The organism is Aeromonas sp. 603757 (genome assembly GCF_049171255.1).
GTDB classification, from domain to species: domain Bacteria; phylum Pseudomonadota; class Gammaproteobacteria; order Enterobacterales; family Aeromonadaceae; genus Aeromonas; species Aeromonas veronii_A.
In genome coordinates this window covers 57,672-106,185 of the sequence record NZ_JAAKOE010000017.1, presented here as the reverse complement: position 1 = coordinate 106,185, position 48,514 = coordinate 57,672, and the positions used below count along the sequence as shown (strand labels likewise).

The following is a 48,514-nucleotide window of genomic DNA, read 5'->3' as shown; positions in this document are numbered from 1 at the left end:
TGCTGGCAACTGAGCTCGCCTTTTTCAATCTGCTCGACCAGTGCCAGTTTAAAAGTCAGTGAGTAATCGCGCTGTGTTCGTTTCACACCTTGTCCCATCGGGTTCTCCATGTATTGGGGGGGAAAGGTGTAAACCATATTCAGGACGGGACAACAGATACAAAAAAGGAGGCCTAAGCCTCCTTTATTTTTTATAACAGTGCTGGAATTAGACCAGAGCTGCTTTAGCTTTTTCAACCAGGGCGGTGAAAGCCAGCTTGTCGTGAACGGCGATATCGGACAGGATCTTGCGATCGATCTCGATAGAAGCCTTCTTCAGACCGTTGATCAGACGGCTGTAGGACAGACCGTTCTGACGGGCAGCAGCGTTGATACGCGCAATCCACAGCTGACGGAATTGACGCTTTTTCTGGCGACGGTCACGGTAGGCATACTGACCAGCTTTGGTTACCGCTTGTACCGCTACGCGGTAAACACGGGAACGGGCGCCGTAGTAACCCTTGGCGGCTTTCATTACTTTCTTGTGACGAGCACGAGCAGTCACACCACGTTTAACTCTTGGCATTTTTCACATCCCCCCTTATGCGTACGGCAGACAAGCGACAACACGTTTGTGGTCGGCAGCGGAAACAAAGAACTTCGGTCCCAGCTGACGCTTACGCTTACTGCTCTTCTTGGTCAGGATGTGACGCAGGTGGTTGTGCTTGCACTTGAAGCGACCTGAGCCAGTCTTCTTGAAGCGCTTTGCGGCGCCCCGGTTGGTTTTCATCTTCGGCATTTCATACTCCGCATTGTGAGTGACAACAAAATCGCAAGGCGAACCGACTCATGGAGCGAGCCCCATGAGTCAATTTCTTGTGGGCCTTAAGATTTCTTCTTAGGTGCGAGGACCATCACAGCTTGACGGCCTTCGACTTTCGGGAACGATTCGACTACGGCTAACTCTTCCAGATCGTTCTTGACGCGCTCAAGAACCTTGATACCAAGATCCTGGTGTGCCATTTCACGACCACGGAAGCGCAGGGTGACCTTAGCCTTGTCCCCGTCTTCCAGAAAGCGAACCAGGTTGCGTAGTTTTACCTGATAGTCGCCTTCGTCAGTGCCAGGACGGAATTTGATCTCCTTGACCTGGACGACTTTCTGCTTTTTCTTCTGTTCTTTGGTGGTTTTGCTCTTTTCGTAGAGGAATTTGCCGTAATCCATGATCCGGCAAACGGGCGGCTCGGCGTTCGGACTGATCTCGACCAGATCCACTTCGGCCTCTGCGGCCAAGTTCAGTGCTTCCTGGATAGATACGATGCCAAGAGCTTCGCCATCCAGACCAGCCAAACGAACTTCTTTCAGACGGATCTCTTCATTGATCCGGTGAGCGCGGGCTTGCGGTTGCTTGCCCAGTTTTTTTCCGCCTTTTATAGCTTATTCCTCCACTTTCTTTTGTCCGCGGGTCTGAACTTCCTGGGTCAGCAGAGCGATGAACTCTTCAACAGGATAAGTGCCCAGGTCAGCCCCTTTACGAGTCCGTACTGCAATCTTACCGGCTTCAACTTCTTTATCGCCGCAGACCAGCATGAAAGGTACTCGCTTCAAAGTATGCTCGCGGATTTTAAAGCCAATCTTCTCATTTCTCAAGTCCGCTTTTGCGCGAAGGCCCGCATCATTCAATGCTTTGGCTACTTTCACCGCATAATCGGCCTGATTGTCCGTGATATTCATGACCACAGCCTGAGTCGGAGCCAACCAGGTCGGGAACAGACCGGCGTACTCTTCAGTCAGAATACCGATGAAGCGCTCGATAGAACCCAAGATGGCCCGGTGGATCATCACAGGTACATGGCGATCGTTGTTTTCGCCCACATAAGTGGCACCCAGACGACCAGGCAGGGCAAAGTCGAGCTGCACGGTACCACATTGCCACGCACGATCAAGGCAATCGTGCAGGGTAAATTCAATTTTTGGACCGTAGAACGCCCCTTCACCCGGCTGCAAATCGTACTTCAGACCGTTGAGCTCCAGCGCTTCGGCCAGCGCTTTCTCGGCGCGATCCCACATCTCGTCAGAGCCGATACGCTGCTCGGGACGAGTGGATAGCTTGACCACGATGTTCTCGAAGCCAAAGGTACCGTAGACGTCATAGACCATACGAATACAGCCGGAGACCTCTTCCATGATCTGCTCTTCGGTACAGAAGATGTGAGCGTCATCCTGAGTGAAACCGCGCACCCGCATCAGACCGTGCAGGGAACCGGACGGCTCGTTGCGGTGGCAGGAACCAAACTCGGCCATACGCAGCGGCAGATCGCGGTAGGACTTCAGACCCTGGTTGAAAATCTGGACGTGACCCGGGCAGTTCATCGGCTTGATGGCGTACTCGCGGTTTTCGGACTGGGTGGTGAACATGGCCTGGGCATACTTCTCCCAGTGACCTGAACGCTCCCACAGGACGCGGTCCATCATGAACGGACCTTTCACTTCCTGATAGTCGTACTCTTTGAGCTTGCCGCGGATAAAGGTTTCCAGCTCACGGAAGATGGTCCAGCCATCGTTGTGCCAGAACACCATACCGGGTGCTTCTTCCTGCATGTGATACAGGTCGAGCTGCTTGCCGATCTTGCGGTGGTCGCGCTTGGCGGCCTCTTCCAGACGCTGCAGATAGGCCTTGAGTTGCTTCTTGTCAGCCCAGGCGGTACCGTAGATACGCTGCAGCATCTTGTTGTTGGAGTCGCCACGCCAGTAGGCGCCGGACATCTTCAGCAACTTGAAGTGGTGGCAGTGACGCATGTTGGGCACGTGCGGGCCGCGACACATGTCAATGTACTCTTCGTGATGATAGAGACCTGGCTGGTCATCACGGGCAATGTTCTGATCCAGGATTTCGACTTTGTAAGACTCGCCGCGCGCCTCGAATACATCGCGCGCTTCTTGCCAAGAGACTTTCTTCTTGATGACGTCGTAATCCTTGGCTACCAGCGCCAGCATGCGCTCTTCCAGGGCAGCCAGATCTTCATCGGTCAAGGTACGGTCAAGATCAACGTCATAGTAGAAGCCGTTGTCGATGACAGGACCGATGGCCATCTTGGTCTGGGGCCAAAGTTGCTTGATAGCATGACCCAGCAAGTGGGCGCAGGAGTGGCGCAGGATGTCCAGACCTTCTTCGTCTTTGGCAGTGATGATGGCCAGCGCTGCATCGGCTTCGATCAGCTCGCACGCATCCACCAGTTCACCGTTTACCCGACCGGCAATGCACGCCTTGGCGAGACCGGGACCGATGTCCGCAGCCACATCCATGACGGAAACAGAGTGGGCAAATTGACGTTGGCTGCCGTCAGGCAGAGTAATGATTGGCATTATGTGTTTCCTTATACAGTGGTGACCCCTACCAAAGGTCACATGCGGGATGGAAAAGAGATTCAAAAAGGTGATGTTCTGGTTCTCCACAGCACTTTGCGAAGACGGCCTGACACGCAAACAGCATGTCTAACATGACAAACCAAGCCAAAACGGCCCCCATGCTACCAGAAGTCGGGCGTGCTGTATCGGATTTGCAGATATTTTCTACAGTCAAATGAGTCGCCTGCCGACTATTCACCAAGCAGGGATTGCCAGTTGAAGTCAAAGTCACTGCTCCCCTCCTCGGCCAGCGCCAGCTCTTGCAGCACCTGAAGCGCCAGCTTGTTGCCCTTTTGTGCCGCCTGATAGAGCCACTGCTTCGCCTGAGGCAGATCGACCCTGCCGCTGACCCCCATCAGATGAAGGACGCCGACTTTCAGCATGGCCGGGACATCACCATTGCGGGCAGCCTGATCCATCCAGTGAAAGGCTTGGCGCAGATCTCGCTTGACCCCAACACCGCGCAGATAGAGCTCTGCCAGCCGATATTGGCCGAAGGGATCCCCTGCCTGCGCCGACTGGCGATAGAGGCTGATGGCCTGATGGATATCCTGCTCGCTCCCCTGCCCCACCTCATGACTCCAGCCCATCAGGGCTTGCGCCCGAGGTTGGCCTTGATCGGCCAGTGGCGACCAGATCCGGGTCGCCTCATCGAAGTGACCGGTACGCCAGGCACGGTTGGCGGCAGCCATCTCCTGCTCGGTGGAGAGCGGAAGCAGACGCCAGATAACCAGCGCAAGCAGACCGATAAACAGCCAGCGGGAAGTGGTGGGTCTCATGATGATTTCCGTGATCCAGTTCTCATTTTGTCTATGTAAACGAAATGTAGCGCCGCGATCAAGCTAGAGATCCCCACGAAAACCCTTTTTGCACCCGGTCGACCAGCAGTTGTTGTCATTTATCCGGGGCACCTGCAAAATAACTGTATGTATAAACAGTGTCGGTGCACACCATGGCAGGACGAGGCAGCCCCAACAATATCGATCACCGTTTTAGCGGCCCCCTTGTCGAAGCGGTCGATGACGGCTGGCAATCGTCCGATTGGGATGCCGCCTTCACTTCTTCTGTGCCTGGCACCGAGGTGCGGGAGATCGATGCACGCAGTATCATCAGCTACAACAGCTCGCCGGATGTCCCCTTTGGTCGCTCCATCAACCCCTATCAGGGGTGCGAACACGGCTGCATCTACTGCTATGCCAGACCCAGTCACGCTTATCTGGAACTCTCCCCTGGTCTTGATTTCGAGAGCAAGCTGTTTGCTAAACGCAATGCAGCCGATCTGCTGCGTCGGGAGTTTGCCAAACCGGCCTATCAGCCACAGACCATCTTCATTGGCGCCAATACCGACCCCTATCAACCCATCGAGCAGCGCTATCGCCTCACCCGGCAGTTGCTGGAAGTGATGCTGGCCCACCGCCATCCGGTCGGACTCATTACCAAGAGCGCCATGATCTTGCGCGACCTCGATCTGTTGACCGAGCTGGCCAGAGAGGGACTGTGTCAGGTGATGGTATCGGTGACGACCTTGAACGAAACCCTGCGGCGACAGCTGGAGCCCCGCGCCAGCACGGGCACCGGCCGCTTGAAAGTGATCGAAAAGCTGGCCAACGCTGGTATACAGGTGGGGGTACTGGCCGCCCCCATGATCCCGCGGCTCAATGAGCCGGAGCTGGAGCAGATCATCAAATCGGCTGCCGAGGCTGGCGCCAGCTGCGCCGATTACATTCTGCTGCGCCTGCCCCACGAGCTGGCGCCGCTATTTGGTGACTGGCTCGATACCCACTATCCGGGCCAGAAGGAGGCTATTTTGAATCAGTTGCGAGCCAGCCGCGGTGGCGGGCTCAACAGTACCGCCTTCGGTACCCGCATGCGCGGTGAGGGGCACTTTGCCGATCTGCTGGCCCAGCGCTTTCGCCTTATCAGCAAACGACTTGATCTGGGCAAACGCCATATTCAGCTCAGGCTGGATGGGTTTATCCGCCCCGGGGAGCAGCTGTCGCTCTTCTAATCCCCCTGCTCACGCCCTTCACGCATCAGGCACAGAGCCCTTGCCTGCCAAGAGGTCGAGAGGAAGATATGCCTCGATACATCCTGTGGAAAACCCGCTTTCCTAATTTTCCAAATTGGCCAACGAAGTAGCCATGTCGCCACAAGATCGCGCAATCCGGTAAAGGCTGTGTTAGCGCCTTAGCCTGCGCGCTGATCCCGACCCTGCTGCACCATTTCAACCGGTAGTCGCGAGGGTTCATGAGCCACTTCGTGCTCATCCTCTTCATACAGCGGCACCTCTGACTCGCCCCATACCCGGCTCCACCAAATTTCCCACGTGATCCAACTGGTCATATGCAGCTCCTGACGGTGAAGGTGATTGCAACAACGCACCACTCGCCTGGCAGGATAGCGGCTGGGAATGACAGGGAAATGACAAAAAAATCACTTGTAAAAAGGCAACTGGCGGTGGCGAGGAAAAGCCGAAACAGTTCACATATTCGGCGAAATCATACTGAAAGCGGTCACAAATCTGCAGGTTGTTGATTGCAGCTCACTCTGTTCCCGCCAAAGCTGAGTTGCCCATTCAGGCATCTATAAAAACAGGGACACAATAATGAAACACACAGCGGGAATATGGGCGATCGCAGGCATGCTGATCGCCCCCTTGGCGCACGCCGACGTCATACTGCACGCCTTCAACTGGAAGTACAGTGAAGTGACCGCCAAAGCCGATCTTATCAAGTCAGCCGGTTACAAACAGGTACTCATCTCACCACCTCTCAAGTCATCAGGCAACGAGTGGTGGGCTCGTTACCAGCCGCAGGATCTGCGTCTTGTCGACTCCCCTCTTGGCAACAAGCAGGATCTCGAGCAGCTGATCGCCGCCATGAAGGCGCGAGGTATCGCCGTCTATGCCGATGTGGTGCTCAACCACATGGCCAACGAAAGCTGGAAACGCAGCGATCTCAACTATCCCGGCAACGAGCTGCTGCAAAGCTACGCCAGCAACCCGGCCTATTTCGAGCGCCAGAAACTGTTTGGCGATCTCGGGCAAAACTTCCTCTCCGGTCAGGATTTTCATCCCGAAGGGTGCATTAGCGACTGGAGCGATCCGGGTCATGTCCAGTATTGGCGACTCTGTGGTGGTGCCGGTGACAAGGGGCTGCCGGATCTGGATCCCAACAACTGGGTAGTGAGCCAGCAACAGGCCTATCTCAAGGCGCTTAAGGGGATGGGGATCAAGGGTTTTCGGGTCGATGCGGTCAAACACATGAGCGATTACCAGATCAATGCCGTGTTCACCCCCGAGATCAAACAGGGGATGCATGTCTTTGGCGAGGTGATCACCACAGGGGGCGCAGGCAGCACCGATTACGAGCGCTTCCTCAAACCCTACCTCGACAGCAGCGGCCAGGGAGCCTATGACTTTCCGCTGTTTGCCTCCCTGCGCGGTGCCTTCAGTTACGGTGGCAGCATGAACCTGCTGGCGGATCCGGGCGCCTATGGTCAGGCGCTACCGGGCAGTCGTGCCGTCACCTTTGCCGTGACCCACGACATCCCCACCAACGACGGCTTCCGCTATCAGATCCTGAGCCAGACTGACGAGAAGCTGGCCTATGCCTACCTGCTCGGCCGCGATGGTGGCTCGCCACTGGTCTATTCGGATCACGGCGAAACCCAGGCCAAGGATGGACTGCGCTGGCAGGATTACTACCAGCGCGCCGATCTCAAGGAGATGATCCGCTTCCACAATACGGTGCAGGGTCAACCCATGCAGCTGATCGGCAGCGGTGACTGCTTCGTGCTGTTCAAACGGGGCAAACAGGGGCTGGTCGGCATAAACAAGTGCGACTATGAGCAGGAGTATTGGCTCGATACCGCCAAGTTCGAGATGAACTGGTATCGCAACTATCGTGACGTGCTCGACCAAGGTGCCGTGGTCAATGTGCAGAGCCAGTGGTTACGGGTCGCCATTCCCGCCCGCAGCGCCAGAATGTGGCTGCAGGAGTGAGCCTGCCGTAAGAGCAGCGTAGAGTCATAAAATGCAAATAAATAAAAAGAGCGACCACCTGGGTCGCTCTTTTTGATCAGAGACGTTGCTCGGGTAACTGGTGACGATTACTCGTCGCCCGCTTCCCCAGCATCGACCGCATCAGTGCCGGTCACGGTATCGGTACCTTCAGATACCTCACCGTCAACGGCCAAAGCGTCGTTCTCGTCTTCGTCGCTCTCGGCGATACGCTGCAGGCCAACCACGGTCTCGTCTTCACCGGTACGGATCAGACGGACACCGCCGGTGTTACGGCCAATGACGCTCACCTCGGCAACACGGGTACGCACCAGGGTACCGCCGTTGGTGATCAGCATGATCTGGTCGGTATCTTCGACCTGGATCGCATCGATCACCTTGCCATTGCGCTCATCCACCTTGATGGAGATAACGCCTTGGGTACCACGGCTCTTGGTCGGGTATTCGGCCAACGCAGTCCGCTTGCCGTAACCGTTCTCGGTGGCGGTGAGGATGGCACCTTCGCCGCGCGGAACGATGAGGGAAACCACCTTGTCACCGGCGCCCAGCTTGATGCCACGGACACCGGCTGCGGTACGACCCATGGGACGCACACCCTTGAAGGTACCCTTGCTTTCGGTGCCTTCGCCGTTGTCGCTACCATCATCGTCGTTGCCGGCATCGTCGTCGGTTTCAACGTCATCGCTGACATCGGCATCAGCGCGACCGCTGCCTTCCGCGAAGCGAACGACTTTACCCGCATCGGAGAAGAGCATGATCTCGTTGCTGCCATCGGTGATATCCACCCCGATCAGCTCATCACCCTCTTTGAGGTTGATGGCGCGGATACCGGAGGAGAGCGGACGGCTGAAGTCAGAGAGGCTGGTCTTCTTCACGGTACCGTTGGCGGTGGCGAAGAAGACATACTTCTCGGCGTCATATTCCTTCACCGGCAGGATAGCGGTGATACGCTCACCCTCTTCCAGCGGCAGCAGGTTGATGATCGGACGACCACGGGCGCCACGGGATGCTTCCGGCAGCTGGTAAACCTTGAGCCAGTAGACCTTGCCACGGGTGGAGAAGCACAGAATGGTGTCGTGGGTGTTGGCCACCAGCAGACGCTCCACAAAGTCCTCTTCCTTGATCCGGGTGGCCGACTTGCCACGACCACCGCGGCGCTGGGCCTCGTAGTCGGAGAGCGGCTGATACTTCACATAGCCCTGGTGAGACAGGGTGACCACCACGTCTTCCGGGGTGATCAGATCTTCGATGTTGATCTCGGCACTGGACATGCTGATCTCGGTGCGACGCTCGTCGCCATACTGCTCGCGTACAGCCAGCAGTTCATCGCGGATCACTTCCATCAGACGAGCCGGGCTCGCCAGGATGTGCAGCAGCTCGGCGATCAGGTCCAGCAGAGATTGGTACTCTTCCAGGATCTTCTCGTGCTCAAGGCCGGTCAGCTTGTGCAGACGCAGGTCAAGGATGGCCTGGGCTTGTTGTTCGGTCAGGAAGTATTGACCTTCACGGATACCGAACTCGGGCTCCAGCCACTCTGGCCGTGCCGCGTCGTCGCCCGCTTTTTCCAGCATGGCGGCCACGTTGCCGAGTTCCCAGCCCTTGGCAACCAAGCCCGCTTTCGCGTCGGCCGGGGTCGCGCTGTGACGGATCAGCTCGATGATGGGATCAATGTTGGCCAGCGCAACCGCCAGACCTTCCAAAATGTGCGCCCGATCCCGCGCCTTGCGCAGTTCGAACACGGTCCGGCGAGTCACCACTTCACGGCGGTGCAGCAGGAACGCATCAAGGATCTCTTTAAGGTTCATCACCTTGGGCTGGTTGTTATCGAGCGCCACCATGTTGATGCCGAACGTGGTCTGCATCTGGGTGTGCTTGTAGAGATTGTTCAGCACAATCTCGCCGGACTCGCCGCGCTTGATCTCGATAACGATGCGCATGCCGTCTTTGTCAGACTCATCGCGCAGGGCACTGATGCCCTCTATCTTCTTCTCTTTGACCAGCTCGGCGATCTTCTCGATCAGTCGAGCCTTGTTCACCTGATAGGGGATCTCGTGAACGATGATGGTCTCGCGACTGGTCTTCTCGTCCACTTCCACTTCAGCTTTGGCCCGCACATAGATGGAGCCACGACCGGTACGGTACGCCTGCACGATGCCGGAACGACCGTTGATAATGCCGCCGGTGGGGAAATCCGGGCCGGTGATGTAGGTCATCAGCTCGTCAATGGTGAGGTCGCCGTTTTCGATCAGCGCCAGGCAGCCATTGACAATCTCGGTGAGATTGTGAGGCGGAATGTTGGTCGCCATGCCCACCGCGATACCGGAGGAGCCGTTGACCAGCAGGTTGGGAACCTTGGTAGGCATGACCGCCGGGATCATCTCGGTGCCGTCATAGTTCGGCACCCAGTCCACGGTCTCTTTGTCCAGATCAGCCAGCAGCTCGTGGGAGATGCGGGCCATCCGCACTTCGGTATAACGCATCGCCGCGGCGCTGTCGCCGTCGACCGAACCGAAGTTGCCCTGACCATCGACCAGCATGTAACGCATGGAGAAATCCTGCGCCATCCGGACAATGGTGTCATACACAGCGCTATCGCCGTGCGGGTGATATTTACCGATTACGTCACCGACCACACGGGCCGATTTTTTATAGGGCTTGTTCCAGTCGTTCCCCAACTCGTTCATAGCAAACAGAACGCGGCGGTGAACCGGTTTCAAGCCATCACGCACATCCGGCAGAGCTCGTCCTACGATCACGCTCATGGCGTAATCAAGATAGGAACTCTTGAGCTCTTCTTCGATGTTGACCGGCGTGATCTCTCTGGCCAGATCGCTCATAGAAAGCCTTATCCCTAATTAGTTGTTCTTTGGCTTAAACAGCGCGACATGGTAACACACTGAGCCAAATACCTTAAGCCACAAATCGGGTATCAGATCGGGCTGGTGTGACAAAGTCCGTCCGTTATAATGCCCGCCAGGACAATAGATTGCGCCCATGACTCAGAAGCGGGCGCCCTGCCACAGGATCTTCGAAAAATGAACAGTGATGCCAATGTCGATCTGACAGAAATCGCCAAGTTTGAAGCCATCGCCTCCCGCTGGTGGGACATGGAAGGTGAATTCAAACCCCTGCATCAAATCAATCCGGTACGCCTTGACTGGATCACCGACAAAAGTGGCGGTCTGTTTGGCAAGCGCATTCTCGATATCGGATGTGGCGGTGGCATTCTCTCCGAGAGCATGGCCCGCCGTGGTGCCAAGGTCACCGGCATCGACATGGGCAAGGAGCCCCTCGGCGTCGCCCGCTTGCACGCCCTGGAGCAGGGTGTCGAGCTCGAGTACCGCCAGATCACTGCCGAAGCCCATGCCGCCGAAGTGCCGGGCCAGTATGACGTGGTCACCTGCATGGAGATGCTGGAGCATGTGCCGGACCCCGCCTCCGTGCTGCGCGCCATCGCTACCCTGGTGCGCCCGGGCGGCCGGGTGTTTGTCTCCACCATCAACCGCAACCCCAAATCCTATCTGATGATGATCATCGGGGCCGAATACCTGATGAAGATGGTGCCCAAGGGTACCCACGATCACAAAAAATTCATCACCCCGGCCGAACTGTGTCGCATGGGGGAAGCGGCTGGCCTGCTGGTGCGGGACATGAGCGGCGTCCACTACGCCCCCCTCACCAACCAGTTCAAGCTCGGCAAAAATGTCGACGTCAACTATATGGTGGAGTTTGTCCGCCCGGAGCACGGTTGATGAGCGCCTCTCGCCCTCTTCCCCTGCGCGGTGTACTGTTCGATCTGGATGGCACCCTGCTCGACACAGCCCCGGATCTGGGGGCCGCCGTCAACCACGTGCTGATAAACGAAGGCTTTGCGCCGCTCTCTGACGATATTATTCGTCAGACCACCTCCCACGGAGCGCTCGGGCTGCTGAAAGCAGGCCTCGGCGACGAACTGCTTGAAGAGCTGGGGACCACGCGCCTGCGCAATGCCCTGCTCGACTACTACGCGGCCAATCTCTGCGTCGGTACCCGTCCCTATGAGGGAATGGTGGATCTTATCGAGTGGCTCGACGAGAAACAGCTACCTTGGGGTATCGTCACCAACAAGCCGGGCTTTCTCACCGAGCCACTGCTGGCAGCCCTGCCAGAGCTTGCCAGCTGCGGCGTCACTGTCAGCGCCGATACCCTGCCGGTACGCAAGCCCGACCCCGCCCCCATGTTCTTTGCCTGCGAGAAGCTGGGGGTCGAGGCGGCTCACTGCCTCTATGTGGGGGATCATGTGCGGGATATCGAAGCAGGCCGCAATGCTGGCATGCGCACCGCGGTCGCTGGTTGGGGGTATCTCAATGATGAGGAAGATCCCGCCCAGTGGGGCGCCGATCTGCACTTTGATACCGTGCAGGCCCTGCACCACTGGCTGCGCTATGAGTTGACGGCCAATGCGTAACGCGCAGCCTTACCGGCTGATATGCGATAACGGGGCGAAGAGACTCTCCGCCCCTTGCATCTCTTCCTTTACGCTTCCGCGACCTGCGCCACCATCACTCGTCTATTCATGGATAATAAAGGCAGCTTTCTGCCTGTTAGATACCCATTTGACAAGCTCGCAGCCGTCACAAAGCGGCCACAAACCACCCTCATCTGATGCAAAGCCCTTGCCACGCTGAGCCCGCGGCTGCGACAACTGGACAGCTTTTGACCCTTGTTGCATAAGGGATAATCAGCCGCCGTTTGCTAGTAAAAAGCCCCCCGTTTCGCAAGCAAAAAAAGTTATTTAAATTTTCCATCTTCGATCGGGAGGCTTGCATTTGACGAAGCGGACGAATGAAAACCCGCTCACTGTGAGCAACCACTAACAGAGACAACAACACCCACAATTTATCCACAGCAAGCCAGTTATCCACACATTGCAATGCGTAGCCGACCTCACTATCTTGTAGCTCGAACTTAAAATAACACTACATCTTGTGATTCATCGCACAATCTCTACCCAATACCTGCACATCGCCGGGGCCAGGGTGGTGTCATTGTGCGATGGTTTTTCGGGAATCAACTAAAGGTCATCAGCCAATGAACTTGTTTGTGACGAAGCGTAACGGACACAAAGAACCCATCGATCTGGATAAAATTCACCGCGTGCTGGACTGGGCCGCCGAGGGTCTCGACAACGTGTCGGTCTCCCAGGTAGAGCTCAAGTCCCACATCCAGTTCTATGACGGTATCCGTACCGCCGACATTCACGAAACCATCATCAAGGCGACGGCTGACCTCATCTCCGAGCAGACCCCGGACTACCAGTACATGGCAGCCCGTCTGGCCATCTTCCACCTGCGCAAGAAGGCCTACGGCCAGTTCGAACCGCCCCACCTCTACCAGCACGTGGCTCGTCTGGTCGACATGGGCAAGTACGACAAACACCTGCTGGAAGACTACACCCAGGCCGAATTCGAAGAGCTGAACGCGCACATGGATCACTGGCGCGACATGAACTTCTCCTACGCGGCGGTCAAGCAGCTGGAAGGCAAGTATCTGGTACAAAACCGCGTCACCGGCGAGATCTACGAGAGCCCGCAGTTCCTCTACATTCTGGTAGCGGCCTGCCTCTTCTCCAAGTATCCGAAGGATACCCGTCTGGACTACATCAAGCGCTTCTATGATGCGGTCTCGACCTTCAAGATCTCGCTGCCGACCCCGATCATGAGCGGCGTGCGCACCCCGACCCGTCAGTTCAGCTCCTGCGTACTGATCGAGTGCGACGACAGCCTGGACTCCATCAACGCCACCGCCAGCTCCATCGTGCGTTACGTTTCCCAGCGCGCCGGTATCGGCATCAACGCCGGTCGCATCCGCGGTCTGGGCAGCCCCATCCGTGGTGGCGAAGCGTTCCACACCGGTTGCATACCCTTCTACAAATACTTCCAGACTGCCGTGAAGTGCTGCTCCCAGGGCGGCGTGCGCGGCGGTGCGGCCACCCTGTTCTACCCGCTGTGGCACACCGAAGTGGAAAGCCTGCTGGTGCTGAAGAACAACCGCGGCGTGGAAGAGAACCGTGTTCGTCACATGGACTACGGCGTGCAGATCAACAAGCTGATGTACCAGCGCCTCATCAAGGGCGGTGACATCACACTGTTCTCCCCGTCCGATGCGCCGGGTCTGTACGACGCCTTCTTCGCCGATCAGGACAAGTTCGAAGAGCTCTACGTCAAGTACGAGCAGGATCCGGCCATTCGCAAGAAGACCCTGAAAGCGGTAGACCTCTTCTCCTTGATGATGCAAGAGCGTGCCGGTACCGGTCGCATCTACATCCAGAACGTGGATCACTGCAACACCCACAGCCCGTTCGACCCGAGCGTGGCGCCGGTACGCCAGTCCAACCTCTGCCTCGAGATTGCGCTGCCGACCAAGCCGCTCAACAACATCGACGACGAGAACGGCGAGATCGCTCTGTGCACCCTCTCTGCCTTCAACCTGGGTGCCATCGACAAACTGGAAGATCTGGAAGAGATGGCGGATCTGGCCGTGCGCGCCCTCGATGCCCTGCTCGACTATCAGGACTACCCGATTGCCGCCGCCAAGCGTGGCAGCATGGGTCGCCGTACTCTGGGTATCGGCGTCATCAACTACGCCTACTACCTGGCCAAGAACGGTGCCCGCTACTCTGATGGCTCCGGTCTGGCGCTGACTCACCGCACCTTCGAGGCGATCCAGTACTACCTGCTGAAAGCCTCCGTGCAGCTGGCCCGCGAATTCGGCCCCTGCCCGCTGTTTGGCGAGACCACCTATGCCCAGGGCATCCTGCCCATCGACACCTACAAGAAGGATCTGGATGCGCTGTGCAACGAGCCGCTGCATCTGGATTGGGAAAGCCTGCGCGAAGAGATCAAATCCGTGGGTCTGCGCAACTCCACCCTGACCGCCCTGATGCCGAGCGAGACCTCCAGCCAGATTTCCAACGCCACCAACGGTATCGAGCCGCCGCGCGGTTTGGTCTCGGTCAAGGCGTCCAAAGACGGCATTCTCAAACAGGTAGTGCCCGAGTATGATCGCCTGAAAGATCAATACGAACTGCTCTGGAAGCAACCGAGCGTTGACGGCTACCTGCAGCTGGTCGGTATCATGCAGAAGTTTGTGGATCAGGCGATCTCCGCCAACACCAACTACGATCCGGCCCGTTTCGAAGGCAACAAGGTGCCGATGAAGCAGCTGCTGAAGGACTTGCTGACCGCCTACAAATACGGCCTCAAGACCCTCTACTATCACAACACCCGTGATGGTGCAGACGACACCCAGACCGACCTGCAAGATGACGGTTGTGCTGGCGGGGCTTGCAAAATCTAAGTCACGGCAAGATCTGATAACCGGGCGGGAGCGACAAGCTCCCGCTCTCCTGTTTTCTCCATACAGACATTCTGGTAACCATGGCCTATTCAACTTTCTGCCAAACCCAAAACGACCAGCTCAAAGAGCCGATGTTTTTTGGCCAATCGGTCAACGTAGCCCGTTATGACCAGCAAAAACACGAAGTGTTCGAGCGGCTGATCGAAAAGCAACTCTCCTTCTTCTGGCGCCCGGAAGAGGTGGATGTCTCCCGTGATCGCATCGACTATCAGGCCCTGCCCCCCCACGAGCAGCACATCTTCATCTCCAACCTGAAGTACCAGACCCTGCTGGACTCCATTCAGGGGCGCAGCCCCAACGTGGCACTGCTGCCGCTAGTCTCCATTCCGGAGCTGGAAACCTGGATTGAGACCTGGGCGTTCTCGGAGACCATCCACTCTCGCTCCTACACCCATATCATCCGCAATATCGTCAACACCCCCGCCCAGGTGTTCGACGACATCGTGACCAACGAGCAGATCCTGAAGCGCGCCGGCTCCATCAGCCACTTCTACGACGACCTGATCGAAGCGACCGCCCTCTACAACCTGCACGGTGAAGGTACCCACACCGTCGCGGGCCGCGAAGTGACCATCACATTGCGCGAGCTCAAGAAGAAGCTCTATCTCTGCCTGATGAGCGTCAACGCGCTGGAAGCGATCCGCTTCTACGTCAGCTTCGCCTGCTCCTTTGCCTTCGCCGAGCGCGAACTGATGGAAGGCAACGCCAAGATCATCAAGATGATCGCCCGCGATGAAGCGCTGCACCTGACCGGCACCCAGCACATGCTGAATCTGATGCGCAGCGGTCAGGACGACCCGGAGATGGCCGAGATCGCGCTGGAGTGCGAGCAAGCCTGTTTCGACCTGTTCAAAGAGGCCGCCATTCAAGAGAAAGAGTGGGCCGAGTATCTGTTCCAGGGCGGCTCCATGATCGGCCTGAACAAAGACATCCTCTGCCAGTATGTCGAGTACATCACAAACCTGCGGATGGCCGCGGTCGGCCTGCAGCCAGCCTTTGCCGGCACCAAGCAAAACCCGATCCCCTGGATCAACACCTGGCTGTCGTCCGATAACGTGCAGGTCGCCCCGCAAGAGGTGGAGGTCAGCTCCTATCTGGTGGGTCAGATCGACAGCGAAGTAAATGCCGATGACCTGGGTGATTTCGAGCTGTGAGTGACGCCACCAACACGCTGACCCCTGCCCCGCACGCTGCTGCCGAACAGCAGGCGGTCGTGGCACCACGGGTACATACCCGGGATGGTGCCGTGCTGCACGCCCATCCCGGCGAAAGTGTGTTGGAGACCCTGGAGCGCCATGGTCATCATGTGGAGTTCCAGTGTCGCAGCGGCTATTGCGGCGCCTGCCGCACTCCGCTGATGGCTGGCAAGGTGCACTACCCCAATGTGCCGCTGGCATTTGTCGCCCAGGGGGAGTGCCTCCCCTGCTGCTGCACACCGGTCGGCGCCATCCGGCTGGATATCCAGAAGAGCTGACGCAGCCACAGACTGGCAACTCGCACAAAATAGAAAGCCGCCGGAGCAATCCGGCGGCTTTTTTGTCTCTTCATCTTTGCTCGAGCGCCCGATGACAGACGCCCAAACCCTCAGAGTATTACAACCAGGGGGCAGCAGTCGGCCCGTGGTGCAGGCCCAGCTTCCAGACCCGGCCAAAGTGCTTGTAGTGACCGGCCGCGACACCTGCCTTCTCACCCATGCCGTGGTAGAGATCGAGGTGACCCTTCTTCACCGCCCCGCCCACATCCAGCGCAATCAACAAGCGCAGCTGGTGCTTGCCGGTCCAGTTGCCCTCTTTATCGAGCAAGGGAACTTCGGCCAGGATCGGGGTACCCATCGGCAGCAGGGTCTTGTCGGCAGCGACGGCCGCCAGCGGCAGCAGCGGGATACCGGCGGCACCGATCACATCATTAGTCGGGCGACGCTCGAAGAAGACATAGGAGGGGTTCTGCTCTACCAGCTCCTTGACCCTGTGCTCAGGTTGCTGGTTGGCCCACTCCTTGATGGCCTTCATCGACATCTGCTCCTTGGGCACTTCACCGCGGTCAATCAGCACCCGGCCAATGCTCACATAGCCGTGGCCGTTCTTGCCGCTGTAACCCAGATATTGCAGCCTATCGTCGTCACCGTAGTGAACAAAGCCCGATCCCTGCACGTCCATCAGGAAGTTGTCGATAAGGGATTTGCTGTAACCCAGCTCCAACCCGCGGTTGGCAAGGGCGCCCTGGTGGATCTGTGCCCGGGTCGGACAACGGCTGCCGCAGTTGGGCATGGCATAGATGGGGTACTTATACTCGGCATCCGGGCGGTGACGCACCTCCAGCACCGGCGAGTAGTAGCCGGTAAAGAGCACGTTACCCATGCGATCGGCGCCGCCCAGCTGAGCCAGGCTGATACCGTAACGGGTGATGTCGGCAGGATTGCCGCCGCCCGCCACCCAGCGGGAGAGCTGGTGATAGAGCTCGCCATAACGGCTCGCCATCCGCCCTGAACGCTGCATGACAATGCGACTCTGGGGGCCAAACTTGCTGTAATCGGCACTGGCACGACTGTTGACCCGCTCGACCCGCACCAGATCCCCCGGCAAGGTACCGTCCAGATACTGCTTGCCCAGATTTTCCGGCACCTCGCAGTTGAGAAAACATCTGTCATCAGTCTGTTTTTTTGGCACCTCTGCTTTGTCAGAGTTACCCGCACACCCGGCCAACCCCAGCACTATCGCGGTCAGCCAGAATCCGTGTTTGTTCATATGTCCTCATTTAACACCAAGAGTCCTGCTCGGCGGCAAGATGCCAAATTTGCAGGGGGAAAGCAAACGACATCAATCACTTGAAGAGAGATTTCTCCAAAGGGAGGATGCTGGGTTATAACAAGGTGACAGGATATGCGAGGTAATGGATGGAACAGCTCGAAATATTCCCGTTGCAGAGCCCCTGTATCGGGGTCTGCGAGGTGAACAACAAGGGCTATTGCAAAGGATGCCTGCGCAATCGCGAGGAGCGTTTCAACTGGCAGAAAATGAGCCCGGCCCAGCAACAGGATGTAATGCGTCTGTGTCGCGCCCGCAAGGCGCGGGTTGAGGCTGCGCGGCGCAAAGCGCTGGAAGGAGCGCAACCCCAGTTGCCAGAACAACAAGGCTGGGAGTTTTAACCACTCCCTATCTTCCCCTCACAGGTTACCTATCCTCCCGACAAAACAAAAAGCGGCCCACAGGCCGCTCTTGGTTATGACGTCTTGCCGGGTGGCGAGGCTTATGCCGTGGCCAGCTTGGCCTGCTCTTCGCCGCGTTTGAGCATGGCGTAGGAGACACCGGTCAGCAGCGAGCCTGCGGCAATCGCCACGATATACATCATGACGTTGCTGATAGCGTGCGGGATGAACAGCACGAACAGACCGCCATGGGGCGCCATCAGTTCGCAGCCGAACAGCATGGAGAGCGCACCGGTCAGGGCGCCACCCACCATACAGGCCGGGATGACCCGCATCGGATCCTTGGCGGCAAACGGAATGGCCCCCTCGGAGATAAAGCACAGACCCAGCACGAAGGAGGCTTTGCCCGCTTCCTGCTCCGCCTTGATGAACTTGGTGCGAGCCAGGAAAGTGGCGATCCCCATCCCCAGTGCCGGCACCATACCGGCGGCCATCACGGCAGCCATCGGGGCGTAGGTTTTGGAGGCCAGCAGGCCAACCCCGAAGGCGTAGGCTGCCTTGTTGACCGGGCCACCCATGTCGAAGCACATCATGGCGCCGATGATGACACCCAGCAGCACGGCGTTGGCAGAACCCATGTTGTTGAGGAAGGTGGTCATGGCATTCATGATGCCGGCCACCGGGCCACCCACCACGTAGATCATCACCAGACCGGTAAAGAGGCTGGCAAACAGCGGAATGATCAGGATCGGCTTGAGCGCTTCCAGGGTCACCGGCAGGCGCACCTTGTCGCTCAGGTATTTGGCGCTGTAACCGGCCAGGAAACCGGCCACGATGCCGCCGAGGAAACCGGCGCCCAGCGAGCTTGCCAGCATGCCGCCGATCATGCCGGGGGCGAGACCCGGGCGGTCAGCGATGGAGTAGGCAATGTAACCGGCCAGCACCGGGATCATCAGGGCAAAGGCTGAGCCACCACCGATCTTCATCAGCGCGGCGGCAAGAGTGCCTTCCACCTTGAACGCTTCGATACCGAATACGAACGAGAGCGCAATGATAAGGCCACCCGCCACCACCATGGGCAGCATGAAGGAGACGCCGGTCAACAGGTGCTTGTAGGGGCCTGCTTTTTCCTCTTTCTTGGGCTGGCTGGCGCCGCTGTGGCGATAGGTTTTAGCCTCACTCCACGCCTTGTCGAGCTCGGCGCGGGTTTTCTTGAGCGCCGCACCGGTACTGGTGCGATAGACCGGCTTACCGTCAAAGCGCGCCATGTCCACCTCGATATCGGTGGCGAGGAACACCAGATCGGCAGCGGCAATCTCCTCGGCAGTCAGGGCATTCTGGGCACCGACCGAGCCTTGAGTCTCGACGCGGATCTGGTAACCCAGCTGTTTGGCCATGGTCTCCAACGCTTCTGCCGACATAAAGGTGTGGGCAACGCCAGTCGGGCACGCTGTCACTGCCACGATGCGCTTGCCAGCGGCGGCCGGTTTGGCGGCAGCATTGGCAACGATGGAGGCGGCTTGATGACGATAAACACTGGCGCCGCTGGTTGCGGCTTCCAGCAAGGCAGCCGGATCCTGCAGGGCGAGATCCATGCTGCCCTGATAGACCCGCTTGCCGTCATAGGCGGCGAGATCCACCGGAGCACTGGCGACAACCAGCACCAGATCGGCGGCGGCAATCTGCTCTTTTGAGGGGATCTGGCGCGGTTGCACGCTGGAGCCGACGTCGAGGGTGAGTTCCCAGCCAGCCAGTTTGGCCTGCTGTTCTATCCGTTTTGCAGCGAGAAAGCTGGTGGCAATGCCCGCCGGGCAAGCCGTAACCAAGATTGCTTTCATTGGGCATCTCCTGAGTTTTCCATTGAGAGGGTATTGCACTGAACCGGTGCCAGCGCATCCAGACGCTCTACGCGCACCTGTTCAAGTAAAGGGTTGAGCACATTGATATCGTTAAAGCCGACCGCTACCTGACTGACCGCCAAGGCCGAGACGGCGGTGGCCAGCCGCAGGGTCTGCTCCGGTGCCCAGCCAAGGCTCAGACCATGGGCAAGACCGGCCACTAGGGAATCGCCAGCACCGACCGTGCTGACCACCTGCATCCGCGGCGGAATGGCTTGCCAAACGGCATCTGTGGCAAACCAGATCAGGCCATCGGCGCCGTTGGAGATCACCACGTTGGGGATGCCGCTTGCCTGCAGCGCGCGGGCACACTCGGCCTGCTCGCTCAGCGTCTTGATGGGGCGGCCCGCCCACTGGCTCAGCTCCTCCAGATTGGGTTTGACCAGGGTCGGCGCCGCCTTGATCCCTTCGCTTAAGGCCGCGCCGCTGCAATCGAAGATCACCTGCTTGCCCTTGGCCTTGAGCAAGCGGATCAGATGGGCGCAGTAATCGGGGGCCACCCCTTTGGGCAGGCTGCCCGCCAGCACGAACCACTCGGCGTGAGGTGCCAACTCGTCGATGGCCTGCTCCAGCGCGCTCACCTCCCCTTGCTGGATGGTGAGCCCCGGCAGGTTGAGATCGGTGACCCGACCAGACTGCTCGGAGATCTTGACGTTGATGCGAGTGCTGCCAGCGACACGGACAAAGTGATCATCCAGCGCCCGCTCAGCAAACAGGGAGACAAAGCTCTGCGCATTGTCTGCGCCAAGCCAGCCGGTGACGCCTACGTCGCGGCCCAAGTCCTTGAGCACCATGGCGACGTTGATCCCCTTGCCTGCGGCACGCAGGTTGGCCTCGCTTACCAGATTGACCTCGCCAAGGCTCATCGCCTCGAGGCGGGTGGTGAGATCGAGGGCGGGGTTGAGGGTAATGGTGACAATCTTCATCAGTGTGCCCCCTCGCCGAGACCAGCGGCGATCGCCTCACCGATCCCCTTGAGAGCCGCTTCGGCATCTGCCCCTTCGGCGCGAAACGCCAGACGGTGCCCGCACTTGACCCCAAGGCCGATCACCTTCATCAGGCTCTTGGCGGAAACCGCTTCGCCGCTGCCATCCAGATTGGCAACCCGGATGTCGGATTCAAACTCTTTGGCCACCTTGACCAGCATGGCGCCGGGACGAGCGTGCAAGCCGTGGGGATTGATGATGGTGAAGGTTTCGGAAAGACCGCTCGCGGGGCCTGCTTGCAGCATGGCCAGTCCCTCGCCGCTCGCCAGCGTAGCGAGTTGGCCGGCAGCCGCCAGTTTGGCCAGATTCTCCAGTTGCGGCAGATGGCTGCTATCTGCGGCGCACAGCAGCAGCATGGCGCTGACCGGCAGCTCCCCTGCGCGAAGTTCGCTGCTGGGCGTTGCCAGCACCCAGCCAGTCTGGGCCGCTTGCGCCCGAGCCAGCCAGATGCCCTCACCCAGATAAGCAGGGTCGCTTGCCAGCAGGGCGCTCACCATGGCGGCATCGCCCCAGCCCGCCGATTTGGCGCGGGCGGCTGCTCCCAGCAGCAGCTGGTCGCGATCATCGGCCGGGAAGTCAGCCAGAGTCAGGTATTGCACCTCTTTGGCGGCAGTGGCGCCAGTCAGGATGTTGATGATGGTGTCGGCATCGGTGGCCTCTTTGAGCTGGGCTGCCGCCTGCTCGTCACCCAGCACATGGGTGAGCTGGCGCAAGATGCCCAGATGCTCGTCTGACTTGGCGGCGATACCGATGGCGACGTAGGCGATCTGCCCCTCGTCCCACTCGATACCATTGGGGAACTGGGCCACCATGACGCCTGTGTTCTTCACCAGATGACGGGTGTCGGTGGTGCCGTGGGGAATGGCGATGCCGCTGCCAAGATAGGTGGCATGCTGCGCTTCACGGGCCAGCATCCCATCCACATAGCCCGCGTCCACCAGACCGGCTTCAGTCAGTTTGCCTGCCAGCAGGGCAATGGCGTCCGACTTGGTCGCCACCGACTGTCCCAGCAAGATCTGCTCTCGCGCCAACTTCAACATAGAGACTCTCCATCAGGTTCCGGCCGCGCCGGTACGTCACAATTGAACATTCGGGTAACTCGCCAGCTGACAATAGACCCGAACACGGTTGACTGTGATCGGAGCCTGATTTTCAGGCCACTGGGTCTCTTCGTTGCTGACAGGCTGAATCGTTTCACTTACACTCAGACTGAATCGTTTCAGCGAATTGATCAAGTACCCACAAAGAGTGCTTTTCAATGATATGATCCCGCGCACACTTTTCGGTGCCCTCACCCGGCAGTGACCGTGGGCCTTGCAACTCAAACAGAGCCAATATGATGAAACTGGATGAAATCGCCGCCCTCGCCGGTGTCTCGCGCACCACGGCAAGCTATGTGATCAATGGCAAGGCCGACCAATACCGCATCAGTCAGGCCACCCGCGACAAGGTGATGGCCGTTGTCACCGCCCATAACTACCAGCCGGACAGCCGCGCCGCCTCCCTGCGTGGCGGCCAGACCAGGACTCTGGGCTTTATCCTGCCAGACCTTGAGAACGCCAGTTACGCCAAACTGGCCAAACGGCTGGAACAGGGGGCCCGGGCGCAGGGCTATCAGCTGCTCATCGTCTGCTCGGAAGATGAGCCCGCCACCGAAAAAGAGCTGGCACAGATGCTGGTGAGCCGCCATGTGGACGCCCTGCTGGTGGCCAGTTGCCTGCCGCCGGACGACCCCTTCTACGGCAAATTGCAGGCGCAGGGCAGCCAGATCCTCGCCATCGACCGGGCGATGGCCGCCGACAAGTTCGTCACCGTCGCCAGTGAAAACGAGAAAGCAAGCTTTGATCTCACCAGCTCCCTGCTCACCCCGACCTTGTGCCATATCGCCTTGATCACCGCGCTGCCAGCACTCACGATCAGTCAGGAGCGCAAAGCCGGTTTCGAGCAGGCGGTCGCCAGTCACAGCGCGGCTCGCCACCTGTGCGAGGGGGATCACTTCTCCCGTCTTGAGGGGTATCGCCTGATCAAAGATCTGCACCAGCAGCTGGGTCAGCTGCCCGAAGCGCTGATCACCACCTCCTATATCCTGATGGAGGGGGTACTCGACTACCTGTTGGAGCAAGAGATCGATATGAGCCAGCTCGCCATGGCCACCTTCGGGGACGATCGCCTGCTTGACTTCCTCCCCTTTGGCATCAACTCCCTGCCCCAGCAGCACGACGCGCTGGCGAGCCAAGCGCTGGAGCTGGCGCTCAAGGCGGTGAACGGCGACTACCAGAGCGGGCTGCACTATGTGAGCCGCACCCTCAAGCGCCGTCGCTAACCTGACCGCAGCAGACCCGATTTGCTGTCAATGGGTGGGTAAAGCGAACAGATGACAATAAGGCTGCCAGCATCGGCAGCCTTATTGTTTTCCCCAACACCCCTACCCGCCCGCTTTGCTTTCTCTACCGTCTGGCCGACTAAACAACCGGCCTCCTCGCTCCCTTATCCGTACTGTTGCCACTTGGCTGATCTGTATCAATGAGCCCCTGCCAGTCATTTTCTCGGTGCTTTTTTCTGCAATTAGCCATCACTGTCATCATTTATTTCCACTTATTGCTACGAGCCAGCACAAGATCCGTATAAAGGGGGTTGTTTCCGCTATTTTGATCCGCTAACGTGGCAACCATCTTTTACAACTGACAGGTTTTAGGTACAGATGTTCCCGTTCCGATATTGCTAGCCTCCGGCCCTATCACCGGAGGCACCTTCTGATAACGCCAATTGGCCCCCTCTTGTTGACGTCACTGCTGACATCGCCTGTTTGCACTGACACCGCTACGTTCGGATGGATAACATGAATACCAAAACCCTGGGTTGTACCCTGTTGATTGCCGGCACCACCATAGGTGCCGGCATGCTGGCCCTGCCGCTGGCCTCCTCCTCCCTCGGCGGCCCCGCCACCCTGATGTTGATGGTCGGCCTCTGGGCCCTGATGGCCTTCACCGCCATGCTGCAAGTGGAGGCAAGCCTCAACACCGGCAAGTGGTACCTGCACCAGCTGGCGGATCATCTGCTCGGCCCCTGGGGCAAGCGCATCGCCTCCTTCTGTATCCTGATGTTGTTCTACTCGCTGGCCTCCGCCTACATCAGCGGCGGCAGCAGCCTGCTGGCACAGGCGCTGGCCGATGCGGGCATGACCCTCAGCCAGGAGCAGGCCGCCTGGGCCTTTACTCTGCTGTTTGGCGGCATGGTCTGTGTCGGCACCCGCTCGGTGGATTACCTCAACCGGCTGATGTTCACCGTCAAACTGGTGATCATGGTGGTGGTGCTGGCGTTGCTGCTGCCCCGCACCGAAGGGCAGCATCTGCTCTCGATGCCGCTGGGTCAGGGCCTGTTGCTGGCGGGCCTGCCGGTCATCTTCACCTCGTTTGGCTTTCACGGCTCCATTCCGAGCGTGATGCTCTACCTCGGTGACTGCCCAAAACAGCTGCGTCGGGTCTTTGTCTGGGGCTCAGCCCTGCCACTGATCCTCTACGTGCTGTGGCAGGTAGCGATCCTTGGTTTGCTCGGCCAACAAGCCCTGCTGCAAACCGGTGGTGCGCTGGACAGCCTGCTGGCAAACGTCGGCAAACTGGTGAGCTGGCCTGTGTTTAATCAGGCGATGCACTTGTTTGCCGACCTGGCGCTCGCCACCTCCTTCCTCGGGGTAACGCTGGGACTGTTTGACTTTATGGCCAAGGTGACCCGCCGCAAGGACAACTGGCAGGGCCGCACCCAGACTGGCCTTATCACCTTTGTGCCGCCATTGCTGTTTGCCCTCTACTTCCCGCAGGGCTTTATCATGGCCCTCGGCTACGCTGCCATTGCGCTGGCGATCCTCGCGGTACTGCTGCCGGTGGCGCTGGTATGGCAGAGCCGCAAGCAGGCGCCTGCCCATCACTACCGCGCCCCGGGTGGCGTAGTGGCGCTGGGAGTGGCCGCCGCCATGGGCGTGCTGATTGTTGGCGTCCAGATCAGCGTCAGCATGGGGCTGCTGCCCGCGCTGTAATCCCCGATACTGAAAGCAAAGCCCCGCCAATTAACTTGGCGGGGCTTTGTGCTATCAACGCTGCCATGATTCTGCCCATTCCCTCCTCGCACAAGAGGGATAAAGGACGTTTCAGCTACGCTTTTTCCATATGCAATGGAGTGGGGAGCAAGGTATGAAGTGGGCTGGCTGGTGGCTGCTGTTTTGCCTGAACTCGATTGCCCAGGGCGCGCCCCTGACGCTGGCGGCGCCCGTGGAATATATCCCCCTGCTGCGCCCCTTCTATGAGGAGTGGTTTGGCAAGGCCAGGGTCGATTTTACCTTTATCCCCTGTACCAGCGCCCGCTGCAAAAAGCTGCTTGATTCCGATAGCACCATCGCTGGCGATATCGCCCGGATCAAGGGCTTTGAGCAGACCCATCCGCATATGATCCCGGTCGGCACGGCGATTGGCGAAGTGACCATCTATGCCCAGAGCAAGCAGGACGCCAGCTGGCCACCCGCCAGTCAGGAGCGGGTTGGCTGCCTGCGCGGCATTCAGTGGTGCAGCCGCTATCTCGACAGTCGACGCATCGTCTGGTTCAACGATGAGAAGCAGGGTCTCGCCCTGCTCCAGCGCGGCAGAACCGACTGGGTGATCCGGCTACTGCCCACCAATCAATCCCCCCTTGCCGCACCATGGAAACGGGTCTCAGATATCGAGGTTTATCTCTACCTCAACAAGAGCCGCCAGGCCGATATCGCCGCCCTTGTCCAATCCCAGCAGCAGCTGATAGCGAGCGGCCGCTGGCAGCAGATGCAGGAGCGCTACTTCTCGGCCCTGCTGACCCCCATCCGCTGATCGGGGCACTACAGAACAAACCGCCAAGAACCGTGTTTTATACAATCTTTTTTGCCACCGAAGCCTGAACGGACAGTTCAAAACCCGTTCATGCCCGCTCGCTACACTGCCCCCTCGTTTATCGCTTTCAGGAGCCTGAAAACAATGATGTTGCATCTCACGAAGAGTTCCCTTGCCCTTGCTCTGCTGGCAGCCAGCGGCGCCCTCAGCGCGGCCGAAATCACCAACAACAATATCACCGAGGCCGACATCAAGGCGGCGCAGGATGCCTGGGGCGCGGCGCTCATCAAGATCAGCGATGACTATCGGGCCGGCGGCATTGAGCGCGCCAAAGCCACCGCCGAGGCGGTACTCGACAGCGCTTATGGCTACCAGCAGGGGCCGGTACTGTTCAAACCCACCCTCGCCGGTGGTGAGCAGACCTTTCGCACCACCCGCGAGGGGGCGCTGGCCTATTTTGTCGGCAACAACAGCGCCTATCCGGCAGATAGCGGCTTTGCCCTGAAAAACTGGCAGAGCTACCGCTATGACAATGCCGCCGTCTATATCAACGGCAACATGGCGCTGACCATGGGCAAGGTGCATCTGGTGGATCGCGACAACAAGGAGACCACGGTCGACAAGAGCTGGGGTTTCAAGAAGGGGAATGATGGCAAGGTGCGCATCGTGCTGCACCACTCCTCTCTCCCCTACGGCGCCTGACTGGCGAAGTGCAGCTGACAGAGCACGCCACCTAAAACCAGACAACAAGCCCTGCCAGACTGGCGGGGCTTTTTTATCCGGCAAGGGTGCTTTGGGCGCCATGGCCGAGCCCCCTTTACTGCTACCCTCAAGGGCAAGCCATTGAGCGCGCAACAGATCCATGCTTATCCATCACCTCGGGAGCCCTACGCCATGACCATACTGCCCATCTATGCAGCCCTGCTTGCCCTGCTCTTTGTCCTGCTCAGCGTACGCACCATTCGCACCCGTCACCGCCAGAAAGTGGCGCTCGGCCATGGCGATGATCCCGCCATGCTGCGGGCCATGCGGGTGCACGCCAACTTTGCCGAGTATGTCCCCCTCGCCCTGCTGCTCATCTATTTCGTCGAAACCGGCAGCCATGCCCCCTGGCTGGTTCATCTGCTAGGGAGTGCCCTGCTGCTTGGTCGCCTCTGTCACGCCTTCGGCATGAGCCGCACGCCGGAGAATTTCCGCTATCGAATAGTGGGAATGGGGCTGACTTTCACCGTCATTTTGCTGAGTGCTGCCTGTCTCCTGCTCACCGCCCTGCTCTCCTGACCAGAGCAGGTCAGCCAAACGCGGAGCTGCAGAAGCATGTCTAGTCCTGAAATAGGTTTACACATTTTCAACTAGCATTTATCTACTCAGAACCCCCTATGTACCGCATCGGGGGTTCTGTATTTCAACGCATGATGCGGCCGCTCCTCGTTGTAAATATCCACAGCTTCACGCACCATTTCCCGCGCTTGCGCCAGGTCCTGTGGGCTTTGCAACAACAACTCTCCCTTCAAAATCCCGTTCACCCGTTCCGCCAACGCATTCTGGTAACAGTCATAACCATCGGTCATCGAGCATCTCACCCCGTACCGTTCATGTAATGACTGATACAGGCCAGAACAATACTGTACTCCGCGGTCTGAGTAATGGATAAGCTCCCCGCCGCCACGCCGTTGCTTCAGCGCTTTCCTGAACGCCATCGCTACCGACTCGGCGTGCATCCCCTCGTGCACGTGATGGCCCACTATCTTGCGTGAGTAAGCATCCGTCACCAGGCTCAGGTACAGCGGCCCGCTCCTGGCTGGCAGATAGGTGATGTCGGCGACCCAGACATGCTCCGGTGCCACCGGCGTGACCTGCTCCGGCCCCGCCTTGAGCAAGTTGGGATGACGGTAGAAACGGTGAAAACTGTGGGTGGTCTTGTGATACGCCCGCCTGGGCTGCACCAGCAAGCGGTACTCGGCCAATATCCGAAACAGCCTGTCCCGCCCGACCTTGAGCCAGGCATCATCCTGACCCTGAAGCAGATAATGCAGCTTGCGGGTACCCACCTGTGGCTGGCGTAATCGTACCTGGCGCACGTAGCGCACCACGTGCAGCGCTTGTGCATGGCGCAAGTCTGCAACCCGATTGCGCTTGTAGTAAGCCTGCCGGCTTATCCCCAGAAACAGGCAAGCCCTGACAATGGTCAGCCTCTCTACTTGCCGCTGCGAGAGGACTTGCCGGGTCGCTTTTTTACGATGGAGACGCCGTATTCATTCTTCAGTACATCGACGACGGCCTCAAAGAACTGGGCCTTCTGACTCATCAGCGCCAGCTGTTGCTCGAGTTCCTTGATGCGCTGTTCGGGCGTCTGGTTGTCGGGGTCAGGCATGGTGATGCTCCTGCCGGCGCGCACAGAAGCCCCCTGGCTCCAATCTTGCCGACCATGTTTACGCAACCATACCAGAACGGTGGAGCGGCCCTGAATGCCATAACGCACCTGAGCCTGTTTGTAGGTGAGCTCGCCTTTTTCAATCTGCTCGACCAGTGCCAGTTTAAAAGTCAGCGAGTAATCGCGCTGTGTCCGTTTCACACCTTGTCCCATCGGGTTCTCCATTTATTGGGGGGAAATGTGTAAACCATATTCAGGACGGGACAGCAGAAATAGAAAAGCCCTGCCGATATGGCAGGGCTTTTCGTTTAACCGTTCAGAGCGGGAGAGTGGCTCTCCTTGCCCTTACTGGTTATGGCTGGCGCGACGGGGACGACGGGCCTGAGCCGGTTTGCCAGCGCCCTCAGCCGGACGCTGACCACCTTGCGGCTTGGGCTTGCCGCCGTTGCCAGTGCGATTGCCACCACCGTTAGCACCGGCGCCATTGCCGGAGCGACCGGCGCCTTGACGCTGGCCTTGACCTTGCTGACGCGGCGCACGGCGCAGCTCACTCGGATCGCGCGGCTCTTTGCGCAGCGGCGCGCCGATACCACGGGCGATGTTGTCGAGGGTCTCGCGGGAGGCTTCAAAACCAGCCACCTGCTCGCAGGGGATGTTCTGCTTGGTCAGACGCTCGATGGCTTTGATCAGTTTGCCTTCATCGGCCGCAACCAGGGAGATGGCGTGACCGGCCGCGCCGGCACGACCGGTACGACCGATACGGTGCACGTAATCTTCCGCCACGTTCGGCAGCTCGAAGTTCACTACCTGCGGCAGCTTGTCGATATCGAGGCCACGGGCCGCGATGTCGGTCGCCACCATCACGCGCACACTGCCATCCTTGAAACCGGCCAGCGCGCGGGTACGGGCGCCCTGGCTCTTGTTGCCGTGAATGGCGGCAGCACTGATGCCGTCTTTTTCAAGCTTCTCGGCAACCCGGTTGGCGATGTGCTTGGTACGGGTAAAGACCAGCACCTGCTGCCAGTTGTTGCTGGAGATCAGGTGGCTCAGCAGGGCAATCTTGTTGGCCTTGTCGCACGGGTGCACCAGCTGCTCGATACGCTCGGCGGTACTGTTGCGCGGGGCAACTTCAATGACAGCCGGGTTGTCCAGCAGGCCAGTGGCCAGCTCGCGAATTTCATCGGCGAAGGTGGCGGAGAAGAGCAGGTTCTGGCGCTTCTTCGGCAGCAGGGTCAGGATGCGGCGGATGTCGCGGATAAAGCCCATGTCGAGCATGCGATCCGCTTCGTCCAGTACCAGGATCTCCACTTCGTCAAACTTGACGGCATTCTGGTTGTAGAGATCGATCAGACGGCCAGGACAGGCCACCAGCACGTCCAGACCACGGCGAGTCGCCATCATCTGCGGGTTGATGCTCACGCCACCGAATACCACGTGGCTGCGCAGGGGCAGATGCTTGCCATAGTTGCGCACGCTCTCGCCCACCTGGGCGGCCAGCTCGCGCGTCGGGGTCAGTACCAGCGCACGGACGCGGTTCGGAGAGACCTTGCGCTTGCTCTCCATCAGACGTTGCAGCATCGGCAGGGTAAAGCCTGCGGTCTTGCCGGTCCCTGTTTGGGCCGCCGCCATCAGATCGCGGCCAGCCAGAACGGCGGGGATCGCTTGTTGCTGAATGGGAGACGGGGTGTCGTAGCCTTGTTCGGCAACGGCACGCAACAAGGGTTCGGCCAGACCGAGGGAAGTAAAACTCATAGTTACCTGCTAGGGATAGGGGCGCCGACAATCCGGGATGGGGCTCCTCTGCTGAGCCGATGCCATCTCGCCAGACTCGGGCCTGTTGAGAACACAACGATTTCCCCGGGGAGCAGAGCAAAGGGGAAAGAATAGGGGCGCAGTCTAACGGAGTTGTGCCGGATAAACGAGAAAAATGTGATGCTCCTCCCAGCACGCACAGAAAAGCCCTCTGCTCTCCACCGAATAATCCCGTTGACCAGTGAAGCACGCACCACACTATTAACTGACAACTTATTACCTGTCCCGCCATCGTGATGCGCGGGTCGCAGGCGCACGGGATAGCAGAGAACAAAAAGCAGAATAACGAGGTTAAGCTATGAGCACGCAATATCGTCCCCACGGCAACTGGCAGGCCAAGCTCTGCCTGCTGCTGCTTTTGCTGACCCCTTCCCTGCAGGCCAGTCAGACCCTGACCGTGGCCTGGAGCCACTGGCCCCCCTTCAGTCAAATCAACAACAGGGGTGAGCTGGACGGGCTGGATGTCAGCCTGACTCGCCAGATCCTCACCCAGGCGGGCTTTGCCCCCAAATTTCGTGAGATCCCCTGGGCGCGGGCACTCCATCTGGTGGAGCACGATCAGCTGGATGTGGCGATGGCCGCACTACCACTACCGGAGCGGCAGAAGTATGCCCGCTTCTCTGCACCCTATCGCCAGAGCGCCTATGTGCTGTTGAGTAATAACCCGATTCCAGGCCATCAGGATCGCTGGGGAAAGCTCGATACCTTGTCCAAACTGTGCCACAACAAGGATCTCAAAATTGGCAAACTGCGCGGTACTCGCCCCATTCATCAAATGGACGAGTGTCCTGCCCTCAAGGGGGCGACCGAGTACAATGCCGATGATCGACTAATCGAACTGCTGCTGGCCCGCCGTCTCGATGGCATCATTATGGAGTGGCAATATGCACGCTATCGGCTCTCCCAATTGGGCGCCGAGGGGTTTATCAGTTGTCAGCTGTTGCTGCACCATCAGCCGGTCAGCCTGATGTTTGCCAAAAACAGCATGAGCGAAGAGCAGCTCCTCAAGGTCAACGAGGCCATTCACGCTATGCCCAAACACCATGGGAAGTTCTCTCCCCCCAACTGCCGTCTCGATGCCGATCCGCAGGACGCTGATCACTCTTGATAACCGACGAGTGATAGAAGTACCGCAGAGCATAAGAACAAAGGCGACCCGAAGGTCGCCTTTGATTTGGTTGACGAACCAGCACCCTGAACAGGGTGCGATCAGTCGATGTGCAGCAAGAGCGATCAACGCAGCTGTGGGGTACGGGTCAACACCCCCTGATTCTGGGCACGATGGCGCAGCAGGTGATCCATCAACACCAGCGCCAGCATGGCTTCGGCGATGGGCACGGCGCGAATGCCGACACAGGGATCGTGACGCCCCTTGGTGATCATCTCGATTGCCTCACCTTCGGTATTGATGGTCTTGCCCGGCACAGTGATGCTGGAAGTCGGTTTGAGCGCCATGCTCACCACAATATCCTGACCCGACGAGATGCCGCCCAGAATGCCACCCGCATGGTTGCTGGCAAAGCCCGCCGGGGTCATCTCGTCGCGATGCTCGGAGCCTTTTTGCTCCACCACCGCAAAGCCATCACCGATCTCCACCCCTTTCACCGCATTGATGCCCATCATGGCATGGGCAATGTCGGCGTCGAGACGATCAAACACCGGCTCACCCAGGCCCACCGGCACATTGCGCGCAATGACCTGCACCTTGGCACCGATACTGTTGCCCTCTTTTTTCAGGTCGCGCATATATTGATCGAGCGCTTCCAGCTTGCCCGCATCGGGGAAGAAGAAGGGGTTCTGCTCAATCTGCGCCGCGTCAAACGCCTCGGCCTTGATGGGGCCGAGCTGGGAGAGGAAACCGGTGATCTCGATGCCGTGCACCTGTTTCAGGTACTTCTTGGCAATGGCACCCGCCGCCACCCGCATCGCGGTCTCGCGGGCAGAAGAGCGACCACCGCCACGATAGTCCCGCTGACCATACTTTTGGTGGTAGGTGTAATCAGCGTGACCCGGCCGGAACAGATCCTTGATATCGGAGTAGTCCTTGGAACGCTGATCGGTGTTCTCGATCAAGAGCCCGATGGAAGTGCCGGTGGTCTTGCCCTCAAACACCCCGGAGAGGATCTTCACCTCATCCGGCTCGCGGCGCGGCGTGGTGTAGCGAGAGGTGCCCGGCTTGCGCCGATCCAGATCTCCCTGCAGATCTGCTTCGCTTATCTCCAGCCCTGGCGGGCAACCATCGACCACGGCGCCCAGCGCCAGGCCGTGGCTCTCGCCAAAGGTGGTGACCCGAAAGAGTTGACCAAAACTGTTCCCTGCCATGCGCGCTCCTGCTTAGTTCTTGTAGATGGCGAAATGATCCTGATACTGCACCAGCTCGTCACGGGTCATCACAAAGACGCCGTGCCCGCCGTTTTCGAATTCAACCCAGGTAAAGGGGATCTCGGGGAACTGGGCTTCCAGATGGATCATGCTGTTGCCCACTTCGACCACCAGCACGCCGTTATCCTTGAGGAAATCTGCCGCATGGGCCAGCAGACGCTTGGTCAGCTTGAGGCCATCGGAACCGGACGCCAGCGCCAGCTCTGGCTCGTGACGGAACTCTTCCGGCAGATCCGACATATCTTCGGAATCCACATAGGGCGGATTGGAGACGATGAGATCGTACTTGTCACCCGCGGGCAGATCGCGGAACAGATCGGAGCGGATCGGAATGACCTGCTGCTCCAACCCGTGATCGTTGATGTTGCGCTCGGCCACGTTCAGCGCATCGATGCTGATGTCGATGGCATCCACTTCCGCTTCCGGGAACTCGTGGGCCATGATGATGGCGATACAGCCGGAGCCGGTGCACAGGTCCATGATCCGGGTCGGTTCATGTTTGAGGAAAGGCGCGAAACGGTTGGCCACCATCTCGGCAATGGGGGAACGGGGAATGAGCACCCGCTCGTCCACGTAGAACTCCCAACCTGCATACCAGGCCTTGTTGGTCAGGTAGGCGGCAGGTACCCGCTCCTGTACGCGGCGGATTATCAGCTCGGCAATACGGTGACGCTCGCTGCTGGTGAGACGGGAGTGGCGCATGGCCGGGTCTACATCCGGTGGCAGATGTAACGCGGGCAGTACCAGCTGCACAGCTTCATCCCAGGCGTTGTCGGTTCCATGACCGTAAAAAATCCCGGCGTCGTTGAAACGACTCATGGCCCAACGCAACATGTCCTGGATGGTGTGCATCTCGGCAACCACCTCATCGATAAATATCTTGTCCAAATCCACCTCCAAGTCGAGTAATATCCGGCCCGAGCCCCGTTTACCTAGCGGGCAAGACGCATACCTAATACATGAGCATCTGATGAAAAAAACGCCCTCACCGACAGACGAGGAAACCCTGCTGTTCCGCGATGCGATAAAAGGTACCCGGAAAATCAAGCAAGATACCATAAGGGCCGAGTTACGCCCGGTCAAGCAGAAACGCGAATTGCGCGAAACCCGCGAAAAGCTTGGGGTTGACCACTATTTCAGCGATGAGTATCAGCCCCATCTTGACGACGATGGGCCGACCCGTTACGTGCGGGAAGATGTGTCAAAATTTGAGCTGAAAAAGCTCAAGCGGGGCATTTATCCGCCGGAGATCTATCTCGATCTGCACGGCATGAACCAGCAGCAGGCAAAACAGGAGCTGGCCGCCCTGCTCACCCTCTGCCAAAAAGAAAACATTCACGTCGCCTCGGTGATGCACGGCATCGGCAAACATATTCTCAAGCAGCGCATTCCCAGCTGGCTGGCCCAGCACCCCAATGTGCGCGCCTTCCATCAGGCTCCCCGCGAATGGGGCGGCGACAGCGCCATTCTGGTGTTGCTGGATATCGAAGAGTAGAAAAAGCAGCGCACAAACTAACTCTGCCCAACCGGTCGCTTGAATCGCAATGGTGATATAAAGGAGTCAATATTGACCACCAGCATGCCGCCGTTGGGCAACTGCCACGCGAAGAAGTCATCAAATCCGGCGGTCGTTAGGGCTCGGATCACCTTGGCGACCACACCGTGCGCCACCAGCAGTATCCGCTCTCCTTTCATGGTCGAAGCAAGTTCCGTGAGTCCCTGCGAGATCCGGGCTATCACCTCATCAATGGTTTCACCACCAGGAGGAGCTTCAGCCCAGCGCCGGGTGATGTTGCGTGCCCGCAGTTCGGGATAGCGTGTTCTCGCCTCTGCCTGCGTCAGCCCCTCGAACAGGCCGACATGCCGTTCACGAAAGTCCGGAGCAAGTTCCACAGGCAAGCCCAACTGACGTGAGAAGATCGCGGCGCTCTCTCTTGTTCGCAGCAGGGGCGACGCCAGCAACCGATCGAACGGGGCCAGTGTGGTCACCATCTCATCGGCCAGTCAGCATATATGCCACGCGCCATCTTGGTTGAGCCCGATATCCAACGCCCCTTGATAGCGCCCCTCGGCGTTGGCGTGAGTCTCTCCATGGCGGATCACTATCAGCTCCATGGTGTACTCCTCTTTCTACGTGGAATATCGCAAAACTACTTCCCTTTCGGATAACGGGGATGATCGTCCTGGATCGGCAACCAGGAGAGCTGGCTGACGGTATGGATGTGATAGGTTGGTGCGACCGTTTCGGGGTTATCAAGTGAGACAATAGCCAGCGTCAGGTACTCGGGGTATTGAATGCTGCGATAGCTGAGGGTGGCGCCACAGGTTGCACAAAAGCCGCGTCGAATCGCCTCCGACGAGGCGTACTCAGTCAATACGCCGCATAGCCATTGCACCTGTTTCACCCGAAAATCCATCCAGGCGCCGACCGGAGCGCCGGTCGTGCGCTGACAATCCCGGCAGTGGCAAAAATCGGTAGCAAAGGGAGCAGCTAGCACCTTGTAGCGGATTGCACCACAATGGCAACCCCCCTCTAATATACCGTCACGAGAAATCACCATCTTGTTTACCATCCAGTCCACGTTTGAAGGCATATATTGCCAGCCTAACATCCCGTTACACTAAGTTGATTAGTGCAGAAAACCAATGAAATTTGCGATTTATCAGCGCCCGTTTCAGATAGTATTGACACAGTTCACCATTGTTCAGACAGAAGATAACCACTCTCACCTCCCATCATAACGGTTATGGGGGCTCTGATTATTCATCCCGCTGACAATATGAGATATTGCCACTCACTACTGGCCTGCGAATATAAGACAAGCTCACCCGAGCCCATATAAATCTGTTCGTCGCAGCCATATTCCACGCTATTTAATTGGAACCTGCATGATGAAGTTATTCACACCCCTGGTGGTTGCCACGGCGATCTTCTCTTCCGTGGCGATAGCAACCCCCTCTCCCCATATCGTCGGCGCCACCCTTGGCTATGGCACCCAGTCATTCAAAGCACAAAATGGGGATCAGGCCGATGGCGGTGACAATATGACTGCCGATCTCTATTACCGTTATATGTTCAACGATTATATCGGTATCGATTCAGGAATATTGTTTGGTACCGGTGGCGTAGTCAGCGCCCTCTTCGATGCAACCCTCAATGACGTAAAAGATATCCATTACAAAGGGATCCGCTCTGCCTTGTATGCACAATTCCCGGTCTCTTCCGGCAACAGCTTTTATGCCAAACTGGGTGCCAACGCCCACAGAGTCGAATACACGATCAACAAGGAAGATCAGAGCAACTCCGGGGTCGGTTTTTATGGCGCTGCGGGTTGGCAATATCGCTTTGATTCGGGTATCGGACTCAATGCGGAGTACCAATATATCCCCATGCCTCGACTCGATGTCAAAGGGGTCAGTGTCGGTCTCAACTACCGTTTCTGATCCCGCCTGATGGGGCGACAACAGGCCGATAACGGGTAAAAAGCAGGGAGATATCTCCTCCCTGCTGCCTGCTTGTTTCCACTACCGATAGATCATGGTGATTGACCATGATCCCAACGGCAACCTTATTTGGTCACCACCACAGCCCAGGGGCCACCTTTGGCGGGATCATCCCCTTGCGTCCACCATTTGGCCTGATAGACGGCGCCCTTGTAGCTCACCTTGTTGCCCGCGGTATAGACCTTGCTGGCCTCCCAGGCAGGCTGGCCATCAATGGGCGGGTCAACCGGATCGACCGGGGCAGGATCGAGCTTGGCGACGATCCGCACTTTCGGCCAGTTGGCGTGGGAACCGTAGAAGTTGGTCACGCACTTCTCGTAATCACCCGGCACCAGCGCAGAATAAGCGGTCTGGAAGCCCACCAGCTCACACTCGAAGGAGTAACCGCCCGGGCGATCAGGATAGTACTTCCAGTTGCCATCCCAGTTGGTGTAGAGCACGTCGGTAGCGCCGTTGAGATTGAGGCTGCCATAGGGAGTCTGCTGCCAGCAGGTGTTCTTCTCATCCGCCTTGACCGGGATCTGGTAGTGGTTGGCCAGCCCTTCCCAGTAGCGGATGCGATTGACCGGCTGCCCTTTGTCCTTGTTCTGTTCACCACACTCGATACCGCCGTTGATGACGTTGATGGTGGTACCGAAGCCATAGCCGATACCGGCGTCAGCTTCCCGTTTGGAGGGTACCCAGGTGCGATCAATCACGTGCAGCATGGCCGGTTTCGGGGCCTGCGGGGTGAGGAAGAACCAGATGGCAGAAGCGAGGTTGAGCCAGGAGTCCGCCACCAGCCCCGGGTTGTTGAGCAGCACTGAGGCATCGCCATCAAACATCGCCTCGGAGAAGGCCCCGTAGTTGAAGTGGTAAGAAAGCTGCTTGGCGCCGCGGCCAAAGTAACCTTGTCCGGTACTGCAGGGCCACTTCTTGTTCTGCCAGTCGTTCTGGCCACAGCCGGTGGTATAACCGGTCTGTCCCTCTGACCAGCCCATCTCCCGCACATGCACTAGCGCCTGTTGCCACTCCTCCAGCCCCAGCGGGTTATCGGAGACGTTCTCCTTGGCAATATGGCCGCCGGTCTCCTGAGAGAAGTGGGCAAAGGCCGTCACAATGGATTTTTTACAGATCGCATCAGAATCGCGCCCGTCGTTATATTCGCCGCAGAACGCAGGAAATTTACCGATGGCCCGCAAGAAGCGGACATAGGTATATTCCGGCGCGGCCATCTGGGTTAAATATTCCCATTCAGATTGGGGAAATACCCGTTCAACCCGTTTTACGTTGTCAGGATTGCTTGCCAGACCCGGTTCAATGGCATCGACTATTTTATTTGACCGGGTGGCCAGTGCCTTGGCCCATATTGTATACATGGGGTTGGCCGTCTTGGCCTTTTCCACCGCGGCCAGATCCGGGGCCGCAATCACATATCCTCCCGCATTTTGTGGATCGGGTTGAATATTCATGGTTGCACTTATTACGGCATAGCTGGGCAATACGCAAGCGGCAGCGATAAGCCAGGCACAACGCTTGGGTTTGAACATGTTTATCGTCCTTGTTTGAATTAATGCGCTCCAAGAGTAGGTGTTCCAACAACTAAATTCACGATGAAAATTAAGAAATGCGCGTAATTTGTGAACCATTTCACCTTGTGCTACTCAACGCAGCTAAAACGACATAAAAGAACTCAAACGATGACCATTTTGGCCTGTTTTGCCACCCGTATGGGGAGGCGAAAGACGATCAGATGATCTGTCACCAATTAATTATTCGTGGCAAAAAAAATGGCTGACCCGCTTCACCAGTCAGCCATCAACAATGTTCAAATAACGCTCACAAAGAGCTCGCTGTCAGGCGCGCACGGCACGGATCAGGATATTGCGCGGCGTCATGGGTTTGGCACAGAACTCCCCCACTTCGACCCGATAACCCTGCTCTTGCAAAAAGAGCGCGCGATCCAGCGCCAGCCAGATCTCGAGAGGACGGCGAAACAGATGACGCACCAGCTCCATGCGGGCGACATCACCAAAGCGACGCTCCCCGTGCTCCAACCAGGCTGGATAGTCGAGCCCGGCGGGCAGCACAATCCCTTTGCGTTCAGCAGCCCAAACGCAGAATGCCTCGAAGGTGCCGGTCAGCAGGCTCTTTTGCATATTGGGCACCGGCAGATACTCATCTATGCCACGCACCTGACGCTGCAGGCAGTCAAACCCGAGACGCCACACCACTTCCTGCTCACGCAAGCGGGCGATCCGCGCACCGCCGGTGACCGTCTCCTGTAGCGGCAACTTGAGATCCGCTTTGCTCAACACCAGCTCGCTGGCGCTGGCCGCGGCCGACAGCGAGCGATAGTGGCTGGTACGGATCAGGTGGTAACAACAGGGAGAGATGGTCACTCCGCGGGCACCGCGCTCGGCCACCCGCTCCAGCAGATGGGTGTGGAGCTCGCCGCAGGCATGGAGTGCCATAGCGTGATGTTCGGGGGCGATCAGCGCCGCCGATTCAGGGGCAAAGGCATCGGCGCAGGTAAAGGTCATATTGGCGCCATCCCGCTCGGCCAGCAGCCGACCTTCGTCACAAAGCTGTCCTTGCAACTCCAGACTGAGGATAGGAGCCTGTCGATGAAGTGACACCAGCCGCCCAAGATGTCCCTTACCAGCACACCACTCCAGATAGGGGCCCTGATGGGCAGGCAGACAGGCGGTGAACGACTCGATCTGGGCCTGCTTGCGCCCCGGCATATGCAGCGCCATCTCCTTGCTGCAAATGATTGGCTCAGGGGTAAACGGGGCAAGCTGACTGAGTTGCTGCAGCTCGGCTCCCTCGGCAATCCAGGGGGCAAGCAGACTGCTGAGGGCATCCATATCCGCATCGAACTCCGCCAACTGGGTCAGCGTCAGCCCATTGAGCAACGTTGCCAGTTCGGGCACCTCATCGGCAAAGGCCATGGTCAAATGATGATATGGCTGATATTGCCACCAGCGTCGGTAGCGGGTGAGCAGTCGATCCAGTTGTTGAAAACGTTGAGCCAGCACGAATGCCCCTGCCTTGCAGTCAAAAAGGAGGCTCATTCTAGCGATCCCGCTTCAAATTGCACTCTCAATACCAAACGATCAGCGCCGCGCAACAGCACAGCCAACCTTGTGAGCCAGGGCAGACCTGACAAAGTGCGGGGTTTTATGCTATATTCCGCCCCCTCTTTCACGCGCCCCGCCCAACGCGGGTCGCTTTACCACTAGCTATGGGACCAACAACATGACCATCAACGCCATTCTGCAAGCGCGCGCGGGCGCCAAGTGTGAACTGTGCAGCGCCGAGCAGGCGCTGACCGCCTTCGTGGTGCCTCACTCCCCCGCCAGCGACGATGATCACAGCGTTGCTATCTGTGACACCTGCCGTGGTCAGCTGGAACAACCGGATACCCTGGTGGTCAACCACTGGCGTTGCCTGAGCGACAGCATGTGGAGCCAGGTGCCTGCGGTGCAGGTGATGGCATGGCGCCAGCTCAAAGCTCTCTCCGGCAAGGGTGAAGTATGGGCTCAGGATCTGCTGGACATGATGTACATGGAAGACGAAGCCAAGGCCTGGGCTGAAGCTGGTATTGCTGACGAAGATGACGACAGCGTACCGACTGTTGACTCCAACGGCGCCGTGCTGCAAGAGGGCGACTCCGTCACCCTGATCAAGGATCTGGACGTGAAAGGCGCCGGTTTCACCGCCAAGCGCGGCACCCTGGTCAAGGGCATCCGTCTGACCAACAACCCGCTCCATATCGAAGGCAAGGTCAACGGCGTGCAGATCGTACTGGTGGCCGCCTACCTGAAAAAGGCCTAAAGCCAAGGGCGATTGCTCTACTGTCTGCTGCCAGAGCACAAGCACAACGATAAGGATGGCGTCACGCCATCCTTTTTTATGCCCGCTTGCCGCAAACAGCCAACTTGAGCCCATAACAGGCCAGCCAAAGCAAAAAGGCGCATCCGGATGGACGCGCCTTCTTTACAAGCCGATGCCATTAACCGGCAGCGGAAACGGTCACTCAGGAGGAGAGTTTGCCATCCAGCTCGGCAATCTTGGCCGACCAGTAGGCAGGGCCGGTTTCGTGGATGTTGTTGCCTTCGGAATCGACCGCAACGGTCACCGGCATATCTTCCACTTCAAACTCGTAGATCGCTTCCATGCCGAGATCGGCAAAGGCCACCACGCGGGCCTTCTTGATGGCCTTGGCCACCAGATAGGCGGCGCCGCCGACCGCCATCAGATAGACAGCCTTGTGCTGCTTGATGCTCTCGACGGTTTTCGGGCCACGCTCGGATTTGCCGATCATGCCGATAAGGCCAGTTTCACCCAGCATCATGTCGGTGAACTTGTCCATCCGGGTGGAGGTGGTGGGGCCAGCCGGGCCAACTACTTCGTCACGCACCGCATCAACCGGGCCAACGTAATAGATAAAGCGGTTGGTGAAATCGACCCCTTCCGGCAGCCCTTCACCACGGGCCAGCATGTCGGCGATACGCTTGTGGGCTGCATCGCGACCGGTAAGGATTTTGCCCGATAGCAGCACGGTATCACCGCTCTTCCAGCTGGCCAGTTCGGCCTTGGTGATGCCATCGACGTTGACGCGGCGCACGTTGCCACCCGCTTCACGGGTGATCTCCGGCCAGTCGCTCAGTTTCGGCGGAGTCAGTTCGGCGGGGCCTGAACCATCCAGCTCGAAGTGAACGTGACGGGTCGCGGCGCAGTTGGGGATCATCACCACCGGCTTGGAGGCAGCATGAGTCGGCGCAGATTTCACCTTCACATCCAGCACGGTAGTGAGACCGCCCAGACCCTGGGCACCGATCCCCAGCTTGTTGACCTTGTCGTAGAGCTCGACCCGCAGCTTCTCTTCTGTGGTTTGCGGGCCACGGGCAATCAGCTCCTGAATGTCGATATGCTCCATCAAGGCCTCTTTGGCCAGTACCGCCGCTTTCTCGGCGGTACCGCCGATGCCGATGCCCAGCATGCCGGGCGGGCACCAGCCTGCGCCCATGGTCGGCACGGTTTTCAGCACCCACTCGACGATATCGTCAGAGGGGTTGAGCATCACCATCTTGGATTTGTTCTCGGAGCCGCCGCCTTTGGCCGCGATGCTCACTTCCACCTTGTTGCCGGGGATCATGTCGATATGCACCACGGCAGGGGCGTTGTCTTTGGTGTTTTTGCGACTGCCGGCCGGATCGGCCAGCACGGAGGCGCGCAGCGGGTTGTCAGGATTGGTGTAGGCACGACGTGTCCCTTCGTCCACCATCTCCTGCACTGTCATGTCGCTGTCCCACTGGACTTGCATGCCAATTTTGACGAAACAGGTCACGATGCCGGTGTCCTGGCAGAGCGGACGATGACCTTCGGCGGACATGCGGGAGTTGATCAGGATCTGGGCCAGCGCATCCTTGGCGGCCGGGTTGGCTTCACGGTCATACGCCGCTTTGGCAGCCTGAACAAAATCCAACGGGTGGTAATAGGAGATGTACTGGAGGGCATCTGCGATAGAATCGATGAAATCCTGTTTTTTTATAATGCTCATATCATCCTCACTGGTCCTTGTCTCTGCCACGGAGCAGGGCAAGGGCTTCCATATGATGGGCCGTGCTGACGTGCTGGCTAAAAACTATCAACCAGCAAAAAACGAACGACACGGCAGTTTTTTCTTAAGTCACCGACACCTATGATACGCTTGCCCACCAGCACCGACTAGGGTTCGGGAACCAAACTGTTGCCTGTGTAACATAAAATGACGCCAACACTTCATATCCATCATCTAGACCATAGTGCTGAACTCCATCAGCTTTTTGCCCGCCTGCAACATCAGCCGTGGGCCATGTTGCTGGAATCGGCGGGACCACTCGGTGCCGATAACGGCTTTGATATCATCACTGCCGATCCGCTGGCGACCCTCGAAACCCGTTGCGAGGTGACCACTCTCACCTGGCATGGTAAGAGCAGCGAACACAGCGAAGATCCCCTCGCCCTGCTGGCCCATACCCAGCGACAGCTGCTGGGGGAGCTGGATCTGTGTGCCACTCACCTACCCTTTATCGGCGGTGCCCTCGGCCTGTTTGGCTATGATCTCGGCCGCCGCTTCGAGCGACTGCCAGTGCAGGCCGCCGCCGATATCGCGGTGCCGGACATGGCTGTAGGCATCTACGACTGGGCGCTGCTGCGCAATGTGGCAACTGGCGACTGGCAGCTGGTGCACTGGGGGGATAAAGCGGGCCTTGCCAACCGGCTGGCCTGGCTTGAACAGCAGCAGGCCAAACCGGCCCCCGCTTTTGCCTTGCAGGGGGCGTGGCAGAGCAATATGAGCCGCGCCGAGTATGGCGAGAAGTTTGCCCGCATTCAGGAATATCTCGCCGCGGGGGATTGCTACCAGATCAACCTGACCCAACGTTTCAGCGCCCCCTATCAGGGGGATGAGTGGCAGGCCTATTGCCTGCTGGCCACCGCCAACAAGGCCCCCTTCTCAGCTTTTATCCGCCTGCCGGATAGTGCGCTGCTGAGCCTCTCTCCCGAGCGGTTCCTGCTGCTTGATGGTCGCCATATCGAAACCAAACCCATCAAAGGCACTCGCCCTCGCCACCCTGATCCGGCCACCGATCGGCAAGTCGCGCGGGAGCTGGCGCAAGCCGACAAGGACAGATCAGAGAATCTGATGATCGTTGATCTGCTGCGCAACGATATCGGTCGGGTCAGCCGGCCTGGCTCGGTCAGCGTGCCTCATCTCTTTGCGGTGGAGTCGTTTCCGGCGGTACATCATCTGGTCTCCACCATCCACGGTGAGCTGGATGCACGCTGGCAAGGAGTCGATCTGCTGCGGGCCTGTTTCCCGGGTGGCTCCATCACCGGCGCCCCCAAGATCCGCGCCATGGAGATCATCGAAGAGCTGGAGCCCCAGCGCCGCAATGCCTATTGCGGCAGCATCGGCTATCTCAGCCAGCATGGCCGGATGGATACCAGCATCTGCATTCGCACTTTGATCGCCGAAGCGGGTCACCTGCACTGCTGGGCCGGTGGCGGCATCATCGCCGACTCCGACGCCGACAGCGAATATCAGGAGACCTATGACAAGGTCGCCCGCATCCTTCCGCCTCTGTCGGCGCTGTAACCCTCCCCACCGTCAAGGCAACACACAGGAGAGCTCCCCGCCATGGATCGCCACGAACTGCTGACCCGCTTCCAGTTGCTGCGACCCGCCCCGGCCCATCGCCTCGCCATTGGCGGGCTCAGTCCGGCGGCAGTGTTGATCCCGGTGGTGATGCGCGATGAGGGGCTCAGCGTGTTATTGACCCGGCGCAGCCCACGGCTGCGTCATCATGGGGGGCAGATCAGCTTCCCCGGCGGGCGACAGGATCCCGGCGACGAAAACCTGATTGCCACGGCACTGCGGGAGACCGAAGAGGAGCTCGGCATTCCGGCCCGACTGATTGAAGTGATCGGCACCCTCAACCCGCTCAATACGGTGTCACGATTCGAGGTGCTGCCGGTGCTGGGGCTGCTCGATGGCAACTATCCCCTCATCCTGAGTCCGGATGAGGTGGATCACGCCTTCGAAGTGCCGCTGACCCATCTGCTGGATCGGCGCAACCACATCCCCCTGACCCTTTCCAGAGGGGGGAAAGCGCACACCATCTACTGGATCCCCTGGCAACAGCACTTTATCTGGGGGGCTACCGCCAGCATGATCAACCAGCTAGCCCAGCATCTCGCAAAATAACAATTTACCCACATTTGGCTGGGCGAGATTTAATCATTAACACTAAAATAACGTGCCAATTGATAAACAATAATTGATTTTTTCTTGTTTTGATCACATTTCCATAAGAAAGTGCGGTTTTTCGTGCCGTAAAGATGAATTTGATCAACATTTTTGATTAGAAAAACCGTATCCTTGCGCCGACTTAATAAGAACCACACATTCGGGGTGAGATAGATGTCAAACACAGTCACTGGCACGCAGGGAGTTGCGGCGTCAACAGAGCAAGGGATCAGCTCTACTCAAACCACTCGTTGGGAAAAACGCGACTCTACCTGGGTCATCAGTCTGTTCGGGACCGCGGTTGGCGCGGGGATCCTGTTCCTGCCGATCAACGCGGGTATGGGCGGTTTCTGGCCGCTGGTCGTCATGGCGCTGCTGGTAGGCCCCATGACCTATCTGGCTCACCGTGGTCTGGCCCGCTTCGTCCTTTCCTCCAAAAAGCCAAATGCAGACATCACCGAAGTGGTGGAAGAGCACTTTGGCGTGGGTGCCGGTAAATTAATCACCCTGCTCTACTTCTTCGCCATCTACCCCATCGTGCTGATCTACGGCGTGGGCATCACCAACACCGTGGAAAGCTTCATGGTCAACCAGCTGCAGATGAGTGCCCCGCCGCGCTGGATCCTCTCCATCGTGCTGATCATGGGCATGATGTCGGTGATGCTGGCCGGTGAAAAGCTGATGCTGAAAGTGACCGAGCTGCTGGTTTATCCGCTGATCGCCATTCTGGCCGGTATCTCCCTCTACCTGATCCCGGACTGGACCGGTGCCGCGCTGGAGCAAGTACCCTCTGCCAAGGATTTCGCCACTACCCTGTGGCTGACCATCCCGGTACTGGTCTTCTCCTTCAACCACAGCCCGGCCATCTCCAGCTTCTCCCTGGCCCAACGCCGCGACCATGGTGATCAGGCTGTCGAGAAAGCCGATGCCATCCTCAAGCGTACCGCCATGGTGCTGCTGGGCTTCGTGATGTTCTTCGTCTTCTCTTGCGTCATGAGCCTGACACCGGCCCAGCTGGCAGAAGCCAAGGCTCAGAACATCGCCGTGCTCTCCTATCTGGCCAATCAGCATGCCAGCCCCATTATCTCCTACTTCGGTCCGCTGGTTGCGTTCGTCGCCATCGTCTCCTCCTTCTTCGGCCACTATCTGGGTGCCCGTGAAGGTCTGAAAGGGATGATCGTGCAGAACATGCGCAAGTCCGGCAAAGAGCCGAACGCCAAGAAAGTCGAGATGTTCATCATCGCCTTCTTCATCCTGACCCTGTGGGGCACTGCCATTGCCAACCCCTCTATCCTGGGCATGATTGAATCCTTGGGCGGCCCGATCATCGCCACCATCCTGTTCATCATGCCGATGTACGCTATCAAGCGCGTACCGGCCATGGCGAAGTATCAGGGCCATATCAGCAACGTATTTGTCGCTGTGATGGGGATCATCGCCATCTCCGCCATCCTCTATCAGCTGGTCGGTTAATCCCCTACCTGCCGCTGATAGCAAAAAGCCAGCCGAATAGTCGGCTGGCTTTTTTATCTCTGCAATCTGTGCCACCGCGATTGTCCTGCTCTCTCCTTATTACTCCCCCCCACCTTGTTGGATATCTGCATGCTCACCAGCACCATAACTGAGCACGTCGGGTATCAACATGACCCCCATGCCCGCAGCTCAATATCGCCAACACGTTTACTCCCCCTCACCAAACCATGATGGCGTGTCTGATAGGACGAGCTCATCTGCCGCAGCCAGCCACCTCCATTCTTCTTTAATACTGTGATGCTGTGATGCTGTGATGCTGTGATTGTCCTGAAGATCTGAGGTAAGCCATAGCAATCGGCTCTTGGCAGAGAAGGCAAAAATGTGTAACGCACAACAGAAGGAGGAAGCACGACTCGAAGGGATAAAGACAAGGCAGCGCCCTGGACAAGGGAGACAGAATGTCCGGCACATCAGCCAAAGAGCCTGCTTAAAGAGGAAAAGAGAGCAAAGCCGACAATAAAAAGCGCCCTCCGAAGAGGGCGCAAGTGTGTTGCGAAACTGACCGTTACGAGATCAGGCTTCGCGGCTCGGTACCGGAGCCACATCCAGCAGGCTTTCATCTTCGGCCATGCACGCTGCGGCGGTGAACAACACGTCGGTGGAGCTGTTCAGCGCTGTCTCGGCGGAATCCTGCAGCACACCGATGATAAAGCCGACGGCTACCACCTGCATGGCGATGTCGTTGCTGATACCAAACAGGCTGCACGCCAGCGGGATCAGCAGCAAGGAGCCACCGGCGACACCGGACGCGCCACAGGCACTGACGGTGGCAACCACGGAGAGCAGCACGGCTGTTGCCATGTCCACTTCCATCCCCAGGGTATGTACCGCCGCCATGGCGAGCACAGTGATGGTGATGGCCGCACCCGCCATGTTGATGGTGGCACCCAGCGGGATGGAGACCGCGTAGGTATCTTTGGGCAGGCGCAGTTTTTCACACAGCGCCATGTTGACCGGAATGTTGGCGGCAGAGCTGCGGGTAAAGAATGCGGTCACGCCGCTCTCTTTGAGGCAAGTCAGCACCAGCGGATAGGGGTTGCGCTTGATCTTCCAGAAGACGATCAACGGGTTGACCACGAAGGCGATAAACAGCATGCAGCCGATCAGCACCACCAGCAGTTGGGCATAGCCAAACAGGGCGTCAAAGCCGGTCTCTGCCAGAGTGGAGGCAACCAGACCCAAGATCCCGAGCGGAGCACAGCGGATCACCGCTTTCACGATGGCGGAGACACCGTGAGACAGGTCAGTGATGAGCGCCTTGGTGCTCTCGTTGGCATGGCGCATGGCGATACCCAGACCGATGGCCCACGCCAGGATCCCGATATAGTTGGCATCCATCAGCGCCTTGACCGGGTTGGTCACCACGTTGAACAGCAGGGTCTGCAGTACCTCGGTGATCCCGCCTGGCGGGGTGATCTCGGCAGTATTGGCCACCAGATGGAGGTTGGAGGGGAACAGGAAGCTGGCAATCACCGCGACCACGGCCGCAGAGAAGGTACCAAACAGATAGAGCAGCAGGATCGGTCGCATATTGGTCTTCTGACCCTGCTTGTGACCAATGATGGCCGCCATCACCAGTACGAATACCAGCAGCGGGGCTACCGCTTTCAGTGCGCCAACGAACAGACTGCCGAGCAGACCAGCCGTTTTCGCCCACTCGGGGGCAAACATCGCCAGCAAGATACCGAATACCAGACCAACCAGGATCTGGCTGACCAGACTGGTGCTATTGACCAGCCGAAGGAGGGGGTGTTGTTGTGTCATCAAAAAAGTCCCTAAGCACCGTAGTGCATGAATCATGAGTCCTGTCTGCAACCACCCATCGGGAGACCCCTGTCGCCCGAATGTGGTGTCTGTGGCCAGCCTTCTGTCGGGCCGATCCGCCAATCACCGGATTGCATGTCGGAATATCCCATTCGCCATCTTTTTTTTCCAGAGACTCACCAAAAAATATCCCGTTTCCATCACAAAAAACCGCAACAAAACCTTAACCACAGCGCAACCACCCATTTTTGTACGTTTTATCGACACTCTCTGCCCTTACCCTCAGGACCATTCCTGTGTCATCCGTGACCGTCGTCGCTGTGCTATCATCCCCCATTTGCTGCGGAGCCTTGCCATGATCCCATCCCTGCTCAACCAATATTTTGGTTTCTCCGCACTCAGACCTGGTCAGGAGGCGGTGATCAGCCGGGTGCTGGCAGGTCAGAGTGCCGCCGCTATCTTTCCCACCGGCTCCGGCAAGTCGCTCTGTTATCAACTGCCTGCCCTCGCCCTACCTCACCTGACCCTGGTTATCTCGCCGCTGCTGGCGCTGATGCACGATCAACTCGCCTTCCTCAAAAGCAAGGAAATAAGCGCCGCTACCCTCGACTCAAGCCAGAGCCCGGAGGAGAGCCGACGAGTGATGCAGCAGGCGCTGGATGGCCAGCTCAAGATCCTGATGATCTCGGTGGAGCGACTCAAGAACGAGCGCTTTCGCCGCTTTATCCAGCAAGTGCCGCTCTCGCTGCTGGTCGTCGATGAGGCGCACTGTATCTCGGAGTGGGGCCACAACTTTCGCCCCGACTACCTCAAGCTGCCGAGCTATCGCCATGACCTGAAGATCCCGCAGGTGCTGCTGCTCACCGCCACCGCCACACCGGCGGTTATTCAGGATATGCAGACCAAATTCGGCATCGCGCCGGAGGGGGTCGTGGTCACCGGTTTCTACCGCTCCAATCTTGATCTGACGGTCATTCCCCTGGCGCTCGATGCGCGGGATAGCTGGCTCGCGCAGGAGTTGGCCAACGATCCGGCGGCCCCCACCATCGTCTACGTCACCTTGCAACACACCGCAGAAGCCTGTGCCGAGCACCTCATTAGAGAAGGGATCAACGCCCGCGCCTATCATGCCGGACTCGACTCGGCGCTGCGCAGTCAGATCCAGCACGACTTCATGGCGGGCAAGGTGGATTGCATCGTCGCCACCATCGCCTTTGGCATGGGGATCGACAAAGCGGATATCCGGCGGGTCATTCACTACGATCTGCCTAAATCCATCGAGAACTACAGCCAGGAGATTGGCCGCGCCGGACGGGATGGCCAGCCATCGCGCTGTATCGTGCTGGCCAACCAGAGCCAGCTGCCGGTGCTGGAGAACTTCGTCTACGGCGATACGCCGGATTTGAGTGCCATCCTCCAGCTCCTTGCCATCATCAAGCAGAGCGGGAGCGAGTGGGAATTCACCCTGCTGCGCCTCTCCAACGACACCAATATCCGCCAGTTGCCCCTTAAAACCCTGCTGGTCTATCTGGAGATGGCAGGCATCATCACCCCGGCCTACAGCTACTACGCCGACTACCGCTTCAAGTTTGTGCTGGATAAAGGCGAGATAGTGAGTCGCTTCAATCCGGATCGTCGCCAGTTTCTGGAGCAACTGTTCGCCTGCGCCCCGCAAGCCCGC

Annotated in this window: 41 protein-coding genes and 1 pseudogene (1 of these 42 running past the window's edge); 21 read left to right on the top strand and 21 right to left on the bottom strand. The window is 58.4% G+C overall.

Annotated elements, in window-relative coordinates; translation table 11 throughout:
- Nucleotides 1-207: 207 nt before the first annotated feature.
- The 5 genes from rplT to G5332_RS15970 all read right to left on the bottom strand — a co-directional run bounded on the left by rplT (nucleotide 208) and on the right by G5332_RS15970 (nucleotide 4,165).
- Nucleotides 208-564: a 50S ribosomal protein L20 gene (gene rplT, locus G5332_RS15990; protein WP_005300683.1), complete on the bottom strand. Its 357-nt coding sequence runs from the start codon at nucleotides 562-564 to the stop codon at nucleotides 208-210.
- 15 nt (nucleotides 565-579) lie between these two features.
- Nucleotides 580-777 (bottom strand): 50S ribosomal protein L35, encoded by a 198-nt coding sequence (rpmI, locus tag G5332_RS15985; protein WP_005300673.1) that lies wholly within the window; start codon nucleotides 775-777, stop codon nucleotides 580-582.
- 86 nt (nucleotides 778-863) lie between these two features.
- Nucleotides 864-1,394 carry a translation initiation factor IF-3 gene (infC, locus tag G5332_RS15980; RefSeq protein WP_234923365.1) on the bottom strand — a complete coding sequence of 177 codons (531 nt, stop codon included), beginning with the start codon at nucleotides 1,392-1,394 and terminating at the stop codon, nucleotides 864-866.
- Nucleotides 1,395-1,415: 21 nt separating this feature from the next.
- On the bottom strand, nucleotides 1,416-3,344 hold the full coding sequence (gene thrS, locus G5332_RS15975) for a threonine--tRNA ligase (RefSeq protein ID WP_005336690.1): 1,929 nt from the start codon (nucleotides 3,342-3,344) through the stop codon (nucleotides 1,416-1,418).
- A 233-nt stretch (nucleotides 3,345-3,577) separates the two neighbouring features.
- Nucleotides 3,578-4,165, bottom strand: a complete 588-nt coding sequence (locus G5332_RS15970; RefSeq protein WP_184233683.1) for a tetratricopeptide repeat protein — start codon at nucleotides 4,163-4,165, stop codon at nucleotides 3,578-3,580.
- Between the two features lie 173 nt (nucleotides 4,166-4,338).
- Between G5332_RS15970 and G5332_RS15965 the strand changes: the two genes are divergently transcribed.
- A complete protein-coding gene (locus G5332_RS15965; protein WP_005336693.1) occupies nucleotides 4,339-5,394 on the top strand; it encodes a PA0069 family radical SAM protein in 1,056 nt (351 codons plus the stop codon).
- Nucleotides 5,395-5,573: 179 nt separating this feature from the next.
- On the opposite strand, the gene G5332_RS15960 is transcribed toward G5332_RS15965, so the two are convergent.
- Nucleotides 5,574-5,729 (bottom strand): hypothetical protein, encoded by a 156-nt coding sequence (locus G5332_RS15960; RefSeq protein ID WP_005345370.1) that lies wholly within the window; start codon nucleotides 5,727-5,729, stop codon nucleotides 5,574-5,576.
- A gap of 262 nt (nucleotides 5,730-5,991) precedes the next feature.
- On the opposite strand from G5332_RS15960, the gene G5332_RS15955 reads away from it, so the two are divergent.
- The gene (locus G5332_RS15955) at nucleotides 5,992-7,389 is read left to right on the top strand and encodes an alpha-amylase family protein (RefSeq protein ID WP_421209059.1); all 1,398 of its coding nucleotides are present in this window, start codon (nucleotides 5,992-5,994) and stop codon (nucleotides 7,387-7,389) included.
- Nucleotides 7,390-7,496: 107 nt separating this feature from the next.
- On the opposite strand, the gene gyrA is transcribed toward G5332_RS15955, so the two are convergent.
- Nucleotides 7,497-10,244 (bottom strand): DNA topoisomerase (ATP-hydrolyzing) subunit A, encoded by a 2,748-nt coding sequence (gyrA, locus tag G5332_RS15950; protein ID WP_216962815.1) that lies wholly within the window; start codon nucleotides 10,242-10,244, stop codon nucleotides 7,497-7,499.
- A 198-nt stretch (nucleotides 10,245-10,442) separates the two neighbouring features.
- Between gyrA and ubiG the strand changes: the two genes are divergently transcribed.
- The 5 genes from ubiG to yfaE all read left to right on the top strand — a co-directional run bounded on the left by ubiG (nucleotide 10,443) and on the right by yfaE (nucleotide 16,279).
- Nucleotides 10,443-11,159 carry a bifunctional 2-polyprenyl-6-hydroxyphenol methylase/3-demethylubiquinol 3-O-methyltransferase UbiG gene (gene ubiG, locus G5332_RS15945; RefSeq protein WP_005352120.1) on the top strand — a complete coding sequence of 239 codons (717 nt, stop codon included), beginning with the start codon at nucleotides 10,443-10,445 and terminating at the stop codon, nucleotides 11,157-11,159.
- A complete protein-coding gene (locus G5332_RS15940) occupies nucleotides 11,159-11,854 on the top strand; it encodes an HAD family hydrolase (RefSeq protein ID WP_421209061.1) in 696 nt (231 codons plus the stop codon). Before ubiG ends, G5332_RS15940 begins: the two co-directional genes overlap by 1 nt.
- Before the next feature lie 623 nt (nucleotides 11,855-12,477).
- A complete protein-coding gene (nrdA, locus tag G5332_RS15935) occupies nucleotides 12,478-14,745 on the top strand; it encodes a class 1a ribonucleoside-diphosphate reductase subunit alpha (RefSeq protein WP_005345365.1) in 2,268 nt (755 codons plus the stop codon).
- A gap of 80 nt (nucleotides 14,746-14,825) precedes the next feature.
- The gene (nrdB, locus tag G5332_RS15930) at nucleotides 14,826-15,959 is read left to right on the top strand and encodes a class Ia ribonucleoside-diphosphate reductase subunit beta (RefSeq protein ID WP_216953550.1); all 1,134 of its coding nucleotides are present in this window, start codon (nucleotides 14,826-14,828) and stop codon (nucleotides 15,957-15,959) included.
- Nucleotides 15,956-16,279, top strand: coding sequence for a class I ribonucleotide reductase maintenance protein YfaE (yfaE, locus tag G5332_RS15925; RefSeq protein ID WP_421249835.1), 324 nt, complete (start codon nucleotides 15,956-15,958; stop codon nucleotides 16,277-16,279). The genes nrdB and yfaE overlap by 4 nt, the downstream gene beginning before the upstream one ends.
- Nucleotides 16,280-16,397: 118 nt before the next feature.
- Here yfaE and mltA read toward each other — a convergent pair whose 3' ends face one another.
- Nucleotides 16,398-17,549, bottom strand: coding sequence for a murein transglycosylase A (mltA, locus tag G5332_RS15920; RefSeq protein WP_421173214.1), 1,152 nt, complete (start codon nucleotides 17,547-17,549; stop codon nucleotides 16,398-16,400).
- 149 nt (nucleotides 17,550-17,698) lie between these two features.
- Here mltA and G5332_RS15915 point away from each other — a divergent pair, with 149 nt between their 5' ends.
- The gene (locus G5332_RS15915) at nucleotides 17,699-17,950 is read left to right on the top strand and encodes a DUF1289 domain-containing protein (protein WP_216953548.1); all 252 of its coding nucleotides are present in this window, start codon (nucleotides 17,699-17,701) and stop codon (nucleotides 17,948-17,950) included.
- Between the two features lie 101 nt (nucleotides 17,951-18,051).
- On the opposite strand, the gene fruA is transcribed toward G5332_RS15915, so the two are convergent.
- From fruA to fruB, 3 genes are read right to left on the bottom strand one after another with little or no spacing between them, the layout of a single operon-like run.
- Complete coding sequence (fruA, locus tag G5332_RS15910; protein ID WP_421259493.1) at nucleotides 18,052-19,788, bottom strand: PTS fructose transporter subunit IIBC; 1,737 nt, start codon at nucleotides 19,786-19,788, stop codon at nucleotides 18,052-18,054.
- Complete coding sequence (gene pfkB, locus G5332_RS15905; protein ID WP_421259494.1) at nucleotides 19,785-20,774, bottom strand: 1-phosphofructokinase; 990 nt, start codon at nucleotides 20,772-20,774, stop codon at nucleotides 19,785-19,787. The genes fruA and pfkB overlap by 4 nt, the downstream gene beginning before the upstream one ends.
- Nucleotides 20,774-21,874, bottom strand: a complete 1,101-nt coding sequence (gene fruB, locus G5332_RS15900; RefSeq protein WP_421259495.1) for a fused PTS fructose transporter subunit IIA/HPr protein — start codon at nucleotides 21,872-21,874, stop codon at nucleotides 20,774-20,776. The genes pfkB and fruB overlap by 1 nt, the downstream gene beginning before the upstream one ends.
- Nucleotides 21,875-22,170: 296 nt before the next feature.
- On the opposite strand from fruB, the gene cra reads away from it, so the two are divergent.
- The 5 genes from cra to G5332_RS15875 all read left to right on the top strand — a co-directional run bounded on the left by cra (nucleotide 22,171) and on the right by G5332_RS15875 (nucleotide 26,968).
- Nucleotides 22,171-23,157, top strand: a complete 987-nt coding sequence (gene cra, locus G5332_RS15895) for a catabolite repressor/activator (RefSeq protein WP_421259496.1) — start codon at nucleotides 22,171-22,173, stop codon at nucleotides 23,155-23,157.
- Nucleotides 23,158-23,673: 516 nt separating this feature from the next.
- A complete protein-coding gene (locus G5332_RS15890) occupies nucleotides 23,674-24,867 on the top strand; it encodes an aromatic amino acid transport family protein (RefSeq protein WP_421208497.1) in 1,194 nt (397 codons plus the stop codon).
- 154 nt (nucleotides 24,868-25,021) lie between these two features.
- Nucleotides 25,022-25,687: a hypothetical protein gene (locus tag G5332_RS15885; protein ID WP_216953544.1), complete on the top strand. Its 666-nt coding sequence runs from the start codon at nucleotides 25,022-25,024 to the stop codon at nucleotides 25,685-25,687.
- 144 nt (nucleotides 25,688-25,831) lie between these two features.
- Nucleotides 25,832-26,389: a hypothetical protein gene (locus G5332_RS15880; RefSeq protein ID WP_421208496.1), complete on the top strand. Its 558-nt coding sequence runs from the start codon at nucleotides 25,832-25,834 to the stop codon at nucleotides 26,387-26,389.
- A 192-nt stretch (nucleotides 26,390-26,581) separates the two neighbouring features.
- A complete protein-coding gene (locus tag G5332_RS15875; protein WP_203976133.1) occupies nucleotides 26,582-26,968 on the top strand; it encodes an MAPEG family protein in 387 nt (128 codons plus the stop codon).
- Nucleotides 26,969-27,054: 86 nt separating this feature from the next.
- Here G5332_RS15875 and G5332_RS15870 read toward each other — a convergent pair.
- Together G5332_RS15870 and G5332_RS15865 are read right to left on the bottom strand one after the other, a co-directional pair.
- Nucleotides 27,055-28,274 (bottom strand): IS3 family transposase gene (locus tag G5332_RS15870; protein ID WP_421311364.1). Its coding sequence is split into 2 segments (ribosomal slippage): nucleotides 27,055-27,926 and nucleotides 27,926-28,274, totalling 1,221 coding nucleotides; the frame shifts between segments, so codons are not numbered across the junction.
- A gap of 132 nt (nucleotides 28,275-28,406) precedes the next feature.
- A complete protein-coding gene (locus tag G5332_RS15865; protein WP_421259498.1) occupies nucleotides 28,407-29,813 on the bottom strand; it encodes a DEAD/DEAH box helicase in 1,407 nt (468 codons plus the stop codon).
- A 358-nt stretch (nucleotides 29,814-30,171) separates the two neighbouring features.
- Between G5332_RS15865 and G5332_RS15860 the strand changes: the two genes are divergently transcribed.
- On the top strand, nucleotides 30,172-30,981 hold the full coding sequence (locus G5332_RS15860) for a substrate-binding periplasmic protein (protein ID WP_106843347.1): 810 nt from the start codon (nucleotides 30,172-30,174) through the stop codon (nucleotides 30,979-30,981).
- 125 nt (nucleotides 30,982-31,106) lie between these two features.
- Here G5332_RS15860 and aroC read toward each other — a convergent pair whose 3' ends face one another.
- Nucleotides 31,107-32,195: a chorismate synthase gene (gene aroC, locus G5332_RS15855; RefSeq protein WP_421204881.1), complete on the bottom strand. Its 1,089-nt coding sequence runs from the start codon at nucleotides 32,193-32,195 to the stop codon at nucleotides 31,107-31,109.
- Between the two features lie 12 nt (nucleotides 32,196-32,207).
- Entirely contained in the window at nucleotides 32,208-33,143 is a 936-nt protein-coding gene (gene prmB / locus G5332_RS15850; protein WP_113739592.1) for a 50S ribosomal protein L3 N(5)-glutamine methyltransferase, read from the bottom strand.
- Between the two features lie 82 nt (nucleotides 33,144-33,225).
- On the opposite strand from prmB, the gene smrB reads away from it, so the two are divergent.
- A complete protein-coding gene (smrB, locus tag G5332_RS15845) occupies nucleotides 33,226-33,750 on the top strand; it encodes an endonuclease SmrB (protein ID WP_005333198.1) in 525 nt (174 codons plus the stop codon).
- A gap of 17 nt (nucleotides 33,751-33,767) precedes the next feature.
- Here the strand turns inward: smrB and G5332_RS15840 are convergent.
- Nucleotides 33,768-34,370, bottom strand: a pseudogene (locus tag G5332_RS15840) (histidine phosphatase family protein).
- A gap of 35 nt (nucleotides 34,371-34,405) precedes the next feature.
- Nucleotides 34,406-34,816: a GFA family protein gene (locus tag G5332_RS15835; RefSeq protein ID WP_421223426.1), complete on the bottom strand. Its 411-nt coding sequence runs from the start codon at nucleotides 34,814-34,816 to the stop codon at nucleotides 34,406-34,408.
- A gap of 328 nt (nucleotides 34,817-35,144) precedes the next feature.
- On the opposite strand from G5332_RS15835, the gene G5332_RS15830 reads away from it, so the two are divergent.
- Complete coding sequence (locus G5332_RS15830; RefSeq protein ID WP_227342831.1) at nucleotides 35,145-35,699, top strand: porin family protein; 555 nt, start codon at nucleotides 35,145-35,147, stop codon at nucleotides 35,697-35,699.
- A 125-nt stretch (nucleotides 35,700-35,824) separates the two neighbouring features.
- Here the strand turns inward: G5332_RS15830 and G5332_RS15825 are convergent, their stop codons facing one another.
- Complete coding sequence (locus G5332_RS15825) at nucleotides 35,825-37,288, bottom strand: chitinase (protein WP_227342829.1); 1,464 nt, start codon at nucleotides 37,286-37,288, stop codon at nucleotides 35,825-35,827.
- Between the two features lie 306 nt (nucleotides 37,289-37,594).
- On the bottom strand, nucleotides 37,595-38,815 hold the full coding sequence (locus G5332_RS15820; protein ID WP_421208485.1) for a methyltransferase: 1,221 nt from the start codon (nucleotides 38,813-38,815) through the stop codon (nucleotides 37,595-37,597).
- Between the two features lie 184 nt (nucleotides 38,816-38,999).
- On the opposite strand from G5332_RS15820, the gene G5332_RS15815 reads away from it, so the two are divergent.
- Nucleotides 39,000-39,578, top strand: a complete 579-nt coding sequence (locus G5332_RS15815) for a PhnA domain-containing protein (protein ID WP_005333203.1) — start codon at nucleotides 39,000-39,002, stop codon at nucleotides 39,576-39,578.
- 202 nt (nucleotides 39,579-39,780) lie between these two features.
- On the opposite strand, the gene G5332_RS15810 is transcribed toward G5332_RS15815, so the two are convergent.
- Nucleotides 39,781-41,307, bottom strand: coding sequence for a fumarate hydratase (locus tag G5332_RS15810; protein ID WP_005345328.1), 1,527 nt, complete (start codon nucleotides 41,305-41,307; stop codon nucleotides 39,781-39,783).
- 294 nt (nucleotides 41,308-41,601) lie between these two features.
- On the opposite strand from G5332_RS15810, the gene pabB reads away from it, so the two are divergent.
- The 3 genes from pabB (at nucleotide 41,602) to G5332_RS15795 (ending at nucleotide 45,009) form a co-directional block, all read left to right on the top strand.
- Entirely contained in the window at nucleotides 41,602-42,885 is a 1,284-nt protein-coding gene (gene pabB / locus G5332_RS15805) for an aminodeoxychorismate synthase component I (RefSeq protein WP_235699316.1), read from the top strand.
- A 42-nt stretch (nucleotides 42,886-42,927) separates the two neighbouring features.
- The gene (locus tag G5332_RS15800) at nucleotides 42,928-43,494 is read left to right on the top strand and encodes a CoA pyrophosphatase (RefSeq protein WP_421311363.1); all 567 of its coding nucleotides are present in this window, start codon (nucleotides 42,928-42,930) and stop codon (nucleotides 43,492-43,494) included.
- Between the two features lie 216 nt (nucleotides 43,495-43,710).
- On the top strand, nucleotides 43,711-45,009 hold the full coding sequence (locus G5332_RS15795) for a serine/threonine transporter (protein ID WP_421259500.1): 1,299 nt from the start codon (nucleotides 43,711-43,713) through the stop codon (nucleotides 45,007-45,009).
- Nucleotides 45,010-45,582: 573 nt separating this feature from the next.
- Here G5332_RS15795 and sstT read toward each other — a convergent pair.
- A complete protein-coding gene (gene sstT / locus G5332_RS15790) occupies nucleotides 45,583-46,833 on the bottom strand; it encodes a serine/threonine transporter SstT (RefSeq protein ID WP_227342822.1) in 1,251 nt (416 codons plus the stop codon).
- A 355-nt stretch (nucleotides 46,834-47,188) separates the two neighbouring features.
- Here sstT and G5332_RS15785 point away from each other — a divergent pair, with 355 nt between their 5' ends.
- On the top strand, nucleotides 47,189-48,514 hold the 5' portion of the coding sequence (locus tag G5332_RS15785; RefSeq protein WP_421259501.1) for a RecQ family ATP-dependent DNA helicase. Its footprint extends 591 nt past the window's final position; only the first 1,326 of its 1,917 coding nucleotides appear in the window; the start codon lies at nucleotides 47,189-47,191; its stop codon lies beyond the right edge, outside the window.

Coding starts and splice junctions, on each gene's coding strand:
- rplT (WP_005300683.1), bottom strand. CDS start 564: ATGCCAAGAGTTAAACGTGGTGTGACTGCTCGTGCTCGTCACAAGAAA.
- rpmI (WP_005300673.1), bottom strand. CDS start 777: ATGCCGAAGATGAAAACCAACCGGGGCGCCGCAAAGCGCTTCAAGAAG.
- thrS (WP_005336690.1), bottom strand. CDS start 3,344: ATGCCAATCATTACTCTGCCTGACGGCAGCCAACGTCAATTTGCCCAC.
- G5332_RS15970 (WP_184233683.1), bottom strand. CDS start 4,165: ATGAGACCCACCACTTCCCGCTGGCTGTTTATCGGTCTGCTTGCGCTG.
- G5332_RS15965 (WP_005336693.1), top strand. CDS start 4,339: ATGGCAGGACGAGGCAGCCCCAACAATATCGATCACCGTTTTAGCGGC.
- G5332_RS15960 (WP_005345370.1), bottom strand. CDS start 5,729: ATGACCAGTTGGATCACGTGGGAAATTTGGTGGAGCCGGGTATGGGGC.
- G5332_RS15955 (WP_421209059.1), top strand. CDS start 5,992: ATGAAACACACAGCGGGAATATGGGCGATCGCAGGCATGCTGATCGCC.
- gyrA (WP_216962815.1), bottom strand. CDS start 10,244: ATGAGCGATCTGGCCAGAGAGATCACGCCGGTCAACATCGAAGAAGAG.
- ubiG (WP_005352120.1), top strand. CDS start 10,443: ATGAACAGTGATGCCAATGTCGATCTGACAGAAATCGCCAAGTTTGAA.
- G5332_RS15940 (WP_421209061.1), top strand. CDS start 11,159: ATGAGCGCCTCTCGCCCTCTTCCCCTGCGCGGTGTACTGTTCGATCTG.
- nrdA (WP_005345365.1), top strand. CDS start 12,478: ATGAACTTGTTTGTGACGAAGCGTAACGGACACAAAGAACCCATCGAT.
- nrdB (WP_216953550.1), top strand. CDS start 14,826: ATGGCCTATTCAACTTTCTGCCAAACCCAAAACGACCAGCTCAAAGAG.
- mltA (WP_421173214.1), bottom strand. CDS start 17,549: ATGAACAAACACGGATTCTGGCTGACCGCGATAGTGCTGGGGTTGGCC.
- G5332_RS15915 (WP_216953548.1), top strand. CDS start 17,699: ATGGAACAGCTCGAAATATTCCCGTTGCAGAGCCCCTGTATCGGGGTC.
- fruA (WP_421259493.1), bottom strand. CDS start 19,788: ATGAAAGCAATCTTGGTTACGGCTTGCCCGGCGGGCATTGCCACCAGC.
- pfkB (WP_421259494.1), bottom strand. CDS start 20,774: ATGAAGATTGTCACCATTACCCTCAACCCCGCCCTCGATCTCACCACC.
- fruB (WP_421259495.1), bottom strand. CDS start 21,874: ATGTTGAAGTTGGCGCGAGAGCAGATCTTGCTGGGACAGTCGGTGGCG.
- cra (WP_421259496.1), top strand. CDS start 22,171: ATGATGAAACTGGATGAAATCGCCGCCCTCGCCGGTGTCTCGCGCACC.
- G5332_RS15890 (WP_421208497.1), top strand. CDS start 23,674: ATGAATACCAAAACCCTGGGTTGTACCCTGTTGATTGCCGGCACCACC.
- G5332_RS15885 (WP_216953544.1), top strand. CDS start 25,022: ATGAAGTGGGCTGGCTGGTGGCTGCTGTTTTGCCTGAACTCGATTGCC.
- G5332_RS15880 (WP_421208496.1), top strand. CDS start 25,832: ATGATGTTGCATCTCACGAAGAGTTCCCTTGCCCTTGCTCTGCTGGCA.
- G5332_RS15875 (WP_203976133.1), top strand. CDS start 26,582: ATGACCATACTGCCCATCTATGCAGCCCTGCTTGCCCTGCTCTTTGTC.
- G5332_RS15865 (WP_421259498.1), bottom strand. CDS start 29,813: ATGAGTTTTACTTCCCTCGGTCTGGCCGAACCCTTGTTGCGTGCCGTT.
- G5332_RS15860 (WP_106843347.1), top strand. CDS start 30,172: ATGAGCACGCAATATCGTCCCCACGGCAACTGGCAGGCCAAGCTCTGC.
- aroC (WP_421204881.1), bottom strand. CDS start 32,195: ATGGCAGGGAACAGTTTTGGTCAACTCTTTCGGGTCACCACCTTTGGC.
- smrB (WP_005333198.1), top strand. CDS start 33,226: ATGAAAAAAACGCCCTCACCGACAGACGAGGAAACCCTGCTGTTCCGC.
- G5332_RS15835 (WP_421223426.1), bottom strand. CDS start 34,816: ATGGTGATTTCTCGTGACGGTATATTAGAGGGGGGTTGCCATTGTGGT.
- G5332_RS15830 (WP_227342831.1), top strand. CDS start 35,145: ATGATGAAGTTATTCACACCCCTGGTGGTTGCCACGGCGATCTTCTCT.
- G5332_RS15825 (WP_227342829.1), bottom strand. CDS start 37,288: ATGTTCAAACCCAAGCGTTGTGCCTGGCTTATCGCTGCCGCTTGCGTA.
- G5332_RS15820 (WP_421208485.1), bottom strand. CDS start 38,815: ATGAGCCTCCTTTTTGACTGCAAGGCAGGGGCATTCGTGCTGGCTCAA.
- G5332_RS15815 (WP_005333203.1), top strand. CDS start 39,000: ATGACCATCAACGCCATTCTGCAAGCGCGCGCGGGCGCCAAGTGTGAA.
- G5332_RS15810 (WP_005345328.1), bottom strand. CDS start 41,307: ATGAGCATTATAAAAAAACAGGATTTCATCGATTCTATCGCAGATGCC.
- pabB (WP_235699316.1), top strand. CDS start 41,602: ATGTTGCTGGAATCGGCGGGACCACTCGGTGCCGATAACGGCTTTGAT.
- G5332_RS15800 (WP_421311363.1), top strand. CDS start 42,928: ATGGATCGCCACGAACTGCTGACCCGCTTCCAGTTGCTGCGACCCGCC.
- G5332_RS15795 (WP_421259500.1), top strand. CDS start 43,711: ATGTCAAACACAGTCACTGGCACGCAGGGAGTTGCGGCGTCAACAGAG.
- sstT (WP_227342822.1), bottom strand. CDS start 46,833: ATGACACAACAACACCCCCTCCTTCGGCTGGTCAATAGCACCAGTCTG.